Here is a 56,798-nt window from a genome sequence, read left to right as displayed (position 1 = left end):
GCACGTCGGCCAGCAACGGACCGGACAGCGTGTGCTGCTTCTGGTCGTATTCCAGCACGGGCTTGATCGTTATCGCGGGCAGCGCGCTGAGCGCGGCGAAATCGAAAGCGAAAGCCTTATCGAAACTCAGCTTCTGCTTGTGCATCATCTGGTCGATGACAGGATCGAAGGCCGGGCGGTTCGGCTTGGCGATGGCGCCGGTGACCGTGAGCAGGGCTGGTCCGCGTGCGGACTTCGGTGCCGCGTTGGCCAGGGGGGGAAGGGCGCCGGCCGCGGCCAGCGCAGAGAGGAAGTGTCGTTTATCCATTCCCGTATCATATCGGAATGGATCTCTTTGCTGCACAGCCCGAACTGCTACCCATCCCCGTCGAGGATGGCGAACTGTCCTTCATGACCCAGCTGCCGCTGGGCCTGTCGAACGCCAATATCCTGCGGCGCCTGCAGGAAGAAACCGCCTGGAAAGCGGAAACGATCTTCCTCTTCGGTCGTGAAGTGCCCCAGCCGCGCCTGAGCGCCTGGTATGGCGAAGCCAGCTATACCTATTCGGGACGCACCTTCCACCCGCTGCCGTTCACGCCGCTGCAACTGGAAATCAAACGCGTGGTGGAAGAGGTGACGGGCAAGCGCTTCAATAGCGTTCTGCTGAACTACTACCGGGACGGCAATGACAGCATGGGCTTCCACAGCGACGACGAAGCCGAGCTGGGGCGCGAACCTGCAATTGCCTCCGTCACTTTCGGCGACACCCGTACCTTCATTTTGAAGCACAAGCGTCTGCCCAGGACCTTGAAAATCGACCTGACCGACGGCAGCCTGCTGTTGATGGCGGGCAAACTTCAGCATAGTTGGCGACATGGCATCAATAAAGAGCGCCAACCGCGCGGACCGCGCATCAATCTCACCTTCCGGCTCATTTGCAGCTAAGTTCCGTTATTTTGAGTCGAACTGCGCTAATTCAAGGTCCCTTACATCTTAATACAAATCTTACCGGATTTGCGGCCACTTAAGTTTTAGCAAGTGCTATCGTGCATCTCAATCGCAATTCCAAGAGATGAACTGCGATCCCAAGCAAGACAATTTAACAACTTTGCTGAAAGATCACGACAATGAAAAAGATTGCACTCGCCCTTATCACTACTGCAGGCGCCCTTGGCGCACTGTCCTCCGCCCACGCTGAAGACTGGAATACCAGCAACCTGAAGCCTTATATCGGCGCCAGCGTCGTCGGCTCCCAGCATAAATACAACCTGGGTAACGACACCAGCGGCGGCGACAACAAGAGCACCGAATACGGCGGCAAGATTTACGGCGGCGTCCAGCTCGACAAGACCTGGGGTGTGGAACTGGGTTATACCGACTTCGGGAAGTCCAGCTATGGCTACGCGGTGAACGGCGTGAACGGCAATATCGATTCCCACGCCAAGTCCTGGTACCTGGCTGGCAAAGCCACCTGGCCAGTCAACGAGCAGTTCAATGTGTTCGGCAAGCTGGGTGTCGCCCGCAACAAGAATGACGTGAACGCCACCGGCCTGGCCACCATCTACAACTCCGGCGATAGCAACAAAACCGGTCTGTACGCCAGCGTTGGCGGCGAATATGTGATTAACCAGAAGGTATCTGCCGTGCTCGAATACGAACACTACGGCAAGAACGACATCGACCAGGGCCGCCGCAACGGCGCAGTCAGCCTGGGCGCCAAGTTCAACTTCTAAAGTCGTTGCGGGCGCTTGAGCCCGCCCCCGCTAGAGGCCGGGCGCGACAGCGGCATCCCCTCCGATGTGCCAATGTCCTTGTGCCCGCCTCACCCTTACTACTGGCAGGCCGCCCGCTTGAGCGGGAAATCGATGCCTTTCAGTTTCCCCTTCGACATGCCCTCAATCCGCGCGCCGATATTGTCGCCAGCGCGCTTGTAGATGATGCGCTGAGGGAAGTCATGCTGCAGGTTCTCGAAGATCACTTCCCCTTCCTCCAGCTTTAACACCGGGAAGGCCGCCTCAGCCTGATTGTGCGGCTTGGCCACGTAAGCCAGCTTGCCCGGCTCCACTTCGCGGATCGACAGGAATTCCCACTCAATCGTTTTGCCGCCCTTGACCGTGCGGCCGACGCCCATCATGGTCCCGCCCGCTGGCGCCATCCACTGTTCACCCGAACCGTTCTCGCCGCCCACCGCCGACCAGCATCCCGCCAGCCAGCCCAGGCTATCGATCGGCGCCGCGCAAGCCACCGCTCCAGCACTCGCCAACAGCAATCCGCAGAAGAATTGTTTGCGCATGGTCGCCTCCGATATTGTGGATTGTCAATATTACACCCCGCTCGCCAACCAGGGCGGAAAGGGTTAATATTTTTCAAATTTTTCCACGAGGTGTAATTCGATGAGTGAGAACCCCGCAGTGAATGCCTTTCTGGGCAAGGCCACGAGCTGGAAAGAAGAGATGACCAGGCTGCGCGAGATCGTGCTCAGCTGCGAACTGAAGGAAGAGATGAAGTGGGGCCAGCCATGCTATACGCTGGATGGCGACAATATTGTGCTGATCCACGGTTTCAAGGAATACTGCGCGCTGCTGTTCTTCAAGGGCGCCTTGATGAAGGACCCCAACGGCATCCTGATTCAGCAAACGGAAAACGTGCAATCGGCGCGGCAGATCCGCTTCACCAATCTCAAGGAAATTACCAAGTCGGCCAAGATCGTAAAGGCCTATATTGAGGAAGCAATCAAGGTCGGGCAGTCGGGCCAGAAAGTGGAATTCAAGGAAACCAGGGAATATCCGGTGCCGGAAGAACTGCAAATCAAATTCGACGAGCTGCCGGGGCTGCGTGATGCCTTCTACGCCCTGACTCCGGGCCGCCAGCGCGGATATCTGCTGCACTTTGCCGCACCGAAGCTGTCCAAAACCCGCGAATCCCGCGTGGAGAAATGCATGGACCAGATCCTCGAAGGCCGCGGATTAAACGACTAACGTAGAAAGAGAAAAATGTACCTGCTTCAAGATATGTCCCCCTTGCTCATCCCCATTATCGCGCTGCTCATCCCCATCGTCGGTGTCATCGCCTGGGCGGTGGTAAAGGTCAACCAGGCACACCTGCTGCACGAAACCGTCCGCATCCTGAGCGCCAACGGCCAGCCGATTCCACCGGAGCTGCTGAGGAAAATCACCGGCAGCAAAGACTAAAAAAAAACCCGCCGTGTGGCGGGTTTTTTGTTGCAGGCTTAGCCGTGCAGCGGCTTGTAGCGGATGCGCTTTGGCTTGGCGCCTTCTTCGCCCAGGCGCTTTTTCTTGTCCGCTTCGTATTCCTGGTAGTTACCCGCGAAGAAGCTGACCTGGGAGTCGCCTTCGAAGGCCAGGATGTGGGTGGCGATACGGTCCAGGAACCAGCGGTCGTGGGAGATCACCATCACGGAGCCTGCAAACTCGAGCAGCGCGTCTTCCAGCGCGCGCAGGGTTTCCACGTCCAGGTCGTTGGACGGTTCGTCCAGCAGCAGGACGTTGCCGCCCATGAGCAGGGTCTTGGCCAGGTGCAGACGGCCGCGCTCACCGCCGGACAGGTTGCCAACGATCTTCTGCTGGTCGGAACCTTTGAAGTTGAAGCGTCCCACGTAAGCGCGCGACGGCATTTCGAAGCGGCCCACGCTCAGGATGTCGGCACCGCCGGACACCGCTTCGAACACAGTCTTGTCGTTGTCCAGCTTGTCACGGCTCTGGTCCACCAGCGAGATCTTGGCGGTCTTGCCGATCACCACTTCGCCCGAATCCGGTTGCTCGATCCCGGCAATCATCTTGAACAGGGTCGACTTACCGGCGCCGTTCGGGCCGATGATGCCCACGATCGCGCCCGGCGGGACGATGAAGGACAGGTTGTCGATCAACAGGCGGTCGCCAAACGATTTGGTGACGTTCTTGAACTCGATCACATCGTTACCCAGACGCTCGGCCACAGGGATGAAGATCTCCTGCGTCTCATTGCGCTTCTGGTATTCGTATTCGCTCAGCTCGTTGAAGCGGGCCATACGCGCCTTGGACTTGGCCTGGCGCGCTTTCGGATTCTGGCGGGACCACTCCAGTTCCTTCTGCAGCGCTTTCTGGCGCGCGGACTCGGTGGCTTCTTCCTGCTTCAGGCGGTCCTGCTTCTGGTCCAGCCATGAAGAGTAGTTGCCCTTCCATGGAATGCCATGGCCGCGGTCCAGTTCCAGAATCCATTCGGCAGCGTTGTCCAGGAAGTAGCGGTCGTGGGTAATGCCGACCACGGTGCCCGGGAAGCGCACCAGGAACTGTTCCAGCCATTCGACGGATTCGGCGTCCAGGTGGTTGGTCGGTTCGTCGAGCAGCAGCATGTCCGGCTTGGACAGCAGCAGTTTGCACAGCGCCACGCGGCGCTTTTCACCGCCGGACAGCACGCTGATTTTCTGGTCCCACGGCGGCAGGCGCAGTGCGTCGGCGGCCATTTCCAGCTGCAGGTTCAGGTTGCCGCCATCGGCTGCGGCCAGGATGGATTCCAGGCGTTCCTGCTCCTTGGCCAGGGCGTCGAAGTCGGCATCTTCTTCGGCGTAAGCGGCATACACGGCTTCCAGCTGGGCTTGCGCGCTGAAGGCTTCGCCCAAGCCGGATTCCACTTCCTGGCGCACGGTTTTTTCAGGGTCCAGCTGCGGTTCCTGTGGCAGGTAGCCGATGTTCAGGCCCGGCATCGGGCGTGCTTCGCCCTGGATATCGGTATCGATGCCGGCCATGATCTTCAGCAGAGTCGACTTACCGGAGCCGTTCAGGCCCAGCACGCCGATCTTCGCGCCCGGGAAGAAGGACAGCGAGATATCTTTCAGGATCTGGCGCTTGGGTGGGACGATTTTGCCCACGCGGTTCATGGTATAGACGTAGTTTGCCATCAGGAAATTCTCGATTTTTTACAAAGGTCAACAAGGATACGCCAAACCGGCGTGGCAATCCAGTTTCAGGCCGTGGCGCGGCGGCTGGTCCACAGGCCTTCGCCCATGTACACAATCAGCGCACTCCACACGACGATAAAGCCGGCCATGCGCTCCGGCGAAAACGCCTCATGGAAGACCCACAGGCCAAGCAGCATCTGCATGCTCGGCGACAGATACTGCAGCATGCCGAGTACCGCCATCGAAATGCGGCGCGCGCCGGCGGCAAACAGGATCAGCGGAATGGCGGTAATCGGACCGGCCGCCACCAGCAGCCAGCGCGTGGTATTGCTTGGCGTGTTGAGGAAGGCGTTCTGGCTATGCAGGGTCAGCCAGACCACGTACACCAGCGCCACAGGGAACAGAATCATGGTCTCGAACGACAGGCCTTCCAGCGCGGCCAGCGCTGCCGTCTTGCGCAGCAGGCCGTAGCCGCCGAAAGTAATGCCCAGGATCAGCGCGATCCACGGCAGCTGGCCGGCCTGAATCGTCAGCCACGCTACGCCGGACGCTGCAATGGCGACCGCCAGCCACTGGCCGCGCCGCAGCTTTTCCTTCAGCACGATCTGGCCCAGCAGCACATTCACCAGCGGATTGATGAAATAGCCCAGGCTGGCGTCGATCACGTGGCCGTTGTTCACGGCCCAGATGTACATGAACCAGTTGGCGCTGAGCAGCACGGCGCTGGCGATGAAACTGGCGACCACTTTCGGCTTCCTGACCACGTCCGGCAGCCAGCGCCACTGGCTGCGTGCGGTCAGCACGATAACGAGGAAGAGCAGCGACCACAACATGCGGTGCGCCAGGATTTCGATCGGCGGCACTTCGCCAATCGCGTGGAAATACAGCGGAAACAGGCCCCAGCACAGGAAGGCGCCGGTGGCGTACAGAATGCCTGGATTCATCGTGCCGCCAGCTCCAGGTGCAGGATGGGGAATGGATTGCCCTGGCCGTCCAGTTCCGAGCGGCCGGTCTGAATGAAGCCGAGATGGCGGTAGAAGCCGCAAGCGCCGGGGTTCTGCTCGTTGACGTCCACGCGCGTCGCGCCCAGCGTGTTGATGGCGAAATCGGCCAGCGCGCGGCCCGCGCCGCGGCCATGAAAATCGGGATGCACAAACAGCATTTCGATATTGCCATCGGCCACACCAAGAAAGCCATATGGCGCGCCATCGCCCTCGCGCACGCTGTACAGTGGTGCAAAGGTGGCAAGTATTTCCCGCACCAGCGGGCTCAATTGCTGGATCGCGTTTTCGCTGAGGAAGGTGTGCGTGGCGCGCACGGCAGCTTCCCATACCTCGTGCAGGCGGGGCGCATCCGCGGCATCGGCTTTGCAGATTTGCATGATTTTCTTTCCGTAAAGGAGGAAAATAGCACAATTGCGGAAATCGCACCGGCCATGCCCAACTTGCAATTTGACCTCGGATGGCCTATTGTGCAACGCACCAAACCTTCAGTAAGGTGAAAACTTGACGTCGCAACAACATAAGAAAAGCAGCCTTGCGGCACTAACGCTGGCGGCGGTGGGTATCGTGTACGGGGATATCGGTACCAGCCCACTCTACACTCTCAAAACCATTTTCGATCCTGCCCACGGCCTCGGCCTGAACCACGACAACGTGCTGGGCGTCGTCTCCCTGATCTTCTGGGGCCTGACGATGATCGTTTCCCTCAAATACGTGAGCCTGGTCCTGCGCGCGGACAACCGCGGCGAGGGCGGCATCATGGCGCTGATGGCGCTGGCGCTGAACTCCGTCGCCAAGGTGGCGGACAGCTGGCACTTCCCGCTGCTGCTGCTCGGTACCTTTGGCGCCACCATGTTCTACGGTGATAGCGTGATCACGCCGGCCATTTCTGTGCTGGGTGCGATCGAAGGTCTGGAAGTGGCGGCGCCTGCGCTGGAACAGTACATCGTGCCGCTGACCATCGTCGTGCTGGTTGCGCTGTACGCTGTGCAGCGCCACGGTACCGCCGGCATCGGCCGCTTCTTCGGTCCGGTGATGGTAGTGTGGTTTGGCGCCATCGCTGCCATGGGTGTGGTGAACATCATGGAAACGCCGGCCGTGCTGGCTGCTTTGAATCCGCTGCATGGTCTGCGCTTCCTGGCTGCCAACGGCTTTGTCTCCTTTGTCGCGCTGGGCGCCGTGGTGCTGGCCTTTACCGGCGCCGAAGCGCTGTATGCGGACATGGGCCACTTCGGCAAGAAGCCGATCCGTGCCGCCTGGTTCATGGTCTGCTTCCCTGCGCTGGCGCTGAACTACCTGGGCCAGGGCGCGCTGCTGATCAAGACGCCTGATGCGATCAGCAATCCCTTCTTCAATATGCTGGGTCCGTGGAGCGTGTATCCGCTGGTGGTGCTGTCCACCATGGCGGCGGTGATCGCTTCGCAGGCCACGATTTCCGGCACCTTCTCGATGACCAAGCAGGCCATCGCGCTGGGCATGCTGCCGCGCATGCGCGTGCTGCACACCTCGGAAAGCGAGATCGGCCAGATCTACATTCCGGTGGTGAACTGGCTGCAGCTGATCGTGGTGCTGCTCGCCGTGATCGGCTTCCGTTCTTCGGACGCACTGGCTGGCGCTTATGGCATCGCCGTGACGGCAACCATGCTGGCCACCACCGTGCTGACCTTCTTCGTGATCCGCTACCGCTGGCACTTGCCGCTGGTGCTGTGCTTCCTGGCGACCGGCTTCTTCATCATCATCGACATCTCGCTGTTCTCCGCCAGCACCCTGAAGCTGCTGCATGGCGGCTGGCTGCCGCTGCTGCTGGGTACTGCGTTGTTCACTGTGATGCTGACCTGGCGCACCGGCCGCGAGCTGGTGTTCAAGAATCTGGAAAAGCACGCGATTCCGCTGGAAGCTTTCCTGAACTCGCTGTTCATGGCGCCGCCGGTGCGTGTGCCGGGCACCGCCGTGTTCCTGCGCGGCGAAAGCGATGGCGTGCCGCATGCGCTGCTGCACAATCTGTCGCACAACAAGGTGCTGCATGAGCGCGTGGTGTTCTTCACCGTGCACATCGTGGAAGAGCCGTATGTGGCGGCGGAGGAGCAGGTCAAGATCCAGCCGCTGGGTCACGAGTGCTACCAGTTGAACGTGCACTACGGCTTCAAGGACGAACCGGATATCCCGAAACTGCTGCAGCTATGCGGCGAACAAGGTCTGCCGTTCGAGATGATGGAAACCTCCTTCTTCATCGCCCGCCAGACCGTGATCTCGACGCCGGGCGAAGGCATGGCGCCGTGGCGCGAGCACCTGTTCGTGGCCATGTCGCGCAATGCGCGCGCGGCGGCGGACTATTATCAGATCCCTACCAACCGGGTCATCGAGCTCGGCACGCAGGTGGAAATCTGATACAAAATTGTAATTCTGTGTATGGCTACTGGGAAATGGAGGTAGCAGTCTGCTAAACTGCTGCTCCGGCTTCCGACCAATTCAATTTAGGTAAGACAAGATGAAATCGATGCTTCAACTGTTCGCCTCCCTGGCATGCGCTCTGGCTCTGACTGCTTGCGGCGGCGGTTCCAACGATACGACCACCACCACCCCGACCCAGCCTGCCTTCACCAAGACTGATACGGTAGTCGGCACCGGCATCGAAGCGATTGCAGGCGACCAGCTGACCGTGAACTACACCGGCTGGCTGTACTCCGACACCGCCTCCGACCACAAAGGCACCCAGTTCGAAAGCTCGAAAGACACCGGCACCCCATTCACCTTCACCCTGGGCAAGGGCACCGTGATTGGCGGCTGGGAGCAGGGCATCCCTGGCATGAAGGCCGGCGGCAAGCGCACCCTGATCATCCCATCGGATCTGGCCTACGGCGCCACCGGCTCGGGCACCAAGATCCCGGCCAACCAGGCACTGGTCTTCGATATCGAGCTGATCTCGATCAAGCGCTAACTCAGCGTCACAACAAAAAAGCGGCCTGCGGGCCGTTTTTTTTTATCTCAGCGCATCATGTCGATGTGCATGATGCCGTCTTCATCGTAGGGTTCCGAGATGGTCCGGAACCCGAAACTGCCATAGAACTTTTCCAGGTGCGCCTGGGCGCCGATGCGGATGCGGTGGCCCGGATGCAGCGCTTCGGCGCGGCGGATGCCTTCCGCCACCAGCTCGCGGCCGATGCCGCTGCCGCGTGCGGACTGTGTGGTCAGCACGCGGCCCAGCGACATCTCGGGGAATTTCACGCCCGGCCCGATGCAGCGCAGATAGGCCGCCAGCTCGCGCTTGCCGTCGACGCTATGCCAGCCCAGCAAGTGATAGGCACCCGCGTCCAAGCCGTCGAGGTCGGAATAGAAGCACTGCTGCTCGATCAGGAACACTTCCTGACGCTGGCGCAGCATTTCGTATAAATCGTTTCGGGAAAGACTCTCAAAGTCCAGCCACTGCCATTCGATCATTGGTCGCCTCTTGGTGAATGAGGCGACCATTGTACGGCAGCTCAGCGTGCGTCGCGTGGCTGCTGGGCGGGTTTGGCGGCGGCCATTTCGGCGCGCACTTCGGCACGTCGCGCAGGTGCGATCGGCTGCAGATTGAAGGGGTAGCTTTCGCCGTAGTTGATGTCACCGCGCTTCAGCGCTGCGATGGTTTCGGCACGCACTTCGGCGCGCGTTTTGGTCGATACGAAAGTCTGATCGGCCTGGTAGCCTTCACCGCTGTTCACGGCTTGGTCGGCATAAGCGCCGGTGCTCAGCAAAAGAGCGGCGGCTGTTGCGATAAGACGGGCTTTCATGATCCAAACTCCTGCTGCGAAATCGGCGCGGCCGAAGCCGCGCCTACGATACTGCTTATACGATGTTCAGGGTCACATCGATGTTGCCGCGGGTGGCGTTGGAGTAAGGGCACACTTTGTGCGCTTCTTCCACCAGTTTTTCGGCGACGGAGCGCTCAACACCTGGCAGCGAGATGTCCATTTTCACTTCGATGCCGAAGCCTTGCGGGATCAGGCCGATGCCAACGGTGGCGTTGATCGAGGTGTTTGCAGGCACGGCGATCTTGTCGCGGCCGCCAACAAATTTCAGGGCGCCGATGAAGCAGGCGGAGTAGCCAGCAGCAAACAGCTGCTCGGGATTCGCGCCAGGGGCACCATTACCGCCCAGTTCTTTCGGGGTGGTCAGCTTGTGCTCGAAGGTGCCGTCGTCGGCTTTGGTGGTGCCTTCGCGGCCGCCGGTGGAAGTTGCGCTGGTACGGTACAGAACTTGTTGGAGGGACATGATTCTTCCTTTCGATAAATAATTTGCGATTAAGTAGCGTGCTATCCGATGCTGGGCTTTCGGTTTAAGTGCAGCGCCCATGTGCACAATATACATAGCGCACGATCTAATTGCAAGCTATTTTTCTAAAAATTTTTAGACGGCGGTTTCGAAGCCTTCCAGCACGTTCACCACATTCGTGCCGAGTTCACGAGCCGCACCGCCAGCTTCCAGTATAAAAGCGGTTGGCAGCCCCAGCCAGGCCAGCCGTTCGCCCAGTCGTAAATAATCAGCCGCTTGCAAACCGAAGCCGCCGTGCGGCTCCCCAGCCCAGGTATTGCCGCCAAGCGCGACCACCAGTGCGTCGGGACGGTACATGCTCAAGCGTACGCAGGCCGATTCCAGTGCGGCGAACCAGTCCGCGCTCGTGCTGCCGGGGGCCAGCGTCAGATTGACGTTATAGCCAAGCCCGGCGCCTGTCCCGGTTTCATCCGCATGGCCCGCAAACCAGGGGTAGGCGTGGCGCGGATCGGCGTGAAGCGAAATGCAGAGCACATCGGCACGGTCATAGAAGATGGCTTGCGTGCCATTGCCATGGTGGTAGTCGAGATCCAGCACGGCGACACGCGACAAGCCATCGTCCAACAGGTGCTGTGCCGCCAGCGCGGCGTTGTTCAGGTAGCAGCCGCCACCCATCGCATCCGGTCCCGCATGATGGCCCGGCGGACGAGTCAGGGCGAACGTGCTGCGCTCGCCCACGCGCAGGGCATGCGCCGCATTGATGGCGCAGTCGGCGCCCATCTTGGCCGCGCTCCAGGTGCCGGGGCCGATGGGTGTCAGCGTATCCATGGCGTAGAGGCCGAAACGGGCGCCGAAATCATCGGGCTCGATATCGGCGCGCAGATTGCGGATCACGGACATGGACGGGAAGGCATCGCGTCCCGCATTGGCCGGCGCCAGTGCAAGCCACTCGCTCCAGGCGGTGCGCAGGAAATGCAGATAGCGCGGACTGTGCGCGCGCTCCAGCGACACCGGCGGCACGCTATGCGGCGTAACGATTTGTCCCAGTCCGCGCCGGCCCAGTTCGGCCAGCACGAATTCCGCGCGCTCGGGGTGATCCGGCGCGGGAGCCGGTGCGCCGCCCGTCAGAATGTGGCGGAGACGCTGCTGTGCATGCTGTTCGTTGTAGAAGGTCAGCAAGGGCTGTTAGGACAGAGGTTGCTTGCCCGGTAGGCTTTGACGTAATCATCGAAGCTGCCGGTCTGGGTGCGTTCCATTTCTTCCTGCTCATCCAGCGAGGTCTTGGCCAGCTGCTCGTAATAAGCCTGTTCCTCGGCGCTCGGCGGATTGGCGCGGAAGTACGCTGCGTGCTTCTCGCTCTGCCGCACGGAAAATTCGATAAACGATTTACCGTTCGCGCGCAGCTCGGCCAGCACGCGTGCGGACGGCGTCGCATCCGGGTCATGCAGCTTGACGGCCTGGGCTTCCAGCGCGCGCACATGGTCATTGCCGCCGCGTACGCTGTCCAGCAGTTCGGCGGCTGGGCGGATGCGTTCCAGCATATCCAGGCCCCACTCCGTCAGCGCGACTTCCTCGCCGTCGCGAATCAGCTTCAGGCCCGGACGCCGGCCTTCCTTCACTGTGCGGCCGAAATTGCGCGCCAGGATTTCGCCGTATTCCGGCGTGATCAGCGGGCTGCGTTCCAGTGCGCAGTAGAGCAGGAAGGCATCCAGGAAACGTCCCGTTTCGACATTGATGCCGACCGGCTCGTAAGGGTCCACATCCATGCAGCGTACTTCAATGTATTGCACGCCGCGGTTGCACAGCGCCTGGATCGGACGCTCGCCGGTGCGGATCACGCGTTTCGGACGGATGGTCGAGTAATACTCGTTCTCGATCTGGATCACATTGGTCGACAGCTGCACCCACTCGCCATCGACCTTGGTGCCGATCTTCTGGTACGGCTCGTAAGGCTGGTTCACGGCGCGGGTCAGCGTGGCCACATAAGAATCCAGGCTGTTCTCATGCGGATGCAGGCCGGACTGCGCCTCGTTCTGGTAACCCAGATCGCTCATGCGCAGGCTGGTGGCATAAGGCAGGTAGAGCGTATCGGACGACAGCGTTTCCAGCTTGTGCGGGCGGCCGCGCAGGAAGCTGCTGGCCAGCGCCGGCGAGGAGCCGAACAAGTACATCAGCAGCCAGCTGTAGCGGCGGAAATTGCGGATCGCGGCAAGGTAGGCTTCCGACTGGTAGGCCTTTGCGGAAATGTGCGTCGCTCCTTCGTCCTCGGCCAGGATGCGCCACAGCTGTTCGTCCAGCGAATAGTTGTAGTGGATGCCCGCGATGCACTGCATGGCCTTGCCATAGCGCAGGGCCAGGCCGCGGCGGTACACGTGCTTCAGCATGCCCAGGTTGGACTTGCCGTACCAGGCGATTTCGATGTCCTCTTCCGGCGGCAGCTGGCAAGGCATGGACTGCGACCACAGCAGCTCATCCTGCATCTTGGTATAGGAGAAGCGATGGATGCCATCCAGTTTCTGCAGCGTGGTGGCGATATCGTTCTCGGCCGGCGTAATGAATTCCAGCAGCGTTTCTGCGTAGTCGGTGGTGATGTGCGGGTTGGTCAGGGCCGAACCCAGCAGAACCGGATGAGGCGTGCGGGCCAGATGGCCGCTCTTGTCGACACGCAGGGTTTCTCGCTCGATGCCGCGCAGGCCGCCGCCCAGCACCGCGCGGTGCTTATCGTCGGCCAATAAGGCCAGGCGGCGAGACAATAGATTGGACAATTGGCACTTCCTTTCCGATGCAGCAAACTTTGAATTGGAGCGAATGTAACCGAAATCCGAAAACTGCGTGCAGGAGCCCTCAAAAACCGCCCGGCAAGCCGCATGGCGCCGTAGGAAGCGCTATTTTAACCGGGGACGCGCCCGCCGCTGACGCGCTCGATTCCGGCCAAATCTTGCCAGCTTGCCACCTCAGTGTAACCCGCCGATGACAGCAGCTTGCGCACGGCTTCAGACTGGTCGTAACCGTGTTCCATCAACAGCCAGGTGCCGGCGGCCGCATGCTGCGGCGCCCCTTTGATCAAGGCCTTGAGCGCCGACAGGCCGTCGGCGAAATCGGTCAGCGCACCGGAAGGTTCGAAGCGCAAATCGCCTTCGGACAGATGGCGGTCGCCGTCTGCGATATAAGGAGGATTGGAAACAATGAGGTCGAAGGTCTCGCCTTTGACGGCGGCGAACCAGTCGCTGTGCAGGAAGCGCACCCTGGCGCCATTGCGCTGCGCGTTGCGTTGCGCAACGGCGAGGGCATCGGTGCTGACATCAAGCGCCGTGACTTCCGCATCGGGCCGGCTGTGGGCCACTGCCACGGCGATGGCGCCGCTGCCTGTGCCCAGGTCCAGCACGCGTCCGCGTGGCGGCAGGCGTTCCAGGGCAAGCTCCACCAGAAGTTCGGTGTCGGGGCGGGGAATCAGTACGGCCGGCGTGGTTTCAAACGCCAGACCGTAAAACTCGCGCATGCCGACGATATAGGCCACCGGCTCGCCATCAATGCGCCGCTGCAGCAGCGCTTCGATGCGCGCCGCTTCATCGGCGTTGAGTGCGCGTTCCGCCTGCGTAATCAGCGCCGTGCGCGTGATGTTCAGCGCATGGCAAACGAGGATGCGCTGATCGACCGGATCGAGCAGCGGCTGGCGCTGCAAAGCGCCCAGCGTGGTGCCGGGAGCGACGTGGATGGTCATGCGCGCTTGCGCAGCAGCAGCCAGAGCATGGTGCCGGCGAGGATGACGAACCAGATGGCGGACCATTGAGGGATCGACAGGCCGAGGAAGCCGTCGGTCGCGTTCTCGCACAGGCCGTCGGCGTAGAACAGCCAGGGCAGGGCAGTCGCGGTAGGGATCTTGTTCAGGAAGGTTTCCATCGGATCGATGCCGCAGGACAGGCCCGGATGCGCCAGCACCCACAGATGCTTGCCGACCGCCACCAGACCGCCCAGCGCGGCCAGCAAACCCAGGCCCGCACCGACTTTCGGCTTGCCGAACGCGCCGATCAGGCAAGCGATGCCGATCGTAATGAACAGATAGCGCTGAATCACGCACAGCGGACAAGGCAGCAAGTACAGCACGTGCTGCAGATACATGGCCACGCCAATCAGCCCAAAGCACACGATCGCCGTCGCCAGCATCACCTTCTTCGAATTCATGATGTCCATCCGCTAAATTTAAACCGACTCATTCTCGCACAACTCGCTATCAATCGCCGAGGGCGGCCAGCTGTTCGGCTTGGTGCTCGGTGGTGAGGGTGGTGGTCAGTTCGGTCAGGTCGCCGTCCATGATCATGTCGAGCTTGTACAGCGTGAGGTTGATGCGGTGGTCGGTCATGCGGCCTTGCGGGAAGTTGTAGGTGCGGATGCGCTCGCTGCGGTCGCCGGAACCGATCAGGCTCTTGCGCGTCGCCGCTTCCTTCGATTGCTGCTCGCGCAGCTGCACGTCCTTGATGCGCGCCGCCAGCACCTTCATGGCCGATGCCTTGTTCTTGTGCTGCGAGCGGTCATCCTGGCACTCGACCACGATGCCCGACGGGATATGCGTGATGCGCACCGCCGAATCGGTCTTGTTGATGTGCTGGCCGCCCGCGCCCGATGCGCGGAAGGTATCGATGCGCAAATCGGCCGGATTGATATGCACGTCTTCCACTTCATCCGCTTCCGGCATCACCGCCACGGTGCAGGCGGAAGTGTGGATGCGTCCCTGCGTTTCGGTGGCCGGCACGCGCTGCACGCGGTGTCCGCCCGATTCGAACTTCAGCTTGGAGTAAGCGCCGTTGCCGATAATGCGCGCGATCACTTCGCGGTAGCCGCCCAGATCGCTCTCGGATGCGGAAACAATCTCCACCTGCCAGCGCGAGCGCTCGGCAAAGCGCGTGTACATGCGCAGCAGATCGCCCGCGAACAGCGCCGATTCATCGCCGCCGGTGCCGGCGCGGATTTCGAGGAAGATATTGCGCTCGTCGTTTTCATCCTTTGGCAACAGCATCTTCTGCAGTTCCAGGTCCAGCGTGGCGATGCGCGCCTTGCCGCCTTCGATTTCTTCCTGCGCGAATTCCTTCATGTCCGGATCGGACAGCATGGCCTGCGCTTCGTCGATATCGCTCTGCGCCTGCTGGTAGTCCTTGTACAGCGCCACCAGCGGGCCCAGCTCGCTGTGCTCGCGCGTCATCTTGCGGTAGCTGTCCATATTCGACGTGGCGCCTTCGGACATCAGCAGATGGTCCAGTTCGTCCAGACGGTTTGCCAGTTGGTCCAGCTTGGCCAGCATTGATGGTTTCATCAGAATCCTGTTGTTGAAGATTGCGCCGAGGTAGCGCGGGAAGTGCGGGAGGTGCCGCGTCGCGCGGCAGGAGACCGGCGCCGCTAACGGCGGCCGCGGAACAGCGTTGGCAGCAGTTCTGCCAGTTGGGCGCGTTCGTCGCCCTGTGCGCGGTGCAGCGCTTGCTGCGGGCCGTGCATGAACTTGGCGGTCAGGCCTTTGGACAGCGCTTCCAGCACCGCATCGACCGATTCGCCTTTCGCGAGCAGCTTGCGTGCGCGCTCCAGTTCCAGCAGGCGAATCGCTTCGCCGTTTTCGTGCAGGCCCTGGATGACGGGCACCACGGCGCGGTCGTCGATCCAGTGCATGAAGGATTGCACGCGCGTTTCGATAATCGCTTCAGCCTGCGCCACCGCGGCCTGGCGGTTTTCCAGGCCGGTCTGCACCACCTTGCCGAGGTCATCCACGGTGTACAGGAAAACGTCGTTCAGGCGGCCCACTTCGGCTTCGATATCGCGCGGCACGGCCAGGTCGACCATGAACATCGGCTTGTGGCGGCGTGCCTTGATCGCGCGCTCGACCATGCCGAGGCCAATCAGTGGCAGCGAAGAAGCCGTGCACGAGATGACGATGTCGTATTGGTGCAGCTGGTTCTGCAGATCGGCCAGGCGCGTGGCCTTGCCATTGAAGCGGTGTGCCAGCGATTCGCCGCGCTCCATGGTGCGGTTGGCCACCGTGATCGATTTGGGATTCTGCGCCGCGAAGTGGGTGGCGCACAGCTCGATCATTTCGCCCGCGCCGATGAACAGCACGTTCTGGTCGCTGATCTTGTCGAAGATGCGCTGCGACAGGCGCACGGCGGCAGCCGCCATCGATACGCTGTGTGCGCCAATTTCGGTGGTGCTGCGCACTTCTTTCGCCACCGAGAAGCTGCGCTGGAACAGCTGGTGCAGATAGGTGCCCAGGCCGCCCGCTTCATCGGCGGTACGGATGGCGTCCTTGATCTGGCCCAGGATCTGGGTCTCGCCCAGCACCATCGAATCCAGGCCGGACGCAACGCGGAAGGTGTGGCGCACGGCGTCATGCTGCGGCAGCATGTAGAGATGCGGACGCAGCTCGTTAAAGTTCAGCTGGTGGAACTCGGCCAGGAAATGTGCGCCCGCATCGAGCGGATTGTCGGCATTGCTGGCTGCGTAAAGTTCGGTGCGGTTGCAGGTGGACAGAATGGCCGCTTCATTGCCGCCGCCGCCGTCGATACGCTGGAACCAGTTGCGTGCCGCCGTGACCGCCGTCCCGAGCTGCTCAGGCGCGAACGCCAGCCGTTCGCGCAAGGCGACGGGCGCAGTGGTGTGATTGAGGCCGACGGCGAGAAGTTGCATTTACGGTCACGCGTGGGGGATTAGCCGACATTATACCGTGATGCGCTGCAATCCTTCAGGAACCCAGCTTTTCCAGACGGTATCCGTAGCTGTACACGGGCACCAGCCGGAAGCCGTTTTCCGGCTTCAGTTGCAGCTTGTTGCGGACCCGCGAAACGTGGGTGTCCATGGTCCGCGACGGCACTTCCGATTCGCGAATCCACACCGATTCGTGGATGTAGGCGCGGGACAGCGGGCGGCCGATGTTGCGGAAAAACAGCAGAGCGAGGTAGAACTCCTTGTGCGTCACGTCCAGAACCTGGCCATCCATCAGCAGACGGCCGGGGCGGGTTTCGAACACATATTGTCCAAATTGCAGCTGTTCTGCGCCATTCTGGCTTGGGTAAGCGCGGCGCAGCTGGGCTTGCACACGCGCCACCATCTCGCTGCGGCGCAGGGGCTTGATCATGTAATCGGATGCGCCCACCGCCAGGCCGGCGACGATATCGTCCTCGCCCGAGCTGGTGGTGATGAACATGACGGGGGCATTCTCCGGCAGCTTTTCGCGCGTCTTGCGCACCACGTCGGCGGCATCCATATCGCTGACTTGCCAGTCCAGGATGAGCATGTCGTAGCTGTCTTTGCGAACGTGGGCCAGCAGGTCCTTACCCGTCTGGAAACCATGGCAAACATGGCCCGCAGAGGTCAGTACCTGACAGATCAGATCTGTCTGGCTTTTGTCGGCATCTAAAACTACGATTCTCATTTTTAAGAATGTTAAGAAACAGTCACACAAATATAACAGAGATTTACAAAAAATAGTTGCCGAGACGGCTAAAAATTTCTTGTGGGCACTAACTCTGTGTAGCCGTGCGTACCTGTCTATTCATCACACGGTACACTGCTTAAGCACCCATTACAATGCATTGACTTAATAATTGCTAGTCACCAAAGGGCATAGAAGTGGACAACGACTGGACTTTGCTGCCTTCGTCGCCGGAGGATATCGAGGAAACGCGCCAGCGCTGCCGGCGTCTGGTACGGCGCCGCGCGGCGGTTTCGGCAGGCGTGGCGGCGGTGCCGATTCCCGGCATGGACGTCGCCGCCGATCTACGTCTTTTTACATTGTTGATCGACGATATTAACCGGGAGTTTGGTTTATCTGCTGACCAGCTCGACCGCTTGCAACCCAAATTCCGCCTGATCGCTTACGAAGCCGCCATCAGCATCGGCGGCATGCTGGTGGGGAAGGTGATCACCAAGGATCTGATTTTGGCGCTATTGAAACGCACCGGCGTCAAAGTGCTGGCCAAACAGGCGACCAAAATTGTGCCGCTGGCGGGGCAGGCGGCCTCGGCCGCTATCGGTTTCTTTGCCTTCCGCCAGATCGGCTACCAGCACGTGGATGCTTGCGCCAAGGCGGCGCAGGAGTTGCTGATGGCGCGCGCCTGAAACCCGCGGCGTAAAACGGGTGGCAGGCACGATGTGCCTGCCACCAGGGTTTGCCGCGGGGCTAAAGTCAAACGTCCCGGGCGCTCAAAAAAATCAAACGTCCGGCAGCACCACGTTAACGTCGAGCACTTCCAGGTTGCCCTGGCGGTCGAGCGAGATCTTGATATCGTCCGCGTTCACCTTGGTGTACTTGGAAATCACCTCGATCAGTTCCTTATGCAGCGCAGGCAGGAAATCCGGACCCGAGCGGCCATTGCGCTCGCGCGCGATGATGATTTGCAGGCGTTCCTTGGCGGCGGTAGCCGTCTTCGGCTTGTTGGGGAACAGGAATGAGAGCAGCGCCATTTACTTAGCTCCAAAGATACGCTTCAGGAAGCCTGGCTTCTCATAGTCGGTAAAGCGCAGCGGACGTTCTTCGCCCAGGAAGCGGCTTACCACGTCTTCGTAAGCATCGGCCACGTCGGTACCCTTGAAGTGAATCGCCGGGTTACCCTGGTTGGAAGCATGCAGCACTTGTTCCGATTCCGGGATGATGCCGATCAGCGGAATGCGCAGGATTTCCTGCACGTCTTCGTGGCTCAGCATTTCGCCCGCTTCCACGCGCTTCGGCGAGTAGCGGGTGATCAGCAGATGTTCTTTCACCGGTTCGCCGCCCGACAGCGCGCGGCGCGATTTGGCCTGGATGATGCCCAGGATGCGGTCCGAGTCGCGCACGGAGGACACTTCCGGATTGGTCACGATCAGGGCTTCATCGGCGAAAGTCAGCGCCATCAGGGCGCCGTGCTCGATACCGGCCGGCGAATCGCAGATGATGAATTCGAAGTCCATCTTGATCAGTTCGGCCAGCACTTCTTCCACGCCTTCTTCGCTCAGCGCGTCTTTGTCGCGGGTCTGGGAGGCAGGCAGGATGTACAGGTTGTCGCAGTGCTTGTCCTTGATCAGAGCCTGGTTCAGGGTGGCTTCCTTGTTGATCACATTGATCAGGTCGTACACCACGCGGCGTTCGCAGCCCATGATGAGGTCAAGGTTACGCAGGCCGACGTCGAAATCGATCACGACGGTTTTGTGGCCGCGCAGGGCGAGGCCGGTGGAGAAGCTGGCGCTGGAAGTCGTTTTGCCGACACCACCCTTACCGGACGTTACAACAATAATTCGAGCCACGAAGAGATCCTTTATTTCTAAGTACAGATTGCTTTAAGCACGCGTTGCGGAATTGACAGATTGTATATCCAGACTGTCGCCTTTCAAGCGGATTTGTGTCGGCTGGCGTGCGTGCTCAGCCGGGAAACCGTCCTCGAACGTGCGATAAACACCCGCGATGGACACCAGTTCCGGAGCCATTTGCAGAGCGAAAATGCGGGCGGTAGCGTCGCCGGAAGCACCCGCCAGCGCGCGGCCATTCAAAGTGTTGTAAACGTGAATACTGCCGTCCGCAATGATCTCGGCACCGTTGTTCACGACCGCCATCACGATCAGATCGCCGCCGCGCGCGTAGATGCGCTGGCCGGCGCGGACCGGAGTATCGATGATCATGGTGCCGCTGAAAGCTGGGGCGGCAGCAGCCGGCGCCGCGGCCGGGGCGGGCGCCGGTGCAGGCTTTTTCGGTTCGGGAGCGGGCGCTTCTTCGCGCTTGCCGCTGTCCAGCGACAGGCCGTGGGACTGGATTTCTTCCACCATATCCGGCGTGGCATTGCGCACGGCGACCGGATTCAGGCGGTATTTCTTGAGCAGGGCGATGGTGCCGGCCCAGTCGATGCGCTCGCAGCCAGGCGCCAGGGAGCCCACGTCGATTACCGCAGGGTCGCCCTCGAAGAAGTCGGACACGCCACCAGTCATTTCATGCAGCGCGGCGTCGAGGGTGATGAGGTCGGAGGTCTGCAGGATGGCGGACACTGCGACGACGGTGGAAATCTTGATTTCGATGGGCTTCTGGAACGAGCTTTTTGGCATACACGAGTCAGTAGTGGACGGGCTATGCCCGGGCTCGTGCATTTTACTGTGGAAAATACAAAAGGGGGAGTGCCTTTTTATTAATCAAACAGGCGCTCCCCCTAGTGTTTATGCGGTTTCCAGCCGCAATTGGCGGGCTGCGGCCACCATGTTCTGCAGCGCGCGCGCCGTTTCATCCCAGCCACGCGTCTTCAGGCCGCAGTCCGGATTGACCCACAGTTGCGATGGCGGGATGACCGCTGCCGCCTTGCGCAACAGCTGCGCCATCTCATTGGAGTCCGGCACGCGCGGCGAATGGATGTCGTACACGCCGGGGCCGATCTCGTTCGGATAACGGAACTGGCCGAATCCGCCCAACAGTTCCATTGCGGACCGGCTGGTTTCGATCGTGATCACATCCGCATCCATGGCCGCGATGGCCGGCAGGATATCGTTGAACTCGGCGTAGCACATATGCGTGTGGATTTGCGTCGCGTCGCTTGCCGAACTGGCGCTGATGCGGAAGGCTTTGGTTGCCCAGTCCAGATATTCGTCCCAGCGCGCGCGGCGCAGCGGCAAGCCTTCGCGCACGGCCGGTTCATCGATCTGAATCACCGCAATCCCGGCATGCTCAAGGTCGGCGACCTCATCGCGGATCGCCACCGCAATCTGCAGCGCGGTTTGCGAACGCGGCTGGTCATCGCGCACGAAGGACCATTGCAGGATCGTGACCGGCCCGGTCAGCATGCCCTTCATCGGCTTGGCGGTCAGGCTTTGCGCGTGCTGCGCCCACTGCACCGTCATCGCTTGAGGACGCTGCACATCGCCGTAAATGATGGGCGGCTTGACGCAGCGCGAACCGTAGGATTGCACCCAGCCGTTCGCCGTGAACGCAAAGCCGTCCAGCTGCTCGCCGAAATATTCAACCATATCGTTTCGCTCGGCTTCGCCGTGGACCAGCACATCAAGGCCCAGCTCTTCCTGTTTGCGCACGGCGAGCTCAATCTCCGCCTTCATCGCCCGCTCATACGTCACCGCATCCAGTTCGCCGCGCTTGAATGCAGCGCGCGCCGCGCGGATCTGCGCTGTCTGCGGGAAGGAGCCAATCGTGGTCGTCGGGAAGGCCGGCAGTTGCAAGCGCTCGCGCTGCACCCGCTGCCGTTCCGCAAACACCGACGCGCGTTGATCCGCCTTCGGATCAGCTACCAGCGACACCACGCGCTCCGACACCGCACGCCGATGCACCCGCTCGCTCAGCCTGCGCTGCGCCACCGCCGCCTGCGCCACAGCCCAGCCCGTGTGCCATTTGGGGTCAGGCGCTGATTGAGACATGAGCCCGGTTTTGAGGAGCGCGAGCTCGTCAAGTTTTTCCGTCGCGAATGCCAGCCACGAACGCAGCTCCGCGTCCAATGCCTGCTCGCTCTCAAGGCTGAACGGCACGTGCAGCAGCGAGCACGATGTCGATAGCCACAGCGCGCCGCCGCGTTTTTCGAGCACAGGCTGCAAGCGCGCCAGGGCCGCATCGAGATCCGTGCGCCACACATTGCGTCCATCGACGATGCCGACCGACAGCACCTTGTGCGCAGGCAGCCAGTCGGCCACGCTGGTCAGCTCATGCGCCGCGCGCACGGCATCGACGTGCAGGCCCGCCACCGGCAGGCGGCAAGCCAGGCTCAGGTTTTCTTCCAGCGAGGAGAAGTAAGTCGCCAGCAGCAGTTGCGCACCCGATTGATTCAGCTGCCAGTACGCCGGCTCGAACGCGTTGCGCCAGGCAGCGGGCAGATCCAGGCCCAGTACCGGCTCGTCGATTTGCACCCACTCCGCGCCCGCCGCGCGCAGCTGCGCCAGCAGTTCGCCATATGCCGGCAGCAGCGCATCCAGCAGCGACAGGCGCGAGAAGCCCTCCGCCGCGCCGCGCTCTTTGCCCAGCCACAGGAAAGTCAGCGGACCGAGCAGCACCACCTTCACGCGGTGCCCCAGCGCGCGCGCTTCGGCGACCTCGGCCAGCAGGCGCGCGGACGCGAGCGTGAACGAGGAAGCTTCCGAAAACTCCGGCACCAGGTAGTGGTAGTTGGTGTCGAACCACTTGGTCATTTCCAGCGCCTTGCCATCATGGCCGCAGCCGCAATGCGCATGCGAAGAGTCGCCGCGCGCCATCGCGAAATAGCGCGACAGTTGCGATTCCTCCGTGTCAAAGCCGAAGCGCGGCGGCTCGCAGCCGAACAGCTGAATATGATTGGCCACGTGATCATAAAACGCGAAATCGCCGACGGTGACGAAATCCAGGCCCGCATCGCGCTGCAGCGCCCAATGGCGTACGCGCAGTTCGCCGCCCAGCGTTTCGAGCTCGGATGCGGCAACTTCGCCACGCCAATGGCGCTCTAGTAAAAACTTTAATTCTCGTTCCGCGCCCATACGAGGGAAGCCGGGAATATGGGTATGCACAGTTTTCATTTTGTCATCAACTTTAAACATTGGTGACGTAAAGTGTGCGACATCTCGTCATATAATAAAAACGAAACTTTTTGCCTTACAACGTGAAAATTATTCATTCATGCTCGAGATTCGTCATCTGCGCACACTAGCCGCGCTACGCTCAGCCGGCAGCCTGGTCCGCGCCGCTCAATTGCTGAATTTGACCCAGTCGGCGCTGTCGCACCAGATCAAGCTGCTGGAAGATCGCTACGGTGGCCCCCTGTTCGAACGCAAGACGGTGCCCATCGGCTTCACGGCCATGGGCGCCCGCCTGCTGCGTCTCGCCGATACGCTGCTGCCCGAAGTCGAGCAAGCCGAGCGGGATGTGGCGCGCCTGTCGCAAGGCGATAGCGGCCAACTGCGCGTCGCGCTCGAATGCCACACCTGCTTCGACTGGCTGATGCCGGTGATGGATGAATTCCGCATGCGCTGGCCGGAAGTGGAGATCGATCTCGTGTCCGGTTTCCACAGCGAGCCGTCGGATCTGCTGCGCAGCGGCAATGCGGATCTGGTGATCGGTTCCGACTACAGCAACGGCGGCTACGCGGTGTTCCCGCTGTTCCGTTTCGAGATTCTGACCGTGATGGCGCAGAAGCACCGCCTGCACGCGCAGCGCCGCCTGATTGCAGGCGATTTCGCTAATGAAACGCTGATCACCTATCCGGTGCCGGAAGAACGCATCGACCTGATCCGCGAAGTGCTGCGTCCTGCCGGAGTGCAATACACGCGCCGGACTGCAGAACTTACCGTGGCCATTCTGCAACTGGTCGCCAGCCGCCGCGGCGTGGCTGCGCTGCCGAATTGGGCCATCAAAAATTACGTGGATTACGACTACGTGATTGCGCGTCCGATTGGCGAGCAGGGCCTGTGGAGTGACCTGTTTGTCTCGGTGCCGGAAGGCTTGCGGCAAAAGGCTTTTGTAACCGACTTCGTCAACGTGATACGCGAACAGTGTGCTGCATCATTAGATGGAATCAGGTTATTGTCGTGACACGAGAAAAAGTTTTATGCAAAATGAAAGAAACCTTTGATCTTCATCAAAGAGTTGAATGGAACACTTCCCTAGCATGATGACTCTTGCGTTATCTCATCGAAGGAGCTTGTCCAATGTATTCGCTTCCTGAAGAATTTTCTCGCGCCGCAATGGCCGCATTCAATGCGCAAATGGCGAACTTCGATGCTTACGCGCAAGCCGCAATGGATGCGGCGCTTTCTTCGCTGGCGTCGGCCACCGTTGCCTCCAACCAGTTCCTTGCAATGCAAAACCCGGAAGACCTGCTCGACCTCGCCACAAGCCAATCGCAACAGGCGTTTGGCCTGGCACAGGCTTACAGCCGTGAGGCAACAGATGCTGCTTTGAATAAGCCCTTGTTCCGGTAGGACATAGTGGATTGCTGCAGACCGCTTCGTTAGAATGAAATGAAAGATTTATAACCACCCCACAGTACCGGAGAAGCACATGGATGAAGTAGTAATCGTAGCCGCGGGCCGTACCGCGGTTGGCAAATTCGGCGGAAGCCTGGCCAAAATCCCCGCGTCCGAACTGGGCGCCCATGTCATCAAGGGCCTGCTGGCCAAGACCGGCATCGATCCCAACCTGATTAGCGAAGCCATCCTCGGCCAGGTACTCACGGCCGGTGTTGGCCAGAACCCGGCGCGCCAGGCTGTCATCAAAGCGGGCCTGCCGAATGCGATCCCGGCCCAGACCATCAACATGGTGTGCGGCAGCGGACTGAAGGCGACCCACCTGGCGGCGCAGGCCATCAAGTGCGGCGACTCGAACATCATTATCGCCGGCGGCCAGGAAAACATGAGTGCGGCACCGCACGTACTGAACGGTTCGCGCGACGGCTTCCGTATGGGCGAAGTGAAGATGACCGACTCCATGATCATCGACGGCCTGTGGGATGTGTACAACCAGTACCACATGGGCCAGACCGCCGAGAACGTGGCGAAGAAATACGAGATCACCCGCCAGGAGCAGGACGAGTTCGCGCTGCAGTCGCAGCTGAAAGCGGAAGCCGCTCAGAAGGAAGGCAAGTTCAAGGACGAGATCCTGCCGCTGGAAATCGTGCAGAAGAAAGGCAGCATCGTCTTCGATCAGGACGAGTACATCAAGCCGGGCTCCACGCTGGAAGCGCTGTCCGGCCTGCGTCCAGCCTTCACCAAGGATGGTTCGGTCACCGCCGGTAACGCCTCCGGCATCAACGATGGCGCGGCCGCTGTGATCATGATGACCGCTACCCAGGCCAAGCAGCTGGGCCTGAAGCCGCTGGCGCGCATCAAGGCTTACGCATCCTCGGGCCTGGACCCGGCGATCATGGGCATGGGCCCGGTGTCCGCCTCCACCCTGTGCCTGAAGAAGGCCGGCTGGACGCCGCAGGATCTGGATCTGATGGAAATCAATGAAGCGTTTGCGGCGCAGGCGATTGCCGTGAACAAGCAGATGGGCTGGGACACCAGCAAGATTAACGTCAATGGCGGCGCGATCGCAATTGGCCACCCGATCGGCGCTTCCGGCGCACGTATTCTGGTGACCCTGTTGCACGAGATGGCTCGCCGTGACGCGAAGAAGGGCCTGGCCTCGCTGTGCATCGGCGGCGGCATGGGCGTAGCACTGGCAGTTGAGAGGGACTAAAAGCAGGTTTTCAAAGAAACGCACAGAGGGGAACATAAGATGGCACGAGTTGCATTGGTAACGGGCGGCATGGGTGGTCTGGGTGAAGCGATCTGCATCAAGCTGGTCGCTCTGGGCTACAAGGTAGTAACCACGTATTCCCCATCGAACAAAACGCACGACGCATGGCTGTCCGCCATGAAGGATCAGGGCTACAACTTCTCTGCGTATCCGTGCGACGTGTCGGACTACGAGTCGGCACAGGAATGCGTGAAAACGATCGAGCGCGATATCGGCCCGGTCGATGTGCTGGTGAATAACGCCGGCATTACCCGCGACATGACCTTCAAGAAGATGGACAAGGTCAATTGGGACGCTGTGATGAAAACGAATCTGGACTCCGTGTTCAACATGACCAAGCCGGTAGCGGATGGCATGGTGGACCGCAGCTGGGGCCGCATCATCAACATCTCTTCGGTGAACGGCCAGAAGGGCGCTTTCGGTCAGACCAACTACTCGGCTGCCAAGGCCGGCGTGCACGGTTTCACCAAGGCGCTGGCGCTGGAAGTGGCGCGCAAGGGCGTGACTGTCAACACCATCTCGCCGGGCTATATCGGCACCAAGATGGTGATGGAGATCCCGTCCGAAGTGCTGGAATCGAAGATCATCCCGCAAATTCCGATGGCTCGCCTCGGCAAACCGGAAGAAGTGGCAGGCCTGGTGGCCTACCTGGCCTCGGAAGAAGCCGCCTTCGTCACCGGCGCCAACATCGCCATCAACGGCGGCCAGCACATGTCCTGACCTCCCGGCCTTTCCGCTGACAAAGCCGCCCGGCCCAGGCCGTGCGGCTTTTTTATTTGTTGACTGCAATGGGGTGAAATGTCTAATATGCAATTATATTTTCGATTAGACAATCGTGCATCTCGTCAAACACCTTCCCATTGCCCTTGCCGCTGCTGCGGTATTTGGTGTTTCGCCTGCGATGGCAGGGGTGGTGTCGCCTGAATATCAGGATGCGCCGACGCAACCGAGGCTTGAGTTGGATGAGGCGCAGGTTGTGGACAAGTTCCCCGCTTATCCACGTGCCTCTCAGCTTGTTCCCTTGCAATCACGGCACGCGCTGACGTCGCTGATGTCCGACCCGCAAATTTTGCCTGGCCCGGCTGGTTCAAGCGTGTCGATGGCAAGTGTGGTGGCGCAGTCGAGCGAGACGGATGAAGTTCCCGAGCCGGTTGGCCCAGCCGTGGTGCTGACGGGGTTCATGCTCATCGTTTTGCGCCGCTCCGGCTTTCTCGTCAAAAAGAGGAAAAAACAGGCAGCTTGACCTTCGCGCGCCTCAGCCATTACCCTCTTTCTCCACATTAACAATAAGGGGAGGGGGCGTATGAATTATCTGGCTATTCTCGTGGCGGCCGTGTCGAGCTTCATGCTGGGCGGCTTGTGGTATTCGCCCAAGCTGTTTGGCGCCGTCTGGAATGCGGAAAATGGTGGCGTGAAGCAGGAAGGGCATCCGGCCAAGGTGTTCGGCACTGCTTTCGTGTTCTCGCTGATCGCGGCATTCTGCTTCGCCTACTGGCTGGGCGCGGCGCCGGCACTCGGCCTTGCGCTGAAATCGGGCCTGCTGGCGGGCTTCGGCATCGCCGCGACCAGTTTCGGCATCAACTACCTGTTCGCCAACCGATCCTTCAAGCTGTGGCTGATCGATGGCGGCTACCACACTGTTCAATTCGTCCTGTTCGGCCTGATTCTCGGTCTGTGGCACTAAAATAGCCGGGATATCGACCGAAGGAAATCGTATGAACACTTTGCCAGACGGCGGCCTGGCGCTGGCCGCCTTGGACGATCAAGTCCTGCAGCCCGGCACCAAAGGCTTGCCGATCATTGAGCCGCTGCGCCAGCACATGATCGGCCTGCAGAACTGGAACATCCTCAACGCCGACACCGGCTTCCCGGTCGCTGTGCTGAAGCAGTCCGCATTGCAGCACAACCTGCAGTGGATGCGCGCCTTCTGCGATCAATACGGCGTGATGCTTGCGCCGCACGGCAAGACCACCATGAGCCCGCAGCTGTTCGGCGCCCAGCTTGGCAACGGCGCCTGGGGCATCACGCTGGCGACGGCGTATCAGGTGCAGATCGCCGCGCGCTTTGGCGTGCGCCGCGTGATCATGGCCAATGAACTGGTGGCACCGGCTGATATCAAAGCCGTGCTGCAGTTGATGCGCGACGACGCAGGCTTCGAGTTCTACGCGCTGGTCGATTCGATCGAAGGCGTTGAGCGTTTGTCGAAAGCTGTGCAGGCCAGCGGATTGCCGCGGCCCTTGCCGCTGCTGGTGGAGTTGGGCATGCAGGGCAAGCGCGCCGGTGTGCGCGCGGCCGAAGACGTGCTGGCCGTAGCGCGCGCGGTATCGCAAGCGCCCGGTCTGCAACTGGCGGGCATGGAGGGCTACGAAGGCCTCGCGTCCGACACGCAAGCGGTCAATGAATTTCTGCAAAAGATGGTCGCCTTGCTGCGCCAGGCCGATGAAGAGAAGCTGTTCGGCGGCGAACAAATCATCATCTCCGCTGGCGGTTCGGCCTTCTTCGATCTGGTTGCACGTGGCATCCGCAAACTGGACGCCAGCAAGCCGGTGCTGCCGGTCCTGCGCAGCGGCTGCTATCTGACCAATGACCACGGCACGTACGAGGAAGCCATCCGCGAGATCGGCAAACGGGAAGGCAAAACCCAGGGAGGCCTGCAACCGGCACTGGAAGTGTGGAGCGTTGTGCTGTCGCGTCCCGAACCGAATCTGGCGATTCTGTCGATGGGCAAGCGCGATGCGTCGCACGACATCGGCCTGCCGCGCGCGCTGTACCAGCACCGTCCCGGCGCAAGAGCCGAAGCCAGCGCGCTGCCGCCAGGCTGTGAAATCGTGAAGATGAACGACCAGCACGCCTACCTGCGCTGGCCGGAAGGCACGTCGCCGGACCTGAAAGTCGGTGACCTGGTCGGCTGCGGCATCTCCCACCCCTGCACCACGTTCGACAAGTGGCAGCTGATGCTGGTGGTGGACGACCAGTACAATGTGCAGCACGCAATCAACACCTTCTTCTAAGGCACACCATGTCCGATCCGTTGTCCCACCTGTTCCCGCCCATCGCGCCGCGCAATAGCGGCATGCTGGCCGTCGATGAAATACATACGATTTACTGGGAAGAGGTGGGTAACCCGAACGGCATTCCCGTGGTGTTCCTGCACGGCGGTCCGGGCGCCGGCCTGTCGCCGCAGCACCGCCGCTTCTTCAATCCGGACCACTATCGCGTGATCCTGTTCGATCAGCGCGGCGCGGGCAAATCCACGCCGTTGGGCGATGTGCGCAACAACACTACCCAGCTGCTGATCCAGGACATCGAACGCCTGCGCGAACTGTTCGGCATCGACAAGTGGCTGGTATTCGGCGGCTCCTGGGGCTCCACGCTGGCGCTGGCCTACGGCGAAGCGCATCCGGAGCGCTGCCTTGGCTTCGTCCTGCGCGGCATCTTCCTCTGCACGCAGCAGGAGATCGACTGGTTCCTGGGCGGCTCCGCATGGTTCCACCCCGAGATCTACGACGAGTTCATCGCGCCGATCCCCGAAGCGGAGCGTACCAACCTGCTGCAGGCTTACGTCACCCGCATCATGGACCCGGACCCGCAAGTGCACTGGCCCGCCGTGCGCGCCTGGAGCAAATTCGAAGGCCGCCGCGTGTTTCTGCTGCCGCAGCCGGAAGAAGCGCCTTCGGACACGCTGGACCTGGGCGTGGGCCGCATGGAATCGCACTACATGGCCAACCTCGGTTTCTTCGAACCGGACCAGCTCCTGAATAACGCCAGCCGTATCGCGCATCTGCCGGCCGTGATCGTGCAGGGCCGCTACGACGTGATCTGCCCGCCGGTCACCGCATGGCGCCTGCACAAGGCGCTGCCAGGTTCCGTGCTGAACATGATCCCGGACGCCGGCCATGGCGCGATGGAGCAGGGCATCAGCCGCGCCCTGATGGCGGCGACCGAACAATTCCGTAGCCTGGGGCGTTTCGAGTAAACTGGCGTATTCGATAAAAATAACGATATGCACTTCATGAACATCCAGCTTGGCGACATTGGCCATATCATTCAGCTTGCGATTGCCCCTGTCTTCCTGCTGTCTGCCGTATGTACCAAGCTGCTGGTGCTGCTCAACCGGCTGGCACGCATCATTGACCGTTCACGAGTGTTGGAAGAGCGCCTCGATGTGGCGTATAACGATAATTACCTGAACGAGCTGGACATCCTGTATCGCCGTTCTCATCTGATCAATATTGCGATTTCGCTCTCGACCGCTTGCGGCCTGTTTGTCTGCCTGATCGTTGCCCTGCTGTTCATTGGCGATACCACCAGCGCCACCCTGGACAAATACATTGCGGGCATGTTCGTCGGTGCAGTTTTCTGCCTGATCGGCAGTTTCGGCTTCCTGCTGCGCGAGATCTTCATCGCTTCGGGCTTCATGCGCTCTCACCGCCATGTTCGCCACGTACAACGACACCCGGACTAAGATGCACGACTATCAACGCCCCCCAACCCTGCACCGCTACGGTCCCCGCGCCGAACTGGAACAAGCCCTGAAAGAAGGCCAGTTCGTGCTGCGTCCCGTCGGCAGCTTCCTGACCCTGAGCTTCTCCAAAGTCTGGAAGAGCGATTTGTTCGACCTGTTCGGTGCGGACTCCTGCCTGGTGATCCACAACACCGAGGAATTCGGTGAGCGCGTGCACCGCGCCGTGCAGCGCACCCTGCCTAACTGGGCCGGCATCGACGGCGCCATTGAATACGGCACGCGCGCCGCGCTGGGTTCGGCCTTCACCAAGAGCCGCGACGAAGCAATGGAAAAGGAATGGCAGTTCGCCTGGCGCGCCATGCAGCACCAGTCCAGCATGAATCCTGTCATGATCCGCATCGGCAGCCTGGAAGCCTTTGCCGAAGTGCGCGACCGCGACCAGCAGATGGTTTAAGGAGTTTGCAGGGTGGGGACGCGCAGTCCCGCCGATTGCTTGAGAAGGGTGTTCTGCTTGTCCACGTGGGCCAGCACGGCGCCCATCATGCGCTCGATATCGCCGCGGATGATATTGGTGCCGAGGATCCCCGGCACGTAGAAGTTTGGCACCAGCCTTCCCGTGTACAGCACCCGCGTGCCGCCCGTTTCAGGCACCGGCACCAGTTCCCAGCGTGCTTCGTAGTGTTTCATATCGCCCGAGATCAGGGCGATATCGATGGACTGCATCGGCTGCTCGGTGGCGCGCACGATCAGGTGGATGGAGCGGGACATGAACAGAAAGCGCGCCGTTCCGAACTGCTCGATGATGACTTCATTGCCATTCCGCGAGAGCACGTGGCAGGACGCCATATCCGGCACGAATTCTTCCATGCGGTCGTAGGAAGTCAGCACCTTCCACACGGTCGGCAGCGGCGCCTGCACGGTGCCGCTGGCGTTGACTTCGTACATATGAAGCGCGTCCACGCTCACGCGATTGACTGAAACCTCCAGCTTGGGGACGTCGATGCGCGAGGCTTGCGCCATTCCTGGAGCAGGCGCGATAAAACCAATCATCAAAAACAGTAACAGTCGCTTCATGCTTCCAGCGTAAAAGAACTGGTGGCAGAATACAAGCGCGATACGCCCCCAGTGTTAGCCAGCGTACAGAACGATAATGACAAGAATATGAATACCACGACAAGCTTCCCGCACCTGCTGGCCCCTCTCGATTTAGGCTTCACCACTCTGCGCAACCGCGTGATCATGGGCTCCATGCACACCGGTTTAGAGGATCGCTTCTACAACTACGATAAGTTGGCCGCTTTCTACAAAGAGCGCGCCCGCGGCGGTGTCGGCCTGATCGTCACTGGCGGTATCTCGCCCAATCGCCAGGGCTGGCTTCTGCCCTTTGGCGGGACCATGAACTTCGCGGGCGACGTGTTCAATCACCGCAAGCTCACCAAGGCGGTGCACGAAGAGGGCGGCAAGATCCTGATGCAGATCCTGCACGCGGGCCGCTATGGCTATCAGCCGTTCTGCGTGTCGGCCTCGGAAGTGAAGTCGCCGATTTCGCCCTTCAAACCCAAGGCTCTGAGCGAAGCGGGCATCGAGTCGACCATCCTCGCCTATGCGCGCGCGGCCAAACTGGCGCAGAAGGCTGGCTATAATGGTATCGAGATCATGGGCAGCGAAGGTTATCTGCTGAACCAGTTTCTGTGCGCGCGCACCAATCTGCGTACCGACCGCTGGGGCGGAAGTATCGAAAACCGCATGCGCCTTTCCGTGGAAATCGTGCGCCGCGTGCGCGAAGCGGTGGGATTGAACTTTATTGTCATGTACCGGCATTCACTGTTGGATCTGGTGGATGGCGGGAATACCTGGGATGAGGTGGTCACCGTCGCCAAGGCCCTGCAGCAGGCAGGCGCCACGATCCTGAACACGGGCATCGGCTGGCACGAGGCGCGTGTGCCGACCATCGTGACGTCGGTGCCGCGTGCAGCTTTTGCTGAAGTGGCGGGCCGCCTGCGCCGCGAAGTGACGATTCCGGTGGTGGCGTCGAACCGCATCAATATGCCGGCGGAGGCGGAGGATATCCTGCGCCGCGGCGATGCGGATATGGTGTCGATGGCGCGGCCGTTTCTGGCCGATGCGGAGTTTGTGCGCAAGTCGGCCGAGGGCCGCGTGGACGAAATCAATACCTGCATCGGCTGCAACCAGGCCTGTCTGGATCACACCTTCAAGAACCAGCGCGCGACCTGCCTGGTGAATCCGCGCGCTTGCCACGAGACGGAGCTGGTGTACCGCCGCGCTGCGCAGCCGCGCAAGGTGGCGGTGGTCGGCGCCGGGCCGGCGGGCCTGTCCGCTGCTGCGGTGGCGGCGGAGTGCGGACACGACGTCACGCTGTACGAAGGCAGCGACCGCATCGGCGGCCAGTTCAATATCGCGATGCAGATTCCGGGCAAGGAGGAGTTTGCCGAAACCATCCGCTACTTTGGCCGCAAGCTTGAATTGACGGGCGTGAAGGTGAAATTGAATCACCGCGTCACGCGCGATGAGCTGCTGGCGGCGGGGTATGACGATGTGGTGGTGGCTACCGGTATTCGCGTGCGCAAGCCGAAGATTGATGGCATCGAACATCCGAAGGTGCTGTCCTATCTCGATGTGCTGCGCGACAGGAAGCCTGTAGGCAAGCGGGTTGCGATCATTGGGGCGGGCGGTATCGGTTTCGACATGGGCGAGTTCCTGCTGCATGATCCGGCGCATGCGCTGCCGCTGGCCGTTGAGCATTGGACCAAGGAGTGGGGCGTCGATCTGCACGCCAATACGGGCGGTGGACTGGTGCCGCCGCAGGCGGGCGAACCGGTGCGGCAGCTTTATCTGCTGCAGCGCAAGACCTCCAAGCTGGGCGCGGGCCTGGGCAAGACGTCAGGCTGGGTGCATCGCGCTGTGCTGGCGCGGAATGGGGTGGTGATGATTCCGGGCGTGCAGTACAAGCGCATTGACGATCACGGCTTGCATATCACCGTCGGCGAAGAGGAGCGCTTGCTGGCGGTGGATAACGTTGTCATCTGCGCAGGGCAGGAGAGCTTGACGGAGTTGATGCCTGAAGAAGGCGCAGCGGCTGGCGCTACGCGCTTCCACAAGATCGGCGGCGCCGCATTGGCGGCCGAGCTGGATGCCAAACGCGCAATCCGCGAAGGCGCGGAGCTGGCCGCGCGGCTGTAAGACGGCGGATCAATGATCCGCCCTACGCGGCGGAAGAATCGACGGATCGATGCGGGGCGTAGGGCGGGTCATTGACCCGCCGCTCTCCGCGTGCGGTACTCCGCAAGAATATCCTCGGCCATGCCATTGGCCAGCTCTTCCTCGCCGATAAACACCTTGCCCGCATGCTCGCGGCGCAGCAGTTCCGCCTCCTCATCGCTGTGCGTGCGCACGACGATGCGGATGTCCGGATTGAGCGCCCGCGCCACTTCGACCATGCTGCGCACGTGGAAGGTATCCGGCGTCGCGATCACGAGCATGCGCGCGCGGGCGATGTGGGCCTGGATCAGCACCGCCGCTTCGCCCGCATTGCCTGCCACGGCGGCCACGCCTTCCTGGCGCAGCTTGTCGACGATCTCGCGGTTCTGCTCCGCCACCACATAGTCGATGCCCTGCGCGGCCAGCGATGCCGCGATGCGGCGACCCACACGGCCGTAGCCCACCAGCACCACCTGGCCGGACAGCTTTGAATGCTCGGTCGACATCGGCAGCTCGGCCAGCGGGTCGGTGCCGCGGTCGAATTTCGAGGCCAGGCCGCGGTCGCGTCCCAGCCAGCGCTCCAGCGGGCCGGTGGCGGCAAACACCAGCGGATTCAAGGCAATGGAAATGATGGCGCCCGCCAGCAGCAGGCTTTGCCCCTCATGCGGCATCAGCTTCAGCGAAATGCCCAGCGCGGCAAGGATGAAGGAGAATTCACCAATCTGCGCCAGGCTGGCCGATACCATCAACGCCGTCTTGGCCGGATAGCGCAGCAGCACCACCAGCAGAAAGGCGGCCAGCGATTTGCCGAACACGATGATCGCGATCACTGCCAGCACTTGCAGCGGTTCTTCGGTCAGGATCGATGGTTCGAACAGCATGCCGACCGACACGAAGAACAGCACCGCAAACGCATCGCGCAGCGGCAGCGATTCGTTCGCCGCGCGATGGCTCAGCTCCGATTCACGCAGCACCATGCCCGCGAAGAAGGCGCCCAGCGCGAAGGAGATGCCGAACAATTTGGTCGCCGCGTAGGCGATGCCGACAGCGGCTGCGATCACGCACAGGGTGAACAGCTCACGCGAATTGGTGCGGGCAACTTGCCAGAGAATCCAGGGGAAGAGTTTGCGTCCCACCAGCAGCATGAAGCCGATGAAGATAGCGACCTGGCCAAGCGTGATGCCCAGCGTCGCCAGCAGGCTGCGCGACGCCTCCGCGGTGGCATGCGCATCGGCTGAAGCGGCGCCGTGTGCTCCCGCTGGGTCGCCGCCCAGAGAACCTGCCAGTGGCGGCAGCAGCACCAGCACGATCACGGTAACCAGATCTTCCACCACCAGCCAGCCGACGGCGATGCGGCCATTGAAGGAATCGAGAATGCCGCGTTCTTCCAGCGCCCGCAGCAGCACGACGGTGGATGCGACGGACAGCGCCAGGCCGAAGACCAATCCGCCGCCAAGGCTCCAGCCCCACCAATGCGCCAGGCCCATGCCCATCGCGGTGGCGGCGGCGATTTGCAGTACGGCGCCGGGAAGCGCGATCTTGCGCACCTCCCACAGATCATCCAGGGAAAAGTGCAGGCCCACGCCGAACATCATCAGCATGACGCCGATTTCGGCCAGCTGACCGGCCAGCGCGGCATCCGCTACGAAGCCCGGTGTGGCGGGTCCGATGAGAATGCCCGCTGCGAGGTAGCCCACGAGGGCCGGCAGTCTGAGACGGGTTGCAATGAAACCGAAAACCAGGCCGAAGCCCAGTGCGGCGGCGATTGTTGTGATCAGGCTGACGTCGTGGGGCATCCTTCTCCCTTTACAACTTGCGTACGACGACGCTGCCGATGGAGTAGCCTGCACCGAAGGAGCAGATCACACCGTAAGCGCCGGCTGGCAAATCTTCAGAATATTTGTGGAAAGCGATGATGGAACCGGCCGAAGAAGTATTCGCGTAAGAATCCAGAATCACCGGCGCTTCCTGCGGCTCCGCGTCGCGGCCCAGAATCATGCGCGAGATCAGCTGGTTCATGTTCAGGTTCGCCTGGTGCAGCCAGTAGCGGCTGACCTGCTCGATCTGCAGGCCGGCGTTGGCGATCGAAGACTTGATCATTTCAGCGGCCATCGGGCACACATCCTTGAACACCTTGCGGCCCTGCTGGCGGAACAGCTTGTCGGCCTTGCCGACGCCGTTTTCGTCAAAGCGGTTCATGAAGCCGAAGTTGTTGCGGATGTTGTTGGAGAAGCTGGTCTTCAGCTTCGTATCCAGGATTTCCCACTGATGCTTGGAAGTCGCGGTGTCCTTCGCCTCGATCACGACAGCGGTGCAGGCATCACCGAAGATGAAATGCGAATCGCGGTCGCGCCAGTTCAGGTGGGCACTGGTGATTTCCGGATTCACCATCAGCACAGCGCGCGCCTGGCCGCTCTGCACGGCCGCCACGGCGGTCTGGATGCCGAAGGTGGCGGAGGAGCAGGCCACGTTCATGTCGAAGCCGTAACCGTCGATGCCCAGCGCGTTCTGCACTTCCACCGCCATTGCCGGATATGGGCGCTGCATGTTCGAGCAAGCCACCAGCACCATGTCGATATCGGCAGCGGTACGGCCGGCGCGGTCCAGCGCCTGCTGGGCAGCCTTTACGCAGATCTCGGCCTGCAGCGACAGCTCGTCATCACCGCGTTCTGGAATGCGCGGCACCATGCGCTTCGGATCGATCACGCCTTCCTTTTCCATCACGTAGCGCGCCTTGATGCCGGAAGCTTTCTCGATAAAGGCTTCGCTGGACGGTTCCAGCGCGGTGACGGTGCCTGCTGCGATGGCGTCGGCATTGTCGGCGTTGAACTGCTCGACGTAGGCGTTGAAGCACTCGACCAGCTCCGCGTTGGACACGGAGTAGGGCGGGGTGAAAAGACCGGTTCCGCTGATGACGGCTTGTTTCATGATTAAGCTTTCTGTTTTTATAAGTGGAGCCATCTGGCTGTTAAGTGGCTTGATTTTACAGCAAGCTGCAATGAAAAACGGCGCCCGAAGGCGCCGTCTCGTAGAGGGAAGGCTCTTACTTGCTGTTCTGGGCGACCAGCTTGGTTTCTTCCTTGGCCAGGTGCACCGGCAAGCCTTGCAGGTGGTTCAGCGCCTGTTTCAGCTGGAAGTCCTCGTTGCCGCCGTATTCCAGCGGCTTGCGCTTCTTCTCCTGGGCGATGATGCGGATCTGCTCCTCCAGCTCGTCGCGCGGCTTCTGCTTGGCTTCCTGTTCGCGGTCGTTGGTCAGGTGCTTGGTCAGGTCCGCCTCGCGCATGCGCAGGGCGTTCAGGCCGTCGCCGTCCTCGTTCTCGTCCACTTGCAGGTCAGGCGTGATGCCCTTGGCCTGGATCGAGCGGCCATGCGGCGTGTAGTAGCGGGCCGTGGTCAGTTTGACGGCGGTATCGGCAGTCAGCTGGCGGATGGTTTGCACCGAACCCTTGCCGAAGGTCTGGGAACCGATGATGGTGGCGCGTTTGTAATCCTGCAGTGCACCGGCCACGATTTCCGAAGCGGAAGCGGAACCAGTGTTGACCAGCACGGCCATCGGCACATGCTTTACCGCGTCCGGCAGCTTGGCCAGCACATCGCTGTCGCCGCGCATGGCGTAATACTCGGCGCGGCCGTAATAGATCTGCTTGGAATCCGGCAGCTGGCCGTTGGTCGATACGATCGGCGCATCCTTCGGCAGGAAGGCCGCAGCCACGCCGATGGCGCCTTGCAGAACACCGCCCGGATCATTGCGCAGGTCGAGGATCAGGCCTTTCAGGTTCGGGTCCTGCTTGTACAGCTCCGTGATCTTGGCGGCCATGTCGTCCACGGTCGGTTCCTGGAACTGCGAAATACGCAGCCACGCGTAGCCCGGTTCGATCATTTTGCCCTTAACGCTTTTCTGGTGGATCTCTTCGCGGGCAATCGTGAAGGTGAGCGGATCGGGCTCGTCCTTGCGCAGAATGGTCAGCGTGACCTTGCTGTTCGGCTCACCGCGCATTTTCTTGATCGATTCATCCAGGGTCATGCCCTTGAGCGGGGTCGAGTCGAGGCGGGTAATCAGGTCGCCCGGCTTGATACCGGCGCGGTAGGCAGGTGAATCCTCGATGGGCGCCACGATCTTGATGTAGCCATCGTCGCCCGGACCGATCTCGATGCCGAGGCCGACGAACTTGCCCTGCGAGCCTTCGCGCAGCTCGGCATAGGCTTTCTTGTCAAGATAAGCAGAGTGCGGGTCGAGCGAAGCCACCATGCCGGAAATCGCTTCCTCCAGCAGCTTCTTGTCTTCCACCGATTCGACATAGTCCGACTTGATCAGGCCGTAGACATCAGCCAGCTGGCGAAGCTCTTCGAGCGGCAGGCCCGGATCGACCTGCTTTTGCGCCATCGCGGAGAATTGAAGGGAAACGGCGATGCCCGCCACCACACCCAGGCCGATCAGCCCGGTGTTCTTGAGTTTCTTGCCCATGTATCACCTGTCCGAGGTACGGCGGAAAACGCCCGCCATGCGGCCCAGTATAAACCTGATTTTCAGCAAGCGTAGCTGCTAGTGCGTAATTGGAGGCGCCTTTACCACGCTTTACAGCCAGCCGTGATTTGGCTGCCAATATTGCGCTGTATTGCTAAATTGTTTGGCTTGTTTAGCCTGTTTTTACTTCGGTAAGTAATTGTAAGAAAACCAGCCGGGGCTGAAACCGCGTCCTACACTGGGTCTGTATTTCTCTCTACCCTGAAGTGGTTTGCGCCTGCACCCTCCCGTGCAGGCTTTTTTTTACCTGGAGATTCGATGAACTGCAAAGCTGGTGCGCTCGGCCTGATGGCGGCGCTCATGATTGGTATCGCGGCGCCTGTGATCGCTGTGCCCCTGATGGACATGAAGGCCGAGGATCTGGTGCCCATGGCTTCCGAGTTCCGCAAGGAGCTGAACCTGAATACCAACCAGCAGACCCTGTGGTCCCAGGTCGAGGGCAAGAGCAAGGCCCTGCTGCGCGAGCGCAAGGCGCGCCGCGAGAAGCTGGAAGCGTCGGTCAAGGATAAGCTGGCGGGCAAGGATGTCGAGTTGCGCGATATGACTGGCGCGATGGATGCCGAAAGCACCACCACGGCCACCGAGGACAAACAGCTGCGCGAATGGTGGCTGACCGTCAACGATGCGCTGGATGAGAATCAGCGCCGCCAGGTGGCTGCCTTCATCGGCGAAGTCATGGTGCGCAAGGAAGATGGTCCGGGGCATGCGCCGTCGGGTGAGCGTCCCGCAGGCGAAGAGGGCGGCGGACGCCGTCACCGCGGCATGGGCGGCGGCATGAACGCCGGTGGCACCGGGGGGCCCGGTCATTAATGGCAGCGTCGGTGTCTTACCAATAACGTAGGGCGGATCATCGATCCGCCGTCCCGGCACAGCCCGAAACCTGAAAAGTAAATTAAAGTAAAAAACCGCCCCCTCATCCGCACGCCGCAGCTGGCCAAGCTTACAATGCCAGCGCGGCAATCCGCCGAACCGTGTCAGCCTCCCGCCCGCACGGTATTTCCAGACTGATCATGAGCAAATTCGTCCCTATCGCCCTCGCCATGCTGGGCGCGGCTGGCGCTGTGTCGGCGCAATCGCAAGACCAGCAACCAACACCACCTTCCGCCGAAAAACCCGCGCTGGGTCCCGACGGCAAAGTCGTGCCGCAAGTGCTGGTCAACGGCGGCCGTCCGAGCGATATGGAAGAACGCCGCATGTCCACGGCAGGCAAGCAGGTGTACGGCCGCGAAGAACTGGACCGCAACGGCGACACCAATCTGGGCGACGTGCTCAAGCGCCTGCCGGGTGTGACCATCGGTGGCGGCCGCCCGGGACGCGGCGGCGACGTGCGCATGCGCGGCCTGGGCAGCGGCTATACGCAAGTCCTGCTGAATGGCGAACGTCCACCGGCCGGGTTCTCGATGGAATCGATCTCGCCCGACCAGGTCGAGCGCATCGAAGTGATGCGCGGCCCGATCGCGGAACACAGCACGCGCGCCATCGCCGGCACCATCAACATCATTCTGCGCGAAGGCTACCAGCAGCGCGACATCCAGGTGAAGACGGGCGACACCATCGAGCAGGGCCGCCATTCGCCCAACGTGTCCGTGACGTTGCCTGGCAAGACCGGCAATCTGACCTATACGATTTCGGGCATGCTGAACATCACGCGCCAGCACGACAGCACTTTCACCCACAATGAAGATGTGCGCGACGATGGCTTCATTACCAAGGATCAGGAAGTTCACGACGAAAGCTCGGGCACCAGCAAGAACGTGCACTTCACGCCGCGCTTCTCGTGGAAGTTCGACAGCGGCGACACGCTGAACTTCCAGCCCTTCCTGATGCACAGCAGCCGCCACGGCGGCCTGAACAGCTTACTGGACCAGGGCACCGGCATCATCGCGCCGGAATACGTCACGGCCGACCAGCAGTCGCATAACACCAGCACTTTCCTGCGCGGCTTCGGCAATTGGGTGCACAAGCTGCAGGGCGCAGCCAAGCTGGATGTGAAGTTCGGCTTCGGCCTCGGCAAGAGCGATGCCGATTCGCTGCGCAATCAGTACGATGCGAACGGCAATCTGTCCGACCGCTTCACCGACACCGACAAGACGCGCGACCATAGCGTCAACACCGGCGGCAAATACAGCTCGCCGCTGGGCGGCGGCCACCTGCTGGCGGCCGGCTGGGACCTGGAGGCCAGCCATCGCGAACAGACCAAAGTGTCGCTGGACAAGAACGGTAATCCGCAGTTCTCCGATTCCGGCGACAACCTGACGGCGGATACGCGCCGCGCCGCCGTCTTCGCGCAGGACGAGTGGGACATCACGCCGCAGTGGGGTGTCTACATGGGCGCGCGCTGGGAAGGCATCCGCACCAGCAGCGACCGCAGCGCAGGCAAAGTGAGCAACACCAGCAGCGTCTTCAGCCCGCTGCTGCACGCGGTCTATCGCATTCCGGGCTTCCAGAAAGACCAGCTGCGCGCCAGCCTGACGCGCAGCTACAAGTCGCCGAACGTGCAGGACCTGATTGCGCTGCCTTTCCTGTCGCGCCTGAACAGCGCCACGCGTCCGGACCGCATCGGTAATCCGGACCTGAAGCCGGAACTGGCAACGGGCCTGGACTTCGCCTACGAACACTACCTGGGCCGCAGCGGCATCGTCAGCATCGGCGGCTTCGTGCGCGACATCGACAACCTGATCCGCCGCGAACTGAGCCTGCAGCAGACGGACCTCGGCCAGCGCTGGGTGTCCACGCCGGGCAATATCGGCCACGCGCGCACCAAGGGCATCGAGCTGGAAGCCAAGTTCCAGCTGGCCGAGATCATGGGAGAGGGTGCGCCGAACCTCGACTTCCGCAGCAACTACAGCCGCTTCTGGTCGAGCGTGGATGGCATTCCCGGCCCGGACAACCGCCTCGATCAGCAGCCCAAGCAGACCGCCAATCTGGGCATGGATTACCGCTTCAAGCCGATCCCGCTGACTCTGGGCGCCAGCTACAACTGGACCCCGGCGATCCGCGTGCAGACCAGCCTGACGCAGGTGGTGGAAACCAGCCGCAAGCGCGTGGTCGATATGTACGGCTTGTGGAAGTTCGACGGCCGCACCCAGCTGCGCGTTTCGGTCGCCAACCTGCTGGCCGACGACGCCACCGGCACCAACACGGTGGATGCCAACGGTTTGACGTCTTACGCCACCACGCTGAACCCGACCTATCGCCAGGTCACCATTCGCCTGGAAACAAAGTTTTAAGTGGACTAGACTGGCTGAACGTTTTGATAACGGGAGGTCATATGAATCCGAACAAGGCCTTGTGGGAGAAGGGTGATTTCACGCGCATTGCAGCCAGCATGCGCGAAAGCGGGCAGGCGCTGGTCGAGCAGCTCGGGATCAGGAAGACGGACCGCGTGCTGGATCTGGGCTGCGGCGATGGCACCACGGCTTTTCCAGCCGCGCAACTGGCGGCCCAGGTGCTGGGTGTGGACATTGCCAGCAACCTCGTTGCAGCCGGGAACAAGCGTGCCAGAGAGGCGGGCGCCACCAATCTCAGCTTCGAGGAAGGGGATGCCATCAATCTGCAAGGCTTGGCGGACAAGTCTTTCGATTTGAGCCTGAGCTGTTTCGGCGCGATGTTTGCGCCTGATCCTTTTGCCGTGGCCAAGGAAATGGTGCGTGTCACCAAACCGGGCGGCAAAGTCGTCATGGGTAACTGGATTCCCAACGATCCTACCCTGGTGGCCCAGATTCTGCGCACCAGCGCCGCCTACACGCCAGCGCCGCCGCAAGGCTTCATCAGCCCGATGACCTGGGGCGTCGAGGCCAATGTCACCGAGCGCTTCGGCGCTGCAGGTATCCCTCCCGAGCGCATTTCCTTCCTGCGCGACTCGTTCACCTTCCGCTATCCCGGCCCGCCCGCGGAGTTCCTGGATAACTTCCGGTTGTACTACGGCCCCACCATGAACGCCTTCGAAGCGGCCGCCAAAAACGGCAAGGAAGCCGAGTTGCAGCGCGATCTGGAGGCATTGTTCGTCGCGGAGAACCGCAGCGGACAGCCGGACCAGACGGTGATTCCGGCCACCTTCCTGAGAGTGACAGTCGCTGTCTAACGTTACGTTACGCATCAAGGGGTGTCATCCAGAAAAATCTGGTGTACGCTAGCGCACTGGCCCGGCCCCGCCCCCATAAGGCGGCAGGGGCGGCCAGAGACACTAAAACCAGATTCCAAAAGGACGCACCTCGTGAAACGACTCCTCCTGAGTACCCTGGCCCTGAGCCTTGCAGCTGCATTTGCCCACGCCGCCGAACCCATCTCCGGCATCGACACCCAATACATCGACAAGAGCGTGCGTCCGCAGGACGATTTCTACAGCTTCCTGAACGGTGAGTGGATGAAGACCACCGAGATCCCGGCCGACAAATCGCGCTGGGGTTCCTTCAACAAGCTGGCCGACGACACCAAGCCGCAGCTGCGCGGCATCATCGAAGAACTGCAGAAGCAGAAGGGTCTGAAGGGCGACGAGCAGAAGATCGCCGCGCTGTACGCCAGCTATATGAACGAAGCCGCATTGGAAAAGGCCGGCATCAAGCCGCTGTCCGGTGAACTGAGCCGCGTGCGCAGCATGAAGGATGTGAAGGCCCTGCCGGCGCTGATCGCCCACTTCAACCGCATGGGCGTGCCTGCGCCATACGGCGTGTATGTCGGCCAGGATGCGCGCAACTCCACCCAATACGCCGCCCACCTGAGCCAGAGCGGCCTGGGTCTGCCTGACCGCGACTACTACCTGAAGAAGGATGACGCGAAGATGGCCGAGACGCTGGCCAAATACGAGCAGCACGTCGCCAAGGTGCTGGGCATGGCGGGCGAAAAGAACGCCGCCGAGAAAGCCAAGGCCATCGTCGCGCTGGAAACCCAGATGGCTGAAGCGCAGTGGACCCGCGTGCAGAACCGCGATCCGGTCAAGCGCTACAACAAGACCGATATCGCCAAGCTGAACGAGATGGCGCCGGGCTATGACTGGAAGGCCGCGCTGGGCGCCGCCGGTATCGCTTCCAAGACCGATACCGTGATCGTCAGCCAGCCGAGCTATCTGGAAGCCTTCGCCAAGCTGGCGAACAGCACGCCGATCGATACCTGGAAAGCCTACTTCACCTGGCAGCTGCTGCGTGACGCGTCGCCTTATCTGAGCAAGTCCTACTCCGACGCCAGCTTCGCCTTCTACGGCACCGTGCTGTCCGGCGTGACCGAGCAGGAGCCGCGCTGGAAACGTGGCGTGAACGTGACGGAAGAAGCGATCGGCGAAGGCCTGGGCAAGCTGTACGTGGCCAAATACTTCCCGGCCGAGCGCAAGGCGCGTATGGATGAACTGGTGAAGAACATTCTGGTCGCCTACAAGCAGAGCATCGACAGCATCGAATGGATGGGTGCCGAGACCAAGAAGCAGGCGCAGGAAAAGCTGTCCAAGTTCACGCCGAAGATCGGCTATCCAAACAAATGGCGCGACTACAGCAAGCTGCAGATGTCCGAGCGCGACCTGCTGGGCAATATGGAGCGTGCGGCGGAATTCGAATACAACCGCAACCTCGCCAAGCTGGGCCAGCCGATCGACAAGGATGAATGGGGCATGACGCCGCAGACCATCAATGCCTACTACCGTCCGACCGCCAACGAGATCGTGTTCCCGGCAGCCATCCTGCAGCCGCCGTTCTTCGATGCCAAGGCTGACGATGCGGTGAACTATGGCGCGATCGGCGCCGTGATCGGCCACGAGATCTCGCACGGCTTCGACGATTCCGGCTCGCAGTACGACGGCGACGGCAATCTGCGCGTGTGGTGGACCGACCAGGACCGCGCCAACTTCAAGGCCAAGGGCGATGCGATGATCAAGCAGTATTCGTCCTATGCACCGCTGCCCGGCTATAACGTGAACGGCGCCCTGACCCTGGGCGAAAACATCGCCGACAACTCCGGTCTGGCGATTGCCTACAAGGCGTACAAGATCTCCCTGGGCAGCAAGCCTGCGCCGGTGATCGACGGCCTGAGCGGCGACCAGCGCTTCTACATGGGCTTTGGCCAGGTATGGCGCAGCAAGACCCGCGACGCCGAGCAGATCAAGCGTATCAAGACCGACCCGCACTCGCCGGGCCAGTTCCGCGCCAACGGCACCGTGGTCAACCAGCCGGGCTTCTATGATGCCTTCGGCGTGAAGGAAGGCGACAAGATGTACGTCGCGCCTGAAAACCGCATCATCATTTGGTAAAAACCCACGGCGTAAAAGCAGGTGGCTGCCACGCTGTGGCAGCCACCAGGTCTTTGCCCCGGGTTTTTCAAAAAAGCCACGAACGACGTGGCTTTTTTTCATTGTTGCCTTAGTGGCATGTTAGAGTCGCGCGGTAAATCCTAAAACAACATCGGAGGGTTACTTTGAAACGCACCATTCTGAGCGCAATGCTCGTAAGCCTGTTTGCCGCCGGCAGCGCCATCGCAGCCGACAAGGCGCCGCTGAAGTCCGGTATCGACCTGCAGAACATGGACAAAGCCGTCCGGGCCCAGGACGACTTCTACAACCACCTGAACGGCCACTGGATGAAGACCGTGGAAATCCCGGCCGACCGCTCGGCCTGGGGCACCGGCGCGCAGCTGGTGGAAGAGATCCAGCCGCGCCTGCGCCAGCTGATCGAAGACGCCGCAGCCAAAGGCGGCAGCGCCGAAGCCAAAAAAGTGGGCGACTTCTTCGCCTCCGCCATGGACGAAGCACAGGCCGACAAACTGGGCATCGCCCCGCTGAGCGGCGAGCGCGCCAAGATCGCCGCCATCAGCGACAAGGCGCAGCTGGCCGCGCAATGGGCGCATATGTCGCGCATGGGCGTGACTTCGCCGTTCGACGTCAGCATCCACCAGGACAACAAGGACTCGACCCGCTACGTGGCCGACCTGGCGCAATCCGGCCTGTCCATGCCTGACCGCGACTACTACCTGAAAAAAGACGACGCGAAAATGGCCGACACCCTGGCCAAGTATGAAGCGCACGTCGCACGCATGATGACCCTGGCTGGCGAACAGAACGCCGCCGCCACCGCGAAAGCCATCGTGGCGCTGGAAACCCGCCTGGCGCAGATCCAGTGGACCAAGGTGGAACTGCGCGATCCGGTCAAGGCTTACAACAAGTACGAAATCGCCAAGCTGCAGGAACTGGCGCCGGGCTTCGACTGGAACACCTGGCTGACCGACGCCAACATCGCCGGCAAGACCAAGGACGTGATCGTGAGCCAGCCAAGCTATATGCAAGGCCTGGCGAAAGTGATCCAGGAAGTGCCGCTGCAGGACTGGAAGGCATACATGGACTACCAGCTGCTGCGCGCCTACGCGCCGGTGCTGTCGAAAGCCTTCGTGGACGAGCACTTCGCCTTCTACGGCACGGTGCTGACTGGCGCCACCGAAAATCGTCCGCGCTGGAAGCGTGCCGTGACCCTGACCCAGTCCGCACTGGGCGAGGCAGTCGGTAAGCTGTATGTCGAAAAATACTTCCCGCCTGAGCGCAAGGCGCGCATGGACGAGCTGGTAAAGAACCTGCTGCTGGCCTACAAGGAAAGCATCAACAAGCTGGATTGGATGAGCCCAGCGACCAAGAAGGAAGCGCAAGCCAAGCTGGCCAAGTTCACGCCGAAGATCGGCTATCCGGCGCACTGGCGCGACTACTCGACGCTGGACGTGAAGCGTGAAGACCTAGCGGGCAATGTGATGCGCTGGCACGACTTCGACCACCTGCGCGAAACCAATAAGCTGGGCAAGCCGATTGACCGCGACGAGTGGCTGATGACGCCGCAGGAAGTCAACGCTTACTACAACCCGGAGATGAACGAGATCGTGTTCCCGGCCGGTATCCTGCAGCCGCCTTACTTCGATATGAGCGCAGACGATGCGGTGAACTACGGTTCCATCGGCGCCGTGATCGGCCATGAAATCTCGCACGGCTTCGATGACCAGGGGTCGCAGTACGACGGCGACGGCAATCTGCGCAACTGGTGGACCGAGGAAGACAATAAGCGCTACAAGGAACGCACTCAGATTCTGGTGAAGCAGTACAGCGAGTTCGAAGCGCTGCCGGGCTATCACGTGAACGGCGAGCTGACCCTGGGCGAGAACATCGGCGACAACTCCGGCATGGCCATCGCGTACAAGGCGTACAAACTGTCCCTGAAGGGCAAGAAGGCGCCGGTGATCGGCGGCTACACGGGCGATCAGCGCTTCTACATGGGCTGGACCCAGGTATGGCGCGTGAAGTACCGCGACGCTGCCCTGATCGCACGCCTGAAGGCTGACCCGCACTCGCCAGGCCAGTTCCGCGCCAACGGCACTCTGCGCAACCAGCCGGCCTTCTACGATGCGTTCAAGGTGAAGCAGGGCGACAAGATGTACCTGTCGCCGAAAGAGCGCGCGATTATCTGGTAAAACCCAAGGCGTAACCCAGGTGGCTGCCACGATGTGGCAGCCACCAGCTTCACGCCGTTGGTTCTGACAAGCGAAAGAGACACCCAAAATGAAAAAACATCTGCTTAGCGCCCTCGCGCTGGCCCTGCTGTCGAGCGCCGCAATCGGCGCCGACAAGTCGGGCATTGACCTGCAATACATCGATTCCTCCGTGCGTGCACAGGACGACTTCTTCAAGCACCTGAACGGCAAGTGGCTGGCGACGGCCGAGATTCCGGGCGAGATGTCCAGCTGGGGCGTTTTCGAAAAACTGTTCGAAGATATCCAGCCGCAGCTGCGGGCCATCATTGAAAACGCCGCCACGAAAGGCGATACGGCCGACACCAAGCAAATCGGCGACTTCTACGCCAGCTTCATGGACGAAGCGAAACTGGAGCAGCTGGGCATGAGTCCGATCCAGTCCGAACTGGACCGCATCGCCGCACTGAAGGACAAGAAAGACCTGCCGGCCTTCCTCGCCCATGCCAACCTGCAGAACCGCAGCGTGCTGATCGACTTCGGCATCCATCAGGACAACAAGGACTCCACCAAATACGTCATCGACTTCAGCCAGAGTGGCCTGGGACTGCCGGACCGCGACTACTACCTGAAGAAGGATGACGCGAAGATGGCCGACACCCTGGCCAAGTACCAGCAGACCGTGGAAAAGATGCTGGCGCTGGCTGGCGACACCAACGCCGCCGCCAACGCGAAAACCATCGTTGCTTTCGAAACGAAAATTGCGGAAATCCAGTGGAGCAAAGTCGAACTGCGCGATCCGATCAAGGCCTACAACAAGGTCAGCATCGACAAGCTGGGCGAACTGATGCCGACCTACGACTGGAATGCCTACATCGACGCCATCGGCGGTGTGAAGGGCAAAGTCGATTACGTGATCGTCAGCCAGCCGACCTACCTGAAAGCGCTGGACAAGCTGCTGGCCGAAACGCCGATGGAAACCCTGAAGCCATACTTCGAATGGCACCTGCTGCACAACGCAGCGCCTTACCTGTCCAAGCAATTCGTTGAAACCAATTTCGACATGTACGGCAAGGTGCTGGGCGGCGTGACCGAAATGCGTCCACGTTGGAAGCGCGGCGTGACTGCGACCGAATCCGCGCTGGGCGAACCGATCGGCAAGGTCTATGTGGAACAGCACTTCCCGGCAGCCAGCAAGGCACGCATGGAAGAACTGGTGAAGAACCTGCTGACCGCCTACAAGCAAAGCATCGACAAGCTGACCTGGATGGGTCCGGAAACCCGCAAGGCTGCGCAAGCCAAGCTGGCCAAGTTCACGCCGAAGATCGGCTACCCGAACAAGTGGCGCGACTACAGCAAGCTGGAAGTAAAGCGCGATGACCTGGTGGGCAATGTGCTGCGTTCCAACGCCTTCCTGGTGCGCCGCGAGCTGGACAAGCTGGGCAAGCCAATCGACCGCGACGAGTGGGGCATGACGCCGCAAACCGTCAACGCCTACTACAACCCTGAGCTGAACGAGATTGTGTTCCCGGCCGCCATCCTGCAGCCGCCGTTCTTCGATCCGAACGCTGACGATGCGGTGAACTATGGCGCGATCGGCGCCGTGATCGGCCACGAAATCAGCCACGGCTTCGACGACCAGGGCGCCCAGTACGACGGCGACGGCAATCTGCGCGACTGGTGGACTGCGCGCGATCACAAGAACTTCGAGAAGAAGACCAAGCAGTTGGTGGCGCAGTACAACGCTTTCAGCCCGGTGCCGGGCTATAAGGTGAATGGTGAGCTGACTCTGGGCGAGAACATCGCCGACAATTCCGGTCTGGCGATTGCGTACAAGGCGTACAAGATCTCGCTGAAGGGCAAACCGGCGCCTGTGATCGATGGCTATACGGGTGAGCAGCGCCTGTACCAGGGCTGGGCTCAGGCATGGCGCGCCAAGACCCGCGAAGCGGCGATGATCCGCCAGATCACCACCGATCCGCACTCGCCGGAAGAGTTCCGCGCCAACGGCACCCTACGCAACCAGCCGGGCTTCTATGACGCCTTCAAGGTCAAGCCGGGCGATAAGATGTATCTGGCGCCGAAAGACCGCGTCATCATCTGGTAAACCCAGGGCGTAATCCGGGTGGCTGCCACGATGTGGCAGCCACCAGATTTTGCGTTGGGGGTAAAAAAAAACCGCTCCGAGGAGCGGTTTTTTTATTGGGCCGTTTCGATCAGCCTTACGGCGCCGCAGCAGCTGGCGCAGCGGCCGGAGCGGCCGGCACTTCAGGTTCCTTGAACTTGCCGCCGGACTTGTTAGCCATGAAGACCACAGCGCGGGCAACTTCCACATCATCCAGATCAGGGTTACCGCCGCGGGCCGGCATCGCGCGCAGGCCTTCCAGAGCATGCTTCACAACGGTGTCGTAGCCCTGAGCGATACGAGGGGCCCATGCGCCATTGTCGCCAACTTTCGGAGCACCTGCGGCGCCGGTTGCGTGGCAAGCCTGGCAGGTGGAGTTGAACACGGCTTCGCCGGTTTGCAGCACTTTCGGAGCGTTAACATCCTTCAGGGTGAAACCCTGGTCGGCCACTGGCTTCAGACGGGCGGCGACAGCTTCTGCGGTTTGGCTTTCCGAACCTGCACCGGTCAGTTTTTGGTTGGTAACAAACTGCACCAGCAAAATAATACCGATGATGGTGAAAGCAAAGAAACCTACAACGGCAGCAACCAGCTGCTTTGGCGTTCTGATAGCGGATTCGTGGCTCATGATTTCCTTAATACAGTTTTCGAAAGCTGGTGGCTGAGGGTTGTTTTTTTGATACGCTGCCTAGCGGACCCTCGTCAAACCCGTGATTATAGACTTAAATGTTCCCTTATTGGAATGCAATTTCAATTTGACTAGCATGCCTGAGCTGGTGTTTAATGATATAAAAACTACAACAAATTAATTACTACGGGGATGTACGCGTGGCTGACAGCTTGTTCGCGCAGCGCCTGGAAGAACACGGTGCGCGCATTGCTATCATTACCAGCGACGGGTCGCAGATAAGCTACGGAGAACTGGCAAAAGCCGCAGACCGTGCGGCGGCCGCCCTGCGCGGGCCGGCTGGGCTAGTCATCGTCGAAGCAGCTAATACTGTCGCCTGTGTCGTTGCTTATCTGGCATCCCTGCGGGCACGTTTTCCTGTGCTGCTGGCAGAGCCAGGCTCAACCGTGCGCGATCCGCGCATCGCCGACACTTTCCAGGCTGCCTACATTTTCCGTGCCGCTGGCGACGGTGAGTGGCGTTTCGAATCGTACTCCCCCGATCCAGTGCCGGTGCATCCGGATCTGTGTGTCTTGCTGTCGACATCCGGTTCCACCGGCAGCCCGAAACTGGTGCGCCTGTCGCGCGCCAACATCGAAGCAAATGCGGCATCGATTGCTGAATATTTGGGCATCGGTCCGGACGACCGCGCCCTGACGTCGCTACCGTCCTTCTATTCCTATGGCATGTCGGTGATTAACTCCCACCTGCATGCGGGAGCCTGCCTGCTGCTGACCGAGGATTCCGTGTCCCAGGACAGCTTCTGGACCTTCCTCGAACAGGAACGCGCCACCTCATTCGCCGGCGTGCCGTTCACCTTCGATATCCTGGAGCGCATTGGCTTCCGCCGCCGGCGCCACCGTTATCCCCATTTGCGCTATCTGACCCAGGCCGGCGGCCGCCTGTCCGCCGAGCTGGTACAGGAATACGCCGAATGGGCTGAGCGCCAGGGCAAGCAATTCTTCGTCATGTATGGCCAGACCGAAGCGTCGCCGCGCATGGCCTATATGCCGCCGGACCAGTTGCGTGACAACACCGGCTGCATTGGCGTGCCCATTCCGGGCGGCGCATTCGAGCTGCGCAAGGACAACGGCGAACTGGAAACCCGCCCCGACCAGCCGGGTGAGCTGGTCTACCGCGGACCGAATGTGATGATGGGCTACGGACTGGGTCCGGAAGACCTGGCTGCCGGCAAGCTGCTGGAAGAACTGCATACGGGCGACGTGGCCTGCCGCAAGGCAAACGGCTTGTACTACATCGTCGGCCGCATGAGCCGTTTCGTGAAAATCGTTGGCCTGCGCATCAGCCTGGATGAAATCGAACGCTGGCTGGAAAAGCAGGGCGTGTCGGCGGCGGTCGGCGGCAACGATGAATTGATTGCCGTGGCGATCGGCCCTGGCCGCCACAATCCCGCCGAGCTCAAACCGCGCCTGCTGGAACGCTTCGGCCTGCCCGCATCGGCACTGGAAGTGGCGGTGCTCGATCCCTTGCCGACCCTGGCGTCGGGCAAAGTGGATCACCGCAGCGTGCTGCGCCTGGTGCGTGAGGCGGCGGAAAAGCGGCGCGAGCGTCCCGCCAGTCTGCAGCAAGGGTATGCCGACATCCTGGGCATCGATTCCGTGCGCGAGACAGACAGCTTCCTCGATCTGGGCGGCGATTCCGTCTGCTTTGTGGAAGTGTCGCTGCTGCTGGAAGACTATCTGGGCTACGTGCCGGACAACTGGGAAGCGAAAACCATCGCTGCACTCGAAGCTCTGCATCAGGATGCGGCGGCCGCCAAAGTCGTGCAGCAACCGCGTTCGCGCCACTCCTTCCGCATTGCCGCCGCCGTTGCCATCGCCTTGCTGGTCGCAGGGGAGGGCACCATGCAGCTGCGGTCTTACCTGAAGACTGGCCGCAGCGCTGCGGCTTTGCTGACGGGCGGCGGAACGGTGGTTTTCAACGAGCGTTGGCATGTGCGTACCTACCGTCCCAACCATACTGTCACGTCGGCGCAGCCGGGCGTGAAGTTCGAAACCAATTCGCTGGGGTTGCGTAGTCCCGAACTGAATCGCGAGCTGGCGCGCAGCGAGCTGCGGCTTGCCGTGGCGGGCGCTTCCACCGTCGCGGGAGCCTATGCGCGGCGCAACGTCGAAACCTTCCCCAGTCTGCTGGAGCAGCGCTTGCGCAGGAAGCGCAAGGAAGGGCCGGTCAATGTGATCAATGCCGGCATTGAGGGCCATACGATCTGGGACACGGCCCTGCTGATCGAACATGGCCTGATCGACATGCATCCGTCCGTGCTGATGCTTTATCCCGGCTTTAACGATATGGTCGGCATTTGTACCGCCGCGCGCGAAAGTACGGCGATCGTCCGATCGCCATTGCCCGCACCATCGCTGCCGCGCTGGGCGCTCGCCGCGCCTGCTGGCGAAAAATACCGTGGCGCTGCGCGACCCGCTAATCAAGGCCAAGGCCGTCGATCCCGCCAAATTCTTCCCGGCCAGCTATGGCGAGAAGCTGCGCGATATGGTGCACAAGATGCGCGAGTCCGGTATCGAACCTGTGCTGATGACGGTGGCGCGCGCCTTCGACGGCCTGGGCCGCGAAGAAGGCGCACGCATTGCGGAGACAGCCCTTTACTACAACTCCTGCCTCGATTACGACGGCCTGATCAAGGCAGGCAAGATGTACAACGATACGATCATCGCCGTGGCGCTGTCCGAGCATGTGCAGCTGATCGACCTCGCCGAAGAAATGAAAGGCCGCCGCCAGTTCTTTGTCGACGCCGGCCACTTCAACTATGGCGGCGAGCAGCATGTTGCAGCCTATCTGGCGCGCGAACTGGAGCAGCGCGGCCTGCTGGAACCGCATATCAACACAGACAACCGCCTGAGCGGACAGTAAGGGAGCGTCTGTGGAAATTACCGGGTTTGGCTACCTTGTTTTCTTCTTGTGCGTATTGGCGCTGCATTCCCTGCTGACCGGCCGCGATCGCGCACAAAAAGCCATGCTCACCCTGGCCAGCTACTACTTCTACGCGACGGTGGATTGGCGCTTCACGGGCCTGCTGCTGTCCCTGACGCTAATTAATTGGACGGCAGGCGAAGCGGTAGGGCGCGCGCAACACCGCAGCACGGCGAAATATGCGGTGACACTGGCAGTGATCGCCAGCGTAGCCGTGCTGGGCTACTTCAAATACCTGAATTTCTTCGGCGGCATGCTGAACAGCCTGTCGGTCTGGCTGGGCGGCAGTGCGCTGGTGCCGGTGGTGAAGCTGCTGCTGCCGGTCGGGATCTCGTTCTTGACCTTCCAGGCCATCACTTACCCCATCGACCTGTATGCCGGACGGCTTTCCAAGCGCGCCAGCCTGGGCGATTTCACCCTGTTCATGGCCTTCTTCCCGCGCCTGCTGTGCGGACCGATCGTGCCTGCGGCTTATTTCCTGCCGCAGCTGCAGCAGCCGATGCCGCCCGTCAGCGACGATCAGCGCTTCGCCGGCCTGGCACTGATCATGCGCGGCCTGGTGAAAAAGGTGCTGCTGGCGGATATGCTGGGTTCCCACCTAGTCGACCCGGCGTTCTCCAATCCCGGCGAATACAGCGCTCCATTCGTCTGGCTGGCGATGTTCGGCTATTCCCTGCAGGCTTATCTGGATCTGGGCGGCTACACCGACATGGCGCTGGGCGCGGCCGGCATGCTGGGCTATCGCCTGCCGTCCAACTTCAACCGTCCCTATATGGCGACCGGCATTGCCAACTTCTGGCAGCGCTGGCACATCACCATGTCGTCCTTCTTCCGCAACTACTTGTACACCCCGCTGAGCGAGGCGTGGAAAGTGCCGGTGTCCGTCAACCTGTTGATCGTGTTTGTGGCGATCGGCCTGTGGCACGGCGCGGGCTGGAACTTCGTGGTGTATGGCCTGATCCACGGCAGCCTGGTGTCGCTGGAGCATGTCCGTAGCGCAGCCCGCATCAAGCGCGGCGAGCCGGCTCCCGTCTACCGCAGTGCGCGGCTGGCAATGCAGCTGGCGCTGGTGTTCACCATGGTCTCGATGACGCGCGTGCTGTTCCGCAGCCCGAATCTGGACACCGTGGGCCAGTTCGTCTCCGCCATGGCCGGGTCCTGGCGCGGCCCCTTCCCGCTGTCAGTGCAGGCGGCGCTGGCGCTGATGGCGGCTTTGTTCCTGCATTTCTCGCCTGTCCGCTGGCGCGACAGCTTCATGGAATGGGTGGCCCGCCTGCCTGCCTGGATAGTCGGCGCCCAGTTTGCCAGCCTGGTTTACCTGGTGACCATCTTCACCCAAGGCTCGGCCGCCTTCATTTATTACCAATTCTGACTGGGCTTGGTTGCTTAATTATCAATTCTTGCGCCTTCCGATGGACGCCAACCGGGAAACCCGCTATTCTTCGTGTCTCTCCAAGCGGCTGTAGCTCAGTGGATAGAGTATCGGCCTCCGAAGCCGAGGGTCGTGGGTTCGATCCCCGCCAGCCGCGCCATCCTCCCTTCGAAACTCCTCACAAGTTCGGCAACCTCTGTCGTAAAATTTATCCCAAGGAAACGAAGCACAGCCGTTCCGTTCACTTAAGAGCAAGGAATAGCGCGTATGAGTGCCCTGGATCAAATTACCCACTGGCGCGAGACCATCTTTGCCCGTTTGGTGCAGGTCGTCCTGGTTCTAGGTATCTGCACGGCGGTGCCAAGTATCCTGCAGTCGGCGCACGAAGGCCTGTGGGGCGTGGTGGTGGTGGACGTGATTGCCCTGGGCTGGCTGACCATGTTGTGGCGGCTGGAAGGGCGGATGTCGTATCAGGCGCGTGCCCTGCAATTCCTGCTGATCGCATTCGCCGTCGGCGTCGCGCTGATGCTGCAGGTCGGCCCGGTGGCGCATACCTATCTGCTGGCCGTGCCCTGCCTAGCGGCGCTGCTGGTCGGGCTGAGGCCTGCCATCTGGCTGCTCCTGGCCGGCGCCGTGGCCATTGTGCTGACGGGATATGCGCCGGAACCGGCCGCTGTCGGCCTGTCCAATGATCCCGTGCTGCGCGCCGTCATCGTCGCCCTCAACTACCTGTTCATTGCCGGCATCCTGACCTTCACCTGCGGCGTGCTGCTGCGCCACCTGGCGCGCTCGCTGGCCGAGGGCGAACAATTAGCCTTCTACGATCCGCTGACCGGGCTGCCGAACCGGCGCCTGCTGCTGGACCGTCTTGGCAACCTGCTCGCCAGCTCTGAGCGGCAGCAAGTGTTCAGCGCCGTGATGTTTGTGGACCTGGATCGCTTCAAGACCATCAACGATGCGCGCGGACACGCCACGGGCGACACGCTGTTGAGGCTGGCAGCGGAACGGCTGTCGGGCCTGATTCGCAAAAGCGACACCGTAGCGCGCATCGGCGGCGACGAATTCGTGGTGCTGCTGTCGCACCTTGCGCCGAATTTGGCGGCGGCTGGCAATGCCGCGCAGTTGGTGGCGGAAAAGATCCGTGCCGCATTGGCCCGTGATTTCGAGATCGACGCCCAGTCCTACGTCTGTTCCGCCAGCATTGGCGTGACGCTTCTGCCGAAGTTTGGCCAGAGCGCCGACGATTTGCTGCGTGAAGCTGACACCGCAATGTATCGTGCAAAGCGCGCAGGCCGCAATGGCATCGCCTACTTCGAATCCACCATGCAGGCTGAAGTCGAGCGGCGCCTGACGCTGGAGCGCGAGCTAGCGCAGGCGATCGAACATGAGCGGCTGCACATGCTGTATCAGCCGCAATTCGATTGCTCCGGCCGGCTTCACGGTGCGGAACTGCTCATGCGCTGGGAGCGCGACGACGGCAGCATGGTATCGCCCGCCATCTTCATCCCGCTGGCGGAAGAGGCGGGCCTGATCGTGCGGATGGGGATGTGGGCGCTGAAGCAGGCCTGTCTGGCACAGCAGCGCCTGGCGGCGCGGGGCTGGTCGCTGCCACTGTCCGTCAACGTGTCGCCCGACCAGTTCCGCCAAGCCGACTTCGTGCAGCAGGTGCACAGTGTCCTGCTCGAACACCGCGTGTCACCCTCGTTGCTGATCCTGGAGGTGACGGAAGGCCTATTGGTGGAAAAGCTGGAAGAAACCGTGGCGCGCATGAACGAGCTGGCCGCGCTCGGCGTGCGCTTTTCGATCGACGACTTCGGCACGGGCTATTCCAGCCTGGCGTATCTCAAGCGCATGCCTTTGTACGAACTGAAGATCGACCGCAGCTTCATCATGGACATGCCGGACGACGCCAATGACGTGGTGATCGTGCAAGCGATCCTGGCAATGGCCGGCCACATGGGCTTGCGCGTCGTGGCGGAAGGCGTAGAGACTCAAGCACAGGCCGACTTCCTCGCGGCCCATGGTTGCCATGCGCTGCAAGGATACCTTCTGGGCCGCCCAGCGCCGTTACCGGCCCTGCTTGAAATGATGTCAGCGCAAGCCGCTCGCTCTGGATAGGGATTTGAAGCCCACGATTAGTAAGCAGCCTTCCATTTGTGCCCAACTGGAACCGCGAAACGTGGAAGCACCTCCGACTGTGGGCTGTCGCGGCATGAAGAGGCGAAAGTGACTTCCTTTAGACGTCAAATCTGCCTATTGATGTGCCGGTAAGGCCGGTACGAGCGAGACGCGCCTAGTGACAAAGTGTGAACCTTTCGGCCAAGCAAGATGTTAGGCTGCGTGACATTGGCCGAGTACGGCCAACAACGGACCTTGAGGATTCGCGCCTGGACCATCTGCCAGCTATGCCCACCCTTTTCGGAGTTGCGGTTGAAAGCAATTGCATACATTTTTCTTTCAGGGACTTGCATACTGGCCCAAGCCAAAGACGACGTGATTGGCTGCTATTCGGTGCTCATTGCGGGCCGGGACGAGTCTCTCCCGCATACTAAACAGTCAGCACATCTCGTTCGTGCAAAGGATATTCGTCTTACGGACGAACATGAAAAGGCGCCATGGGCTGGAACTTCGAAATTTCGTGTGATACCTGTGCACTCCAAGGAAACGTTCAACTATTCAGCTGCATACTGGGTGGCGGAGGGGAAGTCGCTTTCGATTACTTGGAGTAGCAACGGCCTTTCGGGTGTGCAGATGACTTTGACACCCACCAGAAATGGATTTGCAGGGACTGTCGAAAATTTTTGGGACTTTCCGCCTTATACCGAGGATAAAAGACGGACGGTCTTGACACGCCGGGCGTGTGATTGAATCCTATGACAAAGCACGCATCTTGCATGCCGGCAGGAGTGCTATTCTGGCTGCCGTCGGCCGCGCTCGGCCAATAGCGGCCTCACAATCATAAAACTTGAGATATGTCAAAAATGTCGCTCGCTACAAGTTTCCTGCTCATGCTACGTTCAACAATATTTGTTGTCTTTTTTATGTCCGACGTCAAAGTATTCGCTGCGCCCCAGAATATCCAGACGGAGCAGTACTGCCGTGAAGGCGCGAGTGGCGAATTTTCGGTTAAACTTGATAATACGAACAGGGTTACTTTTAATGTCGAAACTGTCAACAGCCATGGGCACATTTGCACCATGTCGGGTACGATTCACGGAGAAATAGGGCACGCCGACAGTTGGTCTGACGATGGAAGTGACTCAAATTGCGATATATCGATTTTGGCGAAGGGCTCCTCAGTAGTAATTAGCCCAATCACTCCGGACTCTTGCCTTATATATTGCGGTCAAGGAGTGGTCGTGTATGGAAAGTACAGTTCTGCAATGTGTAGGAATGAAAAATACGAAATACAAGAGCAGGAAATTCGAAATCGATTTCCGCCTGCAGAAGATGATGATGTCAGCAGAAGAGTTCAATAATAAAGGCGAGCTCAGAATGGTCCGGCAGGCAGCCTCTTCGGCCACAGAACATTGATGCATATCTGGCGTGAAGCATGAGAGCTCGGAAGGTGGCAACAAACGGCCAGGAACAGACGCCCACCTAGCTAGGTAAAAATATGACGAATCTCGAAATTCTTAAACAATGGGAAATTACGGAGAAATGGCTACGGGAGGCTCGGTCTGCTCTTCGTTCAGATGTTGTTACAGCAAAAGATCAGCTGGAAAACT

General features: G+C 60.9%; 53 protein-coding genes and 1 tRNA gene (1 of these 54 running past the window's edge). 30 read left to right on the top strand and 24 right to left on the bottom strand.

Features of this window, described 5'->3' with window-relative positions:
* Positions 1–307, bottom strand: partial view of a molybdopterin-dependent oxidoreductase gene (locus AB4Z19_RS22760; protein ID WP_442024695.1) — the 5' portion only. 275 nt of this gene lie to the left of the window's left edge; only the first 307 of its 582 coding nucleotides appear in the window; it begins with the start codon at positions 305–307; the stop codon falls past the left edge of the window.
* A gap of 17 nt (positions 308–324) precedes the next feature.
* Here AB4Z19_RS22760 and AB4Z19_RS22755 point away from each other — a divergent pair, with 17 nt between their 5' ends.
* The gene (locus AB4Z19_RS22755; RefSeq protein ID WP_442024693.1) at positions 325–924 is read left to right on the top strand and encodes an alpha-ketoglutarate-dependent dioxygenase AlkB family protein; all 600 of its coding nucleotides are present in this window, start codon (positions 325–327) and stop codon (positions 922–924) included.
* Positions 925–1,106: 182 nt separating this feature from the next.
* Positions 1,107–1,712 (top strand): outer membrane beta-barrel protein, encoded by a 606-nt coding sequence (locus AB4Z19_RS22750; protein ID WP_442024691.1) that lies wholly within the window; start codon positions 1,107–1,109, stop codon positions 1,710–1,712.
* 98 nt (positions 1,713–1,810) lie between these two features.
* On the opposite strand, the gene AB4Z19_RS22745 is transcribed toward AB4Z19_RS22750, so the two are convergent.
* Complete coding sequence (locus tag AB4Z19_RS22745) at positions 1,811–2,272, bottom strand: DUF6265 family protein (protein ID WP_442024689.1); 462 nt, start codon at positions 2,270–2,272, stop codon at positions 1,811–1,813.
* Between the two features lie 100 nt (positions 2,273–2,372).
* On the opposite strand from AB4Z19_RS22745, the gene AB4Z19_RS22740 reads away from it, so the two are divergent.
* Together AB4Z19_RS22740 and AB4Z19_RS22735 are read left to right on the top strand one after the other, a co-directional pair.
* Complete coding sequence (locus AB4Z19_RS22740; protein WP_442024687.1) at positions 2,373–2,957, top strand: YdeI/OmpD-associated family protein; 585 nt, start codon at positions 2,373–2,375, stop codon at positions 2,955–2,957.
* Positions 2,958–2,972: 15 nt separating this feature from the next.
* Positions 2,973–3,170 (top strand): hypothetical protein, encoded by a 198-nt coding sequence (locus tag AB4Z19_RS22735; protein ID WP_442024685.1) that lies wholly within the window; start codon positions 2,973–2,975, stop codon positions 3,168–3,170.
* Between the two features lie 38 nt (positions 3,171–3,208).
* Here AB4Z19_RS22735 and ettA read toward each other — a convergent pair whose 3' ends face one another.
* The 3 genes from ettA to AB4Z19_RS22720 all read right to left on the bottom strand — a co-directional run bounded on the left by ettA (position 3,209) and on the right by AB4Z19_RS22720 (position 6,257).
* Entirely contained in the window at positions 3,209–4,876 is a 1,668-nt protein-coding gene (gene ettA, locus AB4Z19_RS22730) for an energy-dependent translational throttle protein EttA (RefSeq protein ID WP_442024683.1), read from the bottom strand.
* A gap of 65 nt (positions 4,877–4,941) precedes the next feature.
* Positions 4,942–5,820 (bottom strand): EamA family transporter RarD, encoded by an 879-nt coding sequence (gene rarD, locus AB4Z19_RS22725; protein ID WP_442024681.1) that lies wholly within the window; start codon positions 5,818–5,820, stop codon positions 4,942–4,944.
* Positions 5,817–6,257, bottom strand: coding sequence for a GNAT family N-acetyltransferase (locus AB4Z19_RS22720; RefSeq protein WP_442024679.1), 441 nt, complete (start codon positions 6,255–6,257; stop codon positions 5,817–5,819). Before AB4Z19_RS22720 ends, rarD begins: the two co-directional genes overlap by 4 nt.
* Before the next feature lie 124 nt (positions 6,258–6,381).
* On the opposite strand from AB4Z19_RS22720, the gene AB4Z19_RS22715 reads away from it, so the two are divergent.
* Positions 6,382–8,265 carry a potassium transporter Kup gene (locus AB4Z19_RS22715; protein ID WP_442024677.1) on the top strand — a complete coding sequence of 628 codons (1,884 nt, stop codon included), beginning with the start codon at positions 6,382–6,384 and terminating at the stop codon, positions 8,263–8,265.
* 100 nt (positions 8,266–8,365) lie between these two features.
* Complete coding sequence (locus tag AB4Z19_RS22710) at positions 8,366–8,815, top strand: FKBP-type peptidyl-prolyl cis-trans isomerase (protein ID WP_442024675.1); 450 nt, start codon at positions 8,366–8,368, stop codon at positions 8,813–8,815.
* 47 nt (positions 8,816–8,862) lie between these two features.
* Here the strand turns inward: AB4Z19_RS22710 and AB4Z19_RS22705 are convergent, their stop codons facing one another.
* From AB4Z19_RS22705 to AB4Z19_RS22660, 10 genes are all read right to left on the bottom strand, one after another.
* The gene (locus AB4Z19_RS22705) at positions 8,863–9,315 is read right to left on the bottom strand and encodes a GNAT family N-acetyltransferase (RefSeq protein WP_442024673.1); all 453 of its coding nucleotides are present in this window, start codon (positions 9,313–9,315) and stop codon (positions 8,863–8,865) included.
* 41 nt (positions 9,316–9,356) lie between these two features.
* Positions 9,357–9,647 (bottom strand): DUF4148 domain-containing protein, encoded by a 291-nt coding sequence (locus AB4Z19_RS22700; RefSeq protein ID WP_442036082.1) that lies wholly within the window; start codon positions 9,645–9,647, stop codon positions 9,357–9,359.
* Positions 9,648–9,702: 55 nt separating this feature from the next.
* Entirely contained in the window at positions 9,703–10,128 is a 426-nt protein-coding gene (locus tag AB4Z19_RS22695) for an organic hydroperoxide resistance protein (RefSeq protein ID WP_442028009.1), read from the bottom strand.
* Between the two features lie 135 nt (positions 10,129–10,263).
* Entirely contained in the window at positions 10,264–11,307 is a 1,044-nt protein-coding gene (locus AB4Z19_RS22690) for a histone deacetylase family protein (protein ID WP_442028008.1), read from the bottom strand.
* Positions 11,301–12,893: a glutamate--cysteine ligase gene (gene gshA / locus AB4Z19_RS22685; RefSeq protein WP_442028007.1), complete on the bottom strand. Its 1,593-nt coding sequence runs from the start codon at positions 12,891–12,893 to the stop codon at positions 11,301–11,303. The genes AB4Z19_RS22690 and gshA overlap by 7 nt, the downstream gene beginning before the upstream one ends.
* Positions 12,894–13,018: 125 nt before the next feature.
* Positions 13,019–13,849 carry a peptide chain release factor N(5)-glutamine methyltransferase gene (prmC, locus tag AB4Z19_RS22680; RefSeq protein ID WP_442036080.1) on the bottom strand — a complete coding sequence of 277 codons (831 nt, stop codon included), beginning with the start codon at positions 13,847–13,849 and terminating at the stop codon, positions 13,019–13,021.
* Positions 13,846–14,313, bottom strand: coding sequence for a disulfide bond formation protein B (locus tag AB4Z19_RS22675; protein WP_442028011.1), 468 nt, complete (start codon positions 14,311–14,313; stop codon positions 13,846–13,848). Before AB4Z19_RS22675 ends, prmC begins: the two co-directional genes overlap by 4 nt.
* A gap of 46 nt (positions 14,314–14,359) precedes the next feature.
* Entirely contained in the window at positions 14,360–15,436 is a 1,077-nt protein-coding gene (prfA, locus tag AB4Z19_RS22670; RefSeq protein WP_442036078.1) for a peptide chain release factor 1, read from the bottom strand.
* An 83-nt stretch (positions 15,437–15,519) separates the two neighbouring features.
* On the bottom strand, positions 15,520–16,794 hold the full coding sequence (gene hemA, locus AB4Z19_RS22665; RefSeq protein ID WP_442029134.1) for a glutamyl-tRNA reductase: 1,275 nt from the start codon (positions 16,792–16,794) through the stop codon (positions 15,520–15,522).
* Between the two features lie 55 nt (positions 16,795–16,849).
* On the bottom strand, positions 16,850–17,539 hold the full coding sequence (locus AB4Z19_RS22660) for a response regulator transcription factor (protein ID WP_442036076.1): 690 nt from the start codon (positions 17,537–17,539) through the stop codon (positions 16,850–16,852).
* A gap of 197 nt (positions 17,540–17,736) precedes the next feature.
* Between AB4Z19_RS22660 and AB4Z19_RS22655 the strand changes: the two genes are divergently transcribed.
* Entirely contained in the window at positions 17,737–18,225 is a 489-nt protein-coding gene (locus AB4Z19_RS22655) for a hypothetical protein (protein ID WP_442026137.1), read from the top strand.
* 93 nt (positions 18,226–18,318) lie between these two features.
* Here AB4Z19_RS22655 and minE read toward each other — a convergent pair whose 3' ends face one another.
* From minE to metE, 4 genes are all read right to left on the bottom strand, one after another.
* A complete protein-coding gene (gene minE, locus AB4Z19_RS22650) occupies positions 18,319–18,570 on the bottom strand; it encodes a cell division topological specificity factor MinE (RefSeq protein ID WP_442026138.1) in 252 nt (83 codons plus the stop codon).
* On the bottom strand, positions 18,571–19,386 hold the full coding sequence (gene minD / locus AB4Z19_RS22645; protein ID WP_442026139.1) for a septum site-determining protein MinD: 816 nt from the start codon (positions 19,384–19,386) through the stop codon (positions 18,571–18,573).
* Between the two features lie 33 nt (positions 19,387–19,419).
* Entirely contained in the window at positions 19,420–20,175 is a 756-nt protein-coding gene (gene minC, locus AB4Z19_RS22640) for a septum site-determining protein MinC (RefSeq protein WP_442026140.1), read from the bottom strand.
* 108 nt (positions 20,176–20,283) lie between these two features.
* Complete coding sequence (gene metE / locus AB4Z19_RS22635) at positions 20,284–22,608, bottom strand: 5-methyltetrahydropteroyltriglutamate--homocysteine S-methyltransferase (RefSeq protein ID WP_442026141.1); 2,325 nt, start codon at positions 22,606–22,608, stop codon at positions 20,284–20,286.
* A gap of 100 nt (positions 22,609–22,708) precedes the next feature.
* Between metE and AB4Z19_RS22630 the strand changes: the two genes are divergently transcribed.
* From AB4Z19_RS22630 to AB4Z19_RS22585, 10 genes are all read left to right on the top strand, one after another.
* Complete coding sequence (locus AB4Z19_RS22630; RefSeq protein WP_442026142.1) at positions 22,709–23,620, top strand: LysR substrate-binding domain-containing protein; 912 nt, start codon at positions 22,709–22,711, stop codon at positions 23,618–23,620.
* Positions 23,621–23,736: 116 nt separating this feature from the next.
* On the top strand, positions 23,737–24,009 hold the full coding sequence (locus AB4Z19_RS22625) for a hypothetical protein (protein ID WP_442026143.1): 273 nt from the start codon (positions 23,737–23,739) through the stop codon (positions 24,007–24,009).
* A gap of 79 nt (positions 24,010–24,088) precedes the next feature.
* Entirely contained in the window at positions 24,089–25,267 is a 1,179-nt protein-coding gene (locus AB4Z19_RS22620) for an acetyl-CoA C-acetyltransferase (protein ID WP_442036074.1), read from the top strand.
* A gap of 39 nt (positions 25,268–25,306) precedes the next feature.
* Positions 25,307–26,047 (top strand): acetoacetyl-CoA reductase, encoded by a 741-nt coding sequence (gene phbB, locus AB4Z19_RS22615; RefSeq protein ID WP_442036072.1) that lies wholly within the window; start codon positions 25,307–25,309, stop codon positions 26,045–26,047.
* A 115-nt stretch (positions 26,048–26,162) separates the two neighbouring features.
* The gene (locus AB4Z19_RS22610) at positions 26,163–26,570 is read left to right on the top strand and encodes a hypothetical protein (RefSeq protein WP_442030261.1); all 408 of its coding nucleotides are present in this window, start codon (positions 26,163–26,165) and stop codon (positions 26,568–26,570) included.
* 60 nt (positions 26,571–26,630) lie between these two features.
* A complete protein-coding gene (locus AB4Z19_RS22605) occupies positions 26,631–27,011 on the top strand; it encodes a DUF1761 domain-containing protein (RefSeq protein WP_442036070.1) in 381 nt (126 codons plus the stop codon).
* A gap of 31 nt (positions 27,012–27,042) precedes the next feature.
* Positions 27,043–28,338 carry an amino acid deaminase gene (locus AB4Z19_RS22600; protein WP_442029269.1) on the top strand — a complete coding sequence of 432 codons (1,296 nt, stop codon included), beginning with the start codon at positions 27,043–27,045 and terminating at the stop codon, positions 28,336–28,338.
* 8 nt (positions 28,339–28,346) lie between these two features.
* Positions 28,347–29,303: a prolyl aminopeptidase gene (gene pip, locus AB4Z19_RS22595; RefSeq protein WP_442036068.1), complete on the top strand. Its 957-nt coding sequence runs from the start codon at positions 28,347–28,349 to the stop codon at positions 29,301–29,303.
* Positions 29,304–29,339: 36 nt separating this feature from the next.
* Positions 29,340–29,792, top strand: coding sequence for a DUF2721 domain-containing protein (locus AB4Z19_RS22590; RefSeq protein WP_442028337.1), 453 nt, complete (start codon positions 29,340–29,342; stop codon positions 29,790–29,792).
* Position 29,793: 1 nt separating this feature from the next.
* Positions 29,794–30,246: a hypothetical protein gene (locus AB4Z19_RS22585; protein ID WP_442028336.1), complete on the top strand. Its 453-nt coding sequence runs from the start codon at positions 29,794–29,796 to the stop codon at positions 30,244–30,246.
* Here AB4Z19_RS22585 and AB4Z19_RS22580 read toward each other — a convergent pair.
* Entirely contained in the window at positions 30,243–30,866 is a 624-nt protein-coding gene (locus tag AB4Z19_RS22580) for an SRPBCC family protein (protein WP_442028334.1), read from the bottom strand. The two genes, AB4Z19_RS22585 and AB4Z19_RS22580, sit on opposite strands and share 4 nt — an antisense overlap.
* An 87-nt stretch (positions 30,867–30,953) precedes the next feature.
* Between AB4Z19_RS22580 and AB4Z19_RS22575 the strand changes: the two genes are divergently transcribed.
* The gene (locus AB4Z19_RS22575) at positions 30,954–32,993 is read left to right on the top strand and encodes an oxidoreductase (RefSeq protein ID WP_442036066.1); all 2,040 of its coding nucleotides are present in this window, start codon (positions 30,954–30,956) and stop codon (positions 32,991–32,993) included.
* Between the two features lie 68 nt (positions 32,994–33,061).
* Here the strand turns inward: AB4Z19_RS22575 and ybaL are convergent, their stop codons facing one another.
* From ybaL to AB4Z19_RS22560, 3 genes are all read right to left on the bottom strand, one after another.
* A complete protein-coding gene (ybaL, locus tag AB4Z19_RS22570; RefSeq protein ID WP_442036064.1) occupies positions 33,062–34,807 on the bottom strand; it encodes a YbaL family putative K(+) efflux transporter in 1,746 nt (581 codons plus the stop codon).
* A gap of 10 nt (positions 34,808–34,817) precedes the next feature.
* Positions 34,818–35,939, bottom strand: a complete 1,122-nt coding sequence (locus AB4Z19_RS22565; RefSeq protein ID WP_442027167.1) for a beta-ketoacyl-ACP synthase III — start codon at positions 35,937–35,939, stop codon at positions 34,818–34,820.
* 115 nt (positions 35,940–36,054) lie between these two features.
* Positions 36,055–37,476 (bottom strand): S41 family peptidase, encoded by a 1,422-nt coding sequence (locus AB4Z19_RS22560; RefSeq protein ID WP_442027168.1) that lies wholly within the window; start codon positions 37,474–37,476, stop codon positions 36,055–36,057.
* Between the two features lie 318 nt (positions 37,477–37,794).
* On the opposite strand from AB4Z19_RS22560, the gene AB4Z19_RS22555 reads away from it, so the two are divergent.
* The 6 genes from AB4Z19_RS22555 to AB4Z19_RS22530 all read left to right on the top strand — a co-directional run bounded on the left by AB4Z19_RS22555 (position 37,795) and on the right by AB4Z19_RS22530 (position 48,067).
* Positions 37,795–38,346, top strand: a complete 552-nt coding sequence (locus AB4Z19_RS22555; RefSeq protein ID WP_442027169.1) for a hypothetical protein — start codon at positions 37,795–37,797, stop codon at positions 38,344–38,346.
* Positions 38,347–38,546: 200 nt separating this feature from the next.
* Positions 38,547–40,766, top strand: a complete 2,220-nt coding sequence (locus tag AB4Z19_RS22550) for a TonB-dependent receptor plug domain-containing protein (protein ID WP_442036062.1) — start codon at positions 38,547–38,549, stop codon at positions 40,764–40,766.
* A gap of 41 nt (positions 40,767–40,807) precedes the next feature.
* Positions 40,808–41,620, top strand: coding sequence for a class I SAM-dependent methyltransferase (locus AB4Z19_RS22545; RefSeq protein WP_442028292.1), 813 nt, complete (start codon positions 40,808–40,810; stop codon positions 41,618–41,620).
* A 132-nt stretch (positions 41,621–41,752) separates the two neighbouring features.
* Entirely contained in the window at positions 41,753–43,771 is a 2,019-nt protein-coding gene (locus AB4Z19_RS22540) for a M13 family metallopeptidase (protein WP_442036060.1), read from the top strand.
* A gap of 188 nt (positions 43,772–43,959) precedes the next feature.
* Positions 43,960–45,963 carry a M13 family metallopeptidase gene (locus AB4Z19_RS22535; protein ID WP_442036327.1) on the top strand — a complete coding sequence of 668 codons (2,004 nt, stop codon included), beginning with the start codon at positions 43,960–43,962 and terminating at the stop codon, positions 45,961–45,963.
* 88 nt (positions 45,964–46,051) lie between these two features.
* Positions 46,052–48,067, top strand: a complete 2,016-nt coding sequence (locus AB4Z19_RS22530; protein WP_442036058.1) for a M13 family metallopeptidase — start codon at positions 46,052–46,054, stop codon at positions 48,065–48,067.
* Between the two features lie 115 nt (positions 48,068–48,182).
* On the opposite strand, the gene AB4Z19_RS22525 is transcribed toward AB4Z19_RS22530, so the two are convergent.
* The gene (locus AB4Z19_RS22525) at positions 48,183–48,713 is read right to left on the bottom strand and encodes a c-type cytochrome (protein ID WP_442028799.1); all 531 of its coding nucleotides are present in this window, start codon (positions 48,711–48,713) and stop codon (positions 48,183–48,185) included.
* Positions 48,714–48,913: 200 nt separating this feature from the next.
* On the opposite strand from AB4Z19_RS22525, the gene AB4Z19_RS22520 reads away from it, so the two are divergent.
* From AB4Z19_RS22520 to AB4Z19_RS22495, 6 genes are all read left to right on the top strand, one after another.
* Positions 48,914–51,715, top strand: a complete 2,802-nt coding sequence (locus AB4Z19_RS22520) for an AMP-binding protein (protein WP_442036056.1) — start codon at positions 48,914–48,916, stop codon at positions 51,713–51,715.
* On the top strand, positions 51,694–53,070 hold the full coding sequence (locus AB4Z19_RS22515; protein WP_442036054.1) for an MBOAT family O-acyltransferase: 1,377 nt from the start codon (positions 51,694–51,696) through the stop codon (positions 53,068–53,070). The genes AB4Z19_RS22520 and AB4Z19_RS22515 overlap by 22 nt, the downstream gene beginning before the upstream one ends.
* An 84-nt stretch (positions 53,071–53,154) precedes the next feature.
* Positions 53,155–53,230 (top strand) — tRNA-Arg (locus AB4Z19_RS22510).
* A gap of 107 nt (positions 53,231–53,337) precedes the next feature.
* Positions 53,338–55,188 carry a putative bifunctional diguanylate cyclase/phosphodiesterase gene (locus tag AB4Z19_RS22505; RefSeq protein WP_442027104.1) on the top strand — a complete coding sequence of 617 codons (1,851 nt, stop codon included), beginning with the start codon at positions 53,338–53,340 and terminating at the stop codon, positions 55,186–55,188.
* Between the two features lie 312 nt (positions 55,189–55,500).
* Positions 55,501–55,938, top strand: a complete 438-nt coding sequence (locus tag AB4Z19_RS22500; RefSeq protein ID WP_442036052.1) for a hypothetical protein — start codon at positions 55,501–55,503, stop codon at positions 55,936–55,938.
* A 495-nt stretch (positions 55,939–56,433) separates the two neighbouring features.
* Entirely contained in the window at positions 56,434–56,604 is a 171-nt protein-coding gene (locus AB4Z19_RS22495; RefSeq protein WP_442027105.1) for a hypothetical protein, read from the top strand.
* Positions 56,605–56,798: the final 194 nt, after the last annotated feature.

Source organism: Pseudoduganella sp. RAF19 (genome assembly GCF_052114165.1).
GTDB lineage: Bacteria > Pseudomonadota > Gammaproteobacteria > Burkholderiales > Burkholderiaceae_D > Rugamonas.
This window is presented reverse-complemented; position numbering and strand designations above follow the sequence as displayed.

Excerpts from the sequence above, each read along its gene's own strand:
- AB4Z19_RS22755 (WP_442024693.1), top strand. The coding sequence starts at position 325 with ATGGATCTCTTTGCTGCACAGCCCGAACTGCTACCCATCCCCGTCGAG.
- AB4Z19_RS22750 (WP_442024691.1), top strand. The coding sequence starts at position 1,107 with ATGAAAAAGATTGCACTCGCCCTTATCACTACTGCAGGCGCCCTTGGC.
- AB4Z19_RS22745 (WP_442024689.1), bottom strand. The coding sequence starts at position 2,272 with ATGCGCAAACAATTCTTCTGCGGATTGCTGTTGGCGAGTGCTGGAGCG.
- AB4Z19_RS22740 (WP_442024687.1), top strand. The coding sequence starts at position 2,373 with ATGAGTGAGAACCCCGCAGTGAATGCCTTTCTGGGCAAGGCCACGAGC.
- AB4Z19_RS22735 (WP_442024685.1), top strand. The coding sequence starts at position 2,973 with ATGTACCTGCTTCAAGATATGTCCCCCTTGCTCATCCCCATTATCGCG.
- ettA (WP_442024683.1), bottom strand. The coding sequence starts at position 4,876 with ATGGCAAACTACGTCTATACCATGAACCGCGTGGGCAAAATCGTCCCA.
- rarD (WP_442024681.1), bottom strand. The coding sequence starts at position 5,820 with ATGAATCCAGGCATTCTGTACGCCACCGGCGCCTTCCTGTGCTGGGGC.
- AB4Z19_RS22720 (WP_442024679.1), bottom strand. The coding sequence starts at position 6,257 with ATGCAAATCTGCAAAGCCGATGCCGCGGATGCGCCCCGCCTGCACGAG.
- AB4Z19_RS22710 (WP_442024675.1), top strand. The coding sequence starts at position 8,366 with ATGAAATCGATGCTTCAACTGTTCGCCTCCCTGGCATGCGCTCTGGCT.
- AB4Z19_RS22705 (WP_442024673.1), bottom strand. The coding sequence starts at position 9,315 with ATGATCGAATGGCAGTGGCTGGACTTTGAGAGTCTTTCCCGAAACGAT.
- AB4Z19_RS22700 (WP_442036082.1), bottom strand. The coding sequence starts at position 9,647 with ATGAAAGCCCGTCTTATCGCAACAGCCGCCGCTCTTTTGCTGAGCACC.
- AB4Z19_RS22695 (WP_442028009.1), bottom strand. The coding sequence starts at position 10,128 with ATGTCCCTCCAACAAGTTCTGTACCGTACCAGCGCAACTTCCACCGGC.
- prmC (WP_442036080.1), bottom strand. The coding sequence starts at position 13,849 with ATGACCATCCACGTCGCTCCCGGCACCACGCTGGGCGCTTTGCAGCGC.
- prfA (WP_442036078.1), bottom strand. The coding sequence starts at position 15,436 with ATGAAACCATCAATGCTGGCCAAGCTGGACCAACTGGCAAACCGTCTG.
- hemA (WP_442029134.1), bottom strand. The coding sequence starts at position 16,794 with ATGCAACTTCTCGCCGTCGGCCTCAATCACACCACTGCGCCCGTCGCC.
- AB4Z19_RS22660 (WP_442036076.1), bottom strand. The coding sequence starts at position 17,539 with ATGAGAATCGTAGTTTTAGATGCCGACAAAAGCCAGACAGATCTGATC.
- minE (WP_442026138.1), bottom strand. The coding sequence starts at position 18,570 with ATGGCGCTGCTCTCATTCCTGTTCCCCAACAAGCCGAAGACGGCTACC.
- minC (WP_442026140.1), bottom strand. The coding sequence starts at position 20,175 with ATGCCAAAAAGCTCGTTCCAGAAGCCCATCGAAATCAAGATTTCCACC.
- metE (WP_442026141.1), bottom strand. The coding sequence starts at position 22,608 with ATGAAAACTGTGCATACCCATATTCCCGGCTTCCCTCGTATGGGCGCG.
- AB4Z19_RS22630 (WP_442026142.1), top strand. The coding sequence starts at position 22,709 with ATGCTCGAGATTCGTCATCTGCGCACACTAGCCGCGCTACGCTCAGCC.
- AB4Z19_RS22625 (WP_442026143.1), top strand. The coding sequence starts at position 23,737 with ATGTATTCGCTTCCTGAAGAATTTTCTCGCGCCGCAATGGCCGCATTC.
- AB4Z19_RS22620 (WP_442036074.1), top strand. The coding sequence starts at position 24,089 with ATGGATGAAGTAGTAATCGTAGCCGCGGGCCGTACCGCGGTTGGCAAA.
- phbB (WP_442036072.1), top strand. The coding sequence starts at position 25,307 with ATGGCACGAGTTGCATTGGTAACGGGCGGCATGGGTGGTCTGGGTGAA.
- AB4Z19_RS22605 (WP_442036070.1), top strand. The coding sequence starts at position 26,631 with ATGAATTATCTGGCTATTCTCGTGGCGGCCGTGTCGAGCTTCATGCTG.
- AB4Z19_RS22600 (WP_442029269.1), top strand. The coding sequence starts at position 27,043 with ATGAACACTTTGCCAGACGGCGGCCTGGCGCTGGCCGCCTTGGACGAT.
- pip (WP_442036068.1), top strand. The coding sequence starts at position 28,347 with ATGTCCGATCCGTTGTCCCACCTGTTCCCGCCCATCGCGCCGCGCAAT.
- AB4Z19_RS22590 (WP_442028337.1), top strand. The coding sequence starts at position 29,340 with ATGAACATCCAGCTTGGCGACATTGGCCATATCATTCAGCTTGCGATT.
- AB4Z19_RS22585 (WP_442028336.1), top strand. The coding sequence starts at position 29,794 with ATGCACGACTATCAACGCCCCCCAACCCTGCACCGCTACGGTCCCCGC.
- AB4Z19_RS22580 (WP_442028334.1), bottom strand. The coding sequence starts at position 30,866 with ATGAAGCGACTGTTACTGTTTTTGATGATTGGTTTTATCGCGCCTGCT.
- AB4Z19_RS22575 (WP_442036066.1), top strand. The coding sequence starts at position 30,954 with ATGAATACCACGACAAGCTTCCCGCACCTGCTGGCCCCTCTCGATTTA.
- ybaL (WP_442036064.1), bottom strand. The coding sequence starts at position 34,807 with ATGCCCCACGACGTCAGCCTGATCACAACAATCGCCGCCGCACTGGGC.
- AB4Z19_RS22565 (WP_442027167.1), bottom strand. The coding sequence starts at position 35,939 with ATGAAACAAGCCGTCATCAGCGGAACCGGTCTTTTCACCCCGCCCTAC.
- AB4Z19_RS22560 (WP_442027168.1), bottom strand. The coding sequence starts at position 37,476 with ATGGGCAAGAAACTCAAGAACACCGGGCTGATCGGCCTGGGTGTGGTG.
- AB4Z19_RS22555 (WP_442027169.1), top strand. The coding sequence starts at position 37,795 with ATGAACTGCAAAGCTGGTGCGCTCGGCCTGATGGCGGCGCTCATGATT.
- AB4Z19_RS22550 (WP_442036062.1), top strand. The coding sequence starts at position 38,547 with ATGAGCAAATTCGTCCCTATCGCCCTCGCCATGCTGGGCGCGGCTGGC.
- AB4Z19_RS22545 (WP_442028292.1), top strand. The coding sequence starts at position 40,808 with ATGAATCCGAACAAGGCCTTGTGGGAGAAGGGTGATTTCACGCGCATT.
- AB4Z19_RS22535 (WP_442036327.1), top strand. The coding sequence starts at position 43,960 with ATGCTCGTAAGCCTGTTTGCCGCCGGCAGCGCCATCGCAGCCGACAAG.
- AB4Z19_RS22530 (WP_442036058.1), top strand. The coding sequence starts at position 46,052 with ATGAAAAAACATCTGCTTAGCGCCCTCGCGCTGGCCCTGCTGTCGAGC.
- AB4Z19_RS22525 (WP_442028799.1), bottom strand. The coding sequence starts at position 48,713 with ATGAGCCACGAATCCGCTATCAGAACGCCAAAGCAGCTGGTTGCTGCC.
- AB4Z19_RS22505 (WP_442027104.1), top strand. The coding sequence starts at position 53,338 with ATGAGTGCCCTGGATCAAATTACCCACTGGCGCGAGACCATCTTTGCC.
- AB4Z19_RS22495 (WP_442027105.1), top strand. The coding sequence starts at position 56,434 with ATGGAAAGTACAGTTCTGCAATGTGTAGGAATGAAAAATACGAAATAC.